46 protein-coding genes and 2 pseudogenes are annotated in these 51,540 nt (G+C 71.1%); 18 read left to right on the top strand and 30 right to left on the bottom strand.

All coding sequences use genetic code 11. From position 1 onward, the window contains the following. Positions 1 to 95: 95 nt before the first annotated feature. Positions 96 to 1,304, bottom strand: a pseudogene (gene qcrB / locus ACWD3I_RS33950) (cytochrome bc1 complex cytochrome b subunit); the annotation flags it as partial. A 148-nt stretch (positions 1,305 to 1,452) separates the two neighbouring features. Then, positions 1,453 to 2,181, bottom strand: a complete 729-nt coding sequence (locus tag ACWD3I_RS33945; RefSeq protein WP_365395982.1) for a vWA domain-containing protein — start codon at positions 2,179 to 2,181, stop codon at positions 1,453 to 1,455. A gap of 145 nt (positions 2,182 to 2,326) precedes the next feature. Between ACWD3I_RS33945 and ACWD3I_RS33940 the strand changes: the two genes are divergently transcribed. The 5 genes from ACWD3I_RS33940 (at position 2,327) to ACWD3I_RS33920 (ending at position 10,120) form a co-directional block, all read left to right on the top strand. Continuing rightward, positions 2,327 to 3,241, top strand: coding sequence for a rhomboid family intramembrane serine protease (locus ACWD3I_RS33940; RefSeq protein WP_365395985.1), 915 nt, complete (start codon positions 2,327 to 2,329; stop codon positions 3,239 to 3,241). Beyond that, entirely contained in the window at positions 3,238 to 4,146 is a 909-nt protein-coding gene (locus ACWD3I_RS33935) for a chitosanase (protein WP_365395988.1), read from the top strand. Before ACWD3I_RS33940 ends, ACWD3I_RS33935 begins: the two co-directional genes overlap by 4 nt. Before the next feature lie 81 nt (positions 4,147 to 4,227). Further along, the gene (locus tag ACWD3I_RS33930; protein WP_365395991.1) at positions 4,228 to 9,369 is read left to right on the top strand and encodes an HD domain-containing protein; all 5,142 of its coding nucleotides are present in this window, start codon (positions 4,228 to 4,230) and stop codon (positions 9,367 to 9,369) included. Then, a complete protein-coding gene (locus tag ACWD3I_RS33925) occupies positions 9,366 to 9,677 on the top strand; it encodes a hypothetical protein (protein WP_365395993.1) in 312 nt (103 codons plus the stop codon). The genes ACWD3I_RS33930 and ACWD3I_RS33925 overlap by 4 nt, the downstream gene beginning before the upstream one ends. Continuing rightward, a complete protein-coding gene (locus tag ACWD3I_RS33920) occupies positions 9,674 to 10,120 on the top strand; it encodes a hypothetical protein (protein WP_365395996.1) in 447 nt (148 codons plus the stop codon). Before ACWD3I_RS33925 ends, ACWD3I_RS33920 begins: the two co-directional genes overlap by 4 nt. Positions 10,121 to 10,240: 120 nt before the next feature. Here ACWD3I_RS33920 and ACWD3I_RS33915 read toward each other — a convergent pair whose 3' ends face one another. The 3 genes from ACWD3I_RS33915 to ACWD3I_RS33905 all read right to left on the bottom strand — a co-directional run bounded on the left by ACWD3I_RS33915 (position 10,241) and on the right by ACWD3I_RS33905 (position 17,394). After that, positions 10,241 to 11,701 carry a glutamate synthase subunit beta gene (locus tag ACWD3I_RS33915; RefSeq protein WP_266893731.1) on the bottom strand — a complete coding sequence of 487 codons (1,461 nt, stop codon included), beginning with the start codon at positions 11,699 to 11,701 and terminating at the stop codon, positions 10,241 to 10,243. Beyond that, on the bottom strand, positions 11,694 to 16,292 hold the full coding sequence (gene gltB / locus ACWD3I_RS33910) for a glutamate synthase large subunit (protein ID WP_365396000.1): 4,599 nt from the start codon (positions 16,290 to 16,292) through the stop codon (positions 11,694 to 11,696). Before gltB ends, ACWD3I_RS33915 begins: the two co-directional genes overlap by 8 nt. A 370-nt stretch (positions 16,293 to 16,662) precedes the next feature. After that, positions 16,663 to 17,394, bottom strand: coding sequence for a VIT1/CCC1 transporter family protein (locus ACWD3I_RS33905; RefSeq protein WP_365396003.1), 732 nt, complete (start codon positions 17,392 to 17,394; stop codon positions 16,663 to 16,665). A gap of 270 nt (positions 17,395 to 17,664) precedes the next feature. Here ACWD3I_RS33905 and ACWD3I_RS33900 point away from each other — a divergent pair. The 7 genes and pseudogenes from ACWD3I_RS33900 to ACWD3I_RS33870 all read left to right on the top strand — a co-directional run. Further along, positions 17,665 to 18,666, top strand: a pseudogene (locus ACWD3I_RS33900) (ADP-ribosylglycohydrolase family protein); the annotation flags it as partial. Then, positions 18,564 to 20,042 (top strand): ADP-ribosylglycohydrolase family protein, encoded by a 1,479-nt coding sequence (locus ACWD3I_RS33895; RefSeq protein WP_451084255.1) that lies wholly within the window; start codon positions 18,564 to 18,566, stop codon positions 20,040 to 20,042. The pseudogene ACWD3I_RS33900 and the gene ACWD3I_RS33895, both read left to right, overlap by 103 nt. Positions 20,043 to 20,049: 7 nt before the next feature. Next, the gene (locus tag ACWD3I_RS33890; protein ID WP_365396010.1) at positions 20,050 to 21,216 is read left to right on the top strand and encodes an ADP-ribosylglycohydrolase family protein; all 1,167 of its coding nucleotides are present in this window, start codon (positions 20,050 to 20,052) and stop codon (positions 21,214 to 21,216) included. Further along, positions 21,204 to 22,568: an ADP-ribosylglycohydrolase family protein gene (locus ACWD3I_RS33885; protein WP_365396012.1), complete on the top strand. Its 1,365-nt coding sequence runs from the start codon at positions 21,204 to 21,206 to the stop codon at positions 22,566 to 22,568. Before ACWD3I_RS33890 ends, ACWD3I_RS33885 begins: the two co-directional genes overlap by 13 nt. After that, the gene (gene rbsK, locus ACWD3I_RS33880; protein ID WP_365396015.1) at positions 22,565 to 23,458 is read left to right on the top strand and encodes a ribokinase; all 894 of its coding nucleotides are present in this window, start codon (positions 22,565 to 22,567) and stop codon (positions 23,456 to 23,458) included. Before ACWD3I_RS33885 ends, rbsK begins: the two co-directional genes overlap by 4 nt. After that, positions 23,455 to 24,657 (top strand): CaiB/BaiF CoA transferase family protein, encoded by a 1,203-nt coding sequence (locus ACWD3I_RS33875; RefSeq protein WP_365396018.1) that lies wholly within the window; start codon positions 23,455 to 23,457, stop codon positions 24,655 to 24,657. The genes rbsK and ACWD3I_RS33875 overlap by 4 nt, the downstream gene beginning before the upstream one ends. Continuing rightward, positions 24,654 to 25,478 (top strand): HpcH/HpaI aldolase/citrate lyase family protein, encoded by an 825-nt coding sequence (locus tag ACWD3I_RS33870; protein ID WP_365396021.1) that lies wholly within the window; start codon positions 24,654 to 24,656, stop codon positions 25,476 to 25,478. The genes ACWD3I_RS33875 and ACWD3I_RS33870 overlap by 4 nt, the downstream gene beginning before the upstream one ends. A 65-nt stretch (positions 25,479 to 25,543) precedes the next feature. Here the strand turns inward: ACWD3I_RS33870 and lgt are convergent, their stop codons facing one another. The 11 genes from lgt to hisI all read right to left on the bottom strand — a co-directional run bounded on the left by lgt (position 25,544) and on the right by hisI (position 34,306). Next, positions 25,544 to 26,482 carry a prolipoprotein diacylglyceryl transferase gene (lgt, locus tag ACWD3I_RS33865; protein WP_365396023.1) on the bottom strand — a complete coding sequence of 313 codons (939 nt, stop codon included), beginning with the start codon at positions 26,480 to 26,482 and terminating at the stop codon, positions 25,544 to 25,546. Between the two features lie 82 nt (positions 26,483 to 26,564). Beyond that, positions 26,565 to 27,344, bottom strand: a complete 780-nt coding sequence (locus tag ACWD3I_RS33860; protein WP_365396026.1) for a DsbA family protein — start codon at positions 27,342 to 27,344, stop codon at positions 26,565 to 26,567. 98 nt (positions 27,345 to 27,442) lie between these two features. Further along, positions 27,443 to 28,261, bottom strand: coding sequence for a tryptophan synthase subunit alpha (trpA, locus tag ACWD3I_RS33855; protein ID WP_365396029.1), 819 nt, complete (start codon positions 28,259 to 28,261; stop codon positions 27,443 to 27,445). Beyond that, positions 28,258 to 29,541: a tryptophan synthase subunit beta gene (trpB, locus tag ACWD3I_RS33850; protein WP_365396032.1), complete on the bottom strand. Its 1,284-nt coding sequence runs from the start codon at positions 29,539 to 29,541 to the stop codon at positions 28,258 to 28,260. The genes trpA and trpB overlap by 4 nt, the downstream gene beginning before the upstream one ends. 60 nt (positions 29,542 to 29,601) lie before the next feature. Beyond that, on the bottom strand, positions 29,602 to 29,817 hold the full coding sequence (gene trpM / locus ACWD3I_RS33845) for a tryptophan biosynthesis modulator TrpM (protein ID WP_365396035.1): 216 nt from the start codon (positions 29,815 to 29,817) through the stop codon (positions 29,602 to 29,604). Positions 29,818 to 29,838: 21 nt separating this feature from the next. Then, entirely contained in the window at positions 29,839 to 30,648 is an 810-nt protein-coding gene (gene trpC, locus ACWD3I_RS33840) for an indole-3-glycerol phosphate synthase TrpC (RefSeq protein WP_266828420.1), read from the bottom strand. 138 nt (positions 30,649 to 30,786) lie between these two features. Further along, positions 30,787 to 31,227: a DUF2752 domain-containing protein gene (locus ACWD3I_RS33835; protein WP_365396038.1), complete on the bottom strand. Its 441-nt coding sequence runs from the start codon at positions 31,225 to 31,227 to the stop codon at positions 30,787 to 30,789. 83 nt (positions 31,228 to 31,310) lie between these two features. Beyond that, positions 31,311 to 31,547 carry an HGxxPAAW family protein gene (locus tag ACWD3I_RS33830; protein WP_046261892.1) on the bottom strand — a complete coding sequence of 79 codons (237 nt, stop codon included), beginning with the start codon at positions 31,545 to 31,547 and terminating at the stop codon, positions 31,311 to 31,313. A gap of 182 nt (positions 31,548 to 31,729) precedes the next feature. Beyond that, entirely contained in the window at positions 31,730 to 32,371 is a 642-nt protein-coding gene (locus tag ACWD3I_RS33825; protein WP_365396042.1) for a TIGR02234 family membrane protein, read from the bottom strand. Between the two features lie 52 nt (positions 32,372 to 32,423). Then, the gene (locus ACWD3I_RS33820; protein WP_365396045.1) at positions 32,424 to 33,902 is read right to left on the bottom strand and encodes an anthranilate synthase component I; all 1,479 of its coding nucleotides are present in this window, start codon (positions 33,900 to 33,902) and stop codon (positions 32,424 to 32,426) included. 11 nt (positions 33,903 to 33,913) lie between these two features. Continuing rightward, positions 33,914 to 34,306 (bottom strand): phosphoribosyl-AMP cyclohydrolase, encoded by a 393-nt coding sequence (gene hisI, locus ACWD3I_RS33815; protein WP_365396048.1) that lies wholly within the window; start codon positions 34,304 to 34,306, stop codon positions 33,914 to 33,916. 83 nt (positions 34,307 to 34,389) lie between these two features. On the opposite strand from hisI, the gene ACWD3I_RS33810 reads away from it, so the two are divergent. Beyond that, a complete protein-coding gene (locus tag ACWD3I_RS33810; protein WP_365396051.1) occupies positions 34,390 to 35,025 on the top strand; it encodes a TIGR03085 family metal-binding protein in 636 nt (211 codons plus the stop codon). 3 nt (positions 35,026 to 35,028) lie between these two features. Here ACWD3I_RS33810 and ACWD3I_RS33805 read toward each other — a convergent pair whose 3' ends face one another. From ACWD3I_RS33805 to hisD, 10 genes are all read right to left on the bottom strand, one after another. Continuing rightward, positions 35,029 to 36,279: an MFS transporter gene (locus ACWD3I_RS33805; protein WP_365396054.1), complete on the bottom strand. Its 1,251-nt coding sequence runs from the start codon at positions 36,277 to 36,279 to the stop codon at positions 35,029 to 35,031. A 14-nt stretch (positions 36,280 to 36,293) separates the two neighbouring features. Beyond that, the gene (locus ACWD3I_RS33800) at positions 36,294 to 36,884 is read right to left on the bottom strand and encodes an ArsR/SmtB family transcription factor (RefSeq protein ID WP_365396057.1); all 591 of its coding nucleotides are present in this window, start codon (positions 36,882 to 36,884) and stop codon (positions 36,294 to 36,296) included. Between the two features lie 124 nt (positions 36,885 to 37,008). Beyond that, positions 37,009 to 37,764 (bottom strand): imidazole glycerol phosphate synthase subunit HisF, encoded by a 756-nt coding sequence (hisF, locus tag ACWD3I_RS33795; protein ID WP_361488394.1) that lies wholly within the window; start codon positions 37,762 to 37,764, stop codon positions 37,009 to 37,011. Then, on the bottom strand, positions 37,761 to 38,171 hold the full coding sequence (locus ACWD3I_RS33790; protein WP_365396059.1) for a RidA family protein: 411 nt from the start codon (positions 38,169 to 38,171) through the stop codon (positions 37,761 to 37,763). Before ACWD3I_RS33790 ends, hisF begins: the two co-directional genes overlap by 4 nt. After that, entirely contained in the window at positions 38,168 to 38,905 is a 738-nt protein-coding gene (gene priA / locus ACWD3I_RS33785; RefSeq protein ID WP_365396062.1) for a bifunctional 1-(5-phosphoribosyl)-5-((5-phosphoribosylamino)methylideneamino)imidazole-4-carboxamide isomerase/phosphoribosylanthranilate isomerase PriA, read from the bottom strand. The genes ACWD3I_RS33790 and priA overlap by 4 nt, the downstream gene beginning before the upstream one ends. Next, on the bottom strand, positions 38,905 to 39,555 hold the full coding sequence (gene hisH / locus ACWD3I_RS33780; protein WP_365396065.1) for an imidazole glycerol phosphate synthase subunit HisH: 651 nt from the start codon (positions 39,553 to 39,555) through the stop codon (positions 38,905 to 38,907). Before hisH ends, priA begins: the two co-directional genes overlap by 1 nt. Beyond that, complete coding sequence (locus ACWD3I_RS33775; RefSeq protein ID WP_046261881.1) at positions 39,546 to 39,710, bottom strand: hypothetical protein; 165 nt, start codon at positions 39,708 to 39,710, stop codon at positions 39,546 to 39,548. The genes hisH and ACWD3I_RS33775 overlap by 10 nt, the downstream gene beginning before the upstream one ends. Next, complete coding sequence (gene hisB / locus ACWD3I_RS33770; protein ID WP_020137489.1) at positions 39,707 to 40,300, bottom strand: imidazoleglycerol-phosphate dehydratase HisB; 594 nt, start codon at positions 40,298 to 40,300, stop codon at positions 39,707 to 39,709. Before hisB ends, ACWD3I_RS33775 begins: the two co-directional genes overlap by 4 nt. Beyond that, positions 40,297 to 41,403 (bottom strand): histidinol-phosphate transaminase, encoded by a 1,107-nt coding sequence (locus ACWD3I_RS33765; protein WP_365396069.1) that lies wholly within the window; start codon positions 41,401 to 41,403, stop codon positions 40,297 to 40,299. The genes hisB and ACWD3I_RS33765 overlap by 4 nt, the downstream gene beginning before the upstream one ends. Further along, on the bottom strand, positions 41,400 to 42,725 hold the full coding sequence (gene hisD / locus ACWD3I_RS33760) for a histidinol dehydrogenase (RefSeq protein ID WP_365396072.1): 1,326 nt from the start codon (positions 42,723 to 42,725) through the stop codon (positions 41,400 to 41,402). The genes ACWD3I_RS33765 and hisD overlap by 4 nt, the downstream gene beginning before the upstream one ends. 169 nt (positions 42,726 to 42,894) lie before the next feature. Here hisD and ACWD3I_RS33755 point away from each other — a divergent pair, with 169 nt between their 5' ends. From ACWD3I_RS33755 to ybaK, 4 genes are all read left to right on the top strand, one after another. Next, the gene (locus ACWD3I_RS33755; protein ID WP_365396075.1) at positions 42,895 to 44,472 is read left to right on the top strand and encodes an oxidoreductase; all 1,578 of its coding nucleotides are present in this window, start codon (positions 42,895 to 42,897) and stop codon (positions 44,470 to 44,472) included. 126 nt (positions 44,473 to 44,598) lie between these two features. Beyond that, complete coding sequence (locus ACWD3I_RS33750) at positions 44,599 to 45,624, top strand: hypothetical protein (protein ID WP_365396078.1); 1,026 nt, start codon at positions 44,599 to 44,601, stop codon at positions 45,622 to 45,624. A gap of 11 nt (positions 45,625 to 45,635) precedes the next feature. After that, entirely contained in the window at positions 45,636 to 46,376 is a 741-nt protein-coding gene (locus ACWD3I_RS33745; protein ID WP_365396081.1) for an LON peptidase substrate-binding domain-containing protein, read from the top strand. A gap of 13 nt (positions 46,377 to 46,389) precedes the next feature. Continuing rightward, positions 46,390 to 46,890 (top strand): Cys-tRNA(Pro) deacylase, encoded by a 501-nt coding sequence (gene ybaK / locus ACWD3I_RS33740; RefSeq protein ID WP_365396084.1) that lies wholly within the window; start codon positions 46,390 to 46,392, stop codon positions 46,888 to 46,890. A 258-nt stretch (positions 46,891 to 47,148) separates the two neighbouring features. On the opposite strand, the gene ACWD3I_RS33735 is transcribed toward ybaK, so the two are convergent. The 4 genes from ACWD3I_RS33735 to ACWD3I_RS33720 all read right to left on the bottom strand — a co-directional run bounded on the left by ACWD3I_RS33735 (position 47,149) and on the right by ACWD3I_RS33720 (position 51,076). Continuing rightward, positions 47,149 to 47,820, bottom strand: coding sequence for an AAA family ATPase (locus ACWD3I_RS33735; RefSeq protein WP_365396087.1), 672 nt, complete (start codon positions 47,818 to 47,820; stop codon positions 47,149 to 47,151). Positions 47,821 to 47,854: 34 nt separating this feature from the next. Further along, complete coding sequence (locus ACWD3I_RS33730; protein WP_365396090.1) at positions 47,855 to 48,676, bottom strand: ABC transporter permease; 822 nt, start codon at positions 48,674 to 48,676, stop codon at positions 47,855 to 47,857. A 106-nt stretch (positions 48,677 to 48,782) separates the two neighbouring features. Continuing rightward, a complete protein-coding gene (locus ACWD3I_RS33725; protein WP_266830124.1) occupies positions 48,783 to 49,757 on the bottom strand; it encodes an ABC transporter ATP-binding protein in 975 nt (324 codons plus the stop codon). Positions 49,758 to 49,864: 107 nt separating this feature from the next. Next, entirely contained in the window at positions 49,865 to 51,076 is a 1,212-nt protein-coding gene (locus tag ACWD3I_RS33720; RefSeq protein ID WP_365396093.1) for an NYN domain-containing protein, read from the bottom strand. A 224-nt stretch (positions 51,077 to 51,300) separates the two neighbouring features. On the opposite strand from ACWD3I_RS33720, the gene ACWD3I_RS33715 reads away from it, so the two are divergent. Then, on the top strand, positions 51,301 to 51,465 hold the full coding sequence (locus ACWD3I_RS33715; protein ID WP_266893661.1) for a hypothetical protein: 165 nt from the start codon (positions 51,301 to 51,303) through the stop codon (positions 51,463 to 51,465). The last annotated feature ends 75 nt before the right edge of the window (positions 51,466 to 51,540 follow it).

Below are 51,540 nucleotides of genomic sequence, written 5' to 3'. Positions count from 1 at the left end.
CGCAGTCCCATCGCCTACGAGACGGCACTCGACACAACATCAACTACCCTGGCCCAAGCCGCATAGCCCGTGTCCAAGATTCCGGGTCAAGCCCCGTCGTTGCCACCGCCGATCAGCAGGACGACGTACAGGCTCAGCCAGGCCACGCCGAGCCCGGTGCGCACGGGGACGTTGCGCGGCCGGTCCAGGATGTGGTGCTCGCGTTTGTCGCCGGTGATCCACGCCTCGACGAAGGGATAGACACCGATGGCGAGCAGGATCAGCGGGAAGAGCGAGAAGGGGATGAAGACACCCAACACCAGGGAGTGGCCCCAGGCGTTGATCTCCCATCCCGGCATCACCCGGATCAGTCCCTCGGAGAAGCCGAGATACCAGTCGGGCTGGGCGCCGGTGGTGACCAGGTCGGGACGGTAGGGGCCGAACGCCCACACGGGGTTGATCTGGGCGAGACCGCCCATGAGCGCCAGCACCCCGAAGACGAGGAAGAAGAAGCCGCCCGCCTTGGCCGTGTACACCGGCAGGAGCGGCATCCCCACGACCGTCTTCTCGTCACGGCCGGCCCCCGGGTACTGCGTGTGCTTGTGGTAGAAGACCAGGATCAGATGCGCGACCACCAGGCCCAGCATGATCCCGGGCAGCAGCAGGACATGGATCGGGAACAGTCTCGGGATGATGTCGTGGCCCGGGAACTCCCCGCCGAACAGGAAGAAGGAGAGATACGTCCCGATGATCGGGACCGACAGGATCGCACCCTGCGCGAAGCGGATGCCGGTGCCGGACAGCAGGTCGTCGGGGAGGGAGTAACCGGTCAGACCGGTGAGGATGCCGAGCATCAACAGGGTCCAGCCGAACACCCAGTTGAGCTCGCGCGGCTTGCGGTACGCACCGGTGAAGAACACCCGCATCATGTGCACGAGCATCCCGGTGACGAAGACCAGTGCCGCCCAGTGGTGGATCTGCCGGATCAGCAGCCCGCCGCGGACATCGAAGCTGATGTCGAGCGTGGACTCGAACGCCCGGGTCATCACGATGCCGTTGAGGGGCTCGTAGGAGCCGTGGTAGACGACCTCGACGCCGCTGGGCTCGAAGAACAGGGTGAGATAGATGCCGGTGAGGATGATCACGAGGAAGCTGTAGAGGCAGATCTCGCCGAGCATGAAGGACCAGTGGTCGGGAAAGACCTTGCGCATATTGGCCTTGGCCAGCCCGTACAGGCCGAGCCGCCCGTCCGCCCAGTCGGCGACCTTCTCGCCCTTCGCGGGCGTCCGTCCCCGCGTCACGTTCACCGATCGTGCGCCGTCCATAGACCGTCGCCTCTTTAGACCGTTGCCTCTTCAGACCGTCGCCTCGTTCGTCGGATCGACTTCAGAGTGGCACGGCGCTGCGGCTAAGCCAACGGTGAGCGCAGCCTCGCGGGAGACTGCCGTGAACTCCCCCTGACGGAGGGCCGGTTCAGACGCCCGACGGGATGATCCCCTGCGCTCGCGCGGCCACCAGCCACTTCGGGAACTCGCCGACGATCCGGTCGTACAGCTCGGTGTCGGACACCCTCCGCGGCTCCGCGCCGGCGTGGAAGAACCCGGCGTTGTCGATGACCCGCTTGTCCGGCACGGACAGCTCGTCGAGCTTGCGCAGATAGTCGAACTGCTTGCTCCTGGCGTCCCCGAACCCGATGAACTGCCAGAACAGCGGCAGCCTGGCCGCCTTGCACAGGTAGCGTTCCGCGGCGAGCTTGTTGATCGGGCCGCCGTCGGTCTGGAAGACGACGAGGGCGGGTTCCCGCGAGCCGCTGTCGAGGTAGTGGTCGATGACCGCGTCCATGGCCAGGTGGTAGCTGGTCTTGCCCATGTGCCCGAGCCCGGCCACGATCCGTTCGATCCGCCCCTGGTGGTCGGCGAGCGCGATCTCGGTCTCGGCGTCGACCTCGGTGGAGAAGAACACCACCGGCACGGTGCCGTCGTCGTCGAGGTGCGCGGACAGTCCGAGCACCCGGTCGGCGAGCGCCTGCACACTGCCGTCCTTGTAGTACGGCTTCATGGACCCGGAGTAGTCGACGACGAGGTAGACCGCGGCCCGCAGGCCGTCCAGGCCGTGCTTGCGCAGCGAGACCCCTGCGCTCTTGTAGAGGCTGACCAGCGCGGGCGCGGTCTCCTCGACCTTGGTGAGACTGATCGCGGACATCCGAGCTCCCCCTTGCCGCCCCTTCGAACGTGCCGAGCGTACGTCACCGGAGGCCCGCCGCTCGCCCTGTCCCCAGGCGTTCGCTATTTTGTTCGCCGCCGTACCAACCGGCTCATCGATCGTCCCTTGTCCCTAGGAGCCGGCCGTGGAACCCGAGTCCGCCGTCACCACCTGTTACCGCCATCCCCAGGTGGAGTCCCATGTCCGCTGCACCCGCTGCGAGCGGTACATCTGCCCGGACTGCATGCGCGAGGCCTCCGTCGGCCACCAGTGCGTGGAGTGCGTGAAGGAGGGCGCGCGATCCGTCCGCCAGGCCCGTACGGTCGTCGGCGGACGGGTGTCGGCGGTGCCGCTGGTGACGTACGTCCTGATCGGGCTCAATGTCCTGGCGTACCTCGGCGAGGTGATCCGCCCGGAGATCGTGGACCGTTTCTCGATGCTGACCGCCGGTCTGGTGGGCCCGGACGGCGGCCACTACGTCTACCAGTCCTCCTACCCGTCGGACTTCCACGCGGAGGGCGTGGTGGCGGGCCAGTGGGAGCGGCTGCTGACCAGTGGCTTCCTGCATCTGGAGCCCACTGAGGGAACGTTCGGCCTGATGCACATCGTGATGAACATGTGGTCGCTGTGGCAGCTCGGCCGGGTCGTGGAGCAGATGCTGGGCCGGGTCCGCTTTCTGGCGCTGTACCTTCTGTCGATGGTCGGCGGTTCGGTCGCGGTGCTTCTGCTCGCCGACCCGGGGGAGGGTGCCCTGGGCGCCTCGGGGGCGATCTTCGGCCTGGGGGCGGCGTACTACGTCCTGGCCCGCCGTGTGGGCGCGGACATGGGGGCGGTCAACCGCCTCATGGTCTTCCTGCTCGTGTGGCTCGTGGCCTCCGCGGCCTTCACCTCCTGGGAGGGCCACCTCGGCGGCCTGCTCACGGGCGGTGCCGTGACGCTGGCGTACGCCTATGCTCCCCGCGGACCACGGCGCGGGTTGATCCAGACGGTCGCCTGTGTGGCGCTGCTGGCGCTGCTCGTGGTCCTGGCGATCGCGAAGGTCTCGGAGCTGACCCGGTGAGACGAGCAAGGACCGTTGTGCTGTTCGCGGCCGTACCCGTCGTCATCACGGCGGCGGCCTACCTGCTCGCCCCCACGGACTCCGCCGACGCCCCGGGACAGCCGTCGGTGTCCGCCTCGCAGCGGGCGCTCGAGGAGGCCAAGAGCCGTGCCGAGGAGGAACAGGCGGCGGACGACAAGGCGATCGCCGCCCTGCCGGCCGGGCTGTCGGCGCCCGCCAAGAAGGAGCTGGCCCAGCAGATCGTGGCGAGCGCCGAGAACTCCACTCTCGACTGGCGTTCCGCCTACGGCTACATCGAGGACATCGGAGACGGCCAGGGCTACACGGCCGGCATCATCGGCTTCTGCACCGGGACCAACGATCTGCTGACCCTGGTCGAGCGCTACACGAAGGCCCACCCGGACAACGGTCTGGCCCGCTATCTGCCCGCCCTGCGCGAGGTCGACGGCACGGACTCCCACGAGGGCCTGGACCCCGGCTTCACGAAGGCCTGGAAGGCGGAGGCCGAGGTGGCGGCCTTCCGCAAGACCCAGAACGAGGAACGCGACCGCGTCTACTTCGACCCCGCGGTCCGCCTCGCCAAGCTCGACGGCCTGGGGACGCTGGGCCAGTTCATCTACTACGACGCCATGGTCTTCCACGGCCCCGGCACCAACTCCACCAGCTTCTACGGCCTGCGCGAACGCGCGATCCACGAGGCCGACCCGCCCTCCGAGGACGGCTCCGAGAAGGCCTACCTCGACATCTTCCTCGACATCCGCGAGCAGGCCATGCGCACCAGGCACGGGGACATCGACACGTCCCGCGTCGACACCGCGCAACGGCGGTTCCTGTACGACGGGAAGCTGGACCTGGGTACGCCGCTGACGTGGCAGGTGTACGGGGAGACCTTCGAGGTGCCGTGAGATGCCGCCGACCGGCCGCCGTCCCAGGTCGTTTCTGAGATCATGTGGCGGCAGCACGGATCGGTCCGGGGGTGGCGTCAATTGGGTTCCGCTGGCAACACACGTACGACGGAAGGACGTCGGCGGGCCCTTCTGCTCGGTGTCACGGACACCCCCGACCTGCGGGAGTGCCCCGAACTCGCCGGCCGGTACACGCGGCTCGAATGCGCCGCCCAGGACGTCGAACTCCTGGCGGCGACGCTGAAGCGGTCCGGCTACGAGGTCACCCAGCGCGCCGGTGAAGTCACCTCGAACCGGCTGCGGGGCGCGCTCAACTCCTTCTTCACGTCGTGCGGCCCCGGCGACACAGCCTTCGTCTACCTGTCCTGCCACGGCACATCCGTGGACGGTCACGACTACCTGATCCCCTCCGACGCCCAACCGGACGGCCCGCGGGGTTTGTTGACGGGCACGCTGATCGAGGCGGACCCGAGCAACATCCTGCAGGGGCTGCGTCCCGAGATCACCACCGTGGTCTGTGTGGACGCCTGCCGGGCCGAGGACGAGGACCCCGCCCGGGACAAGCCGCAGGACCGCTGGGTCTCCGACGCCCTGGACGCCGTATGGCTGTACGGCTGCGGCCCCGGCCAGTACTCGTACGCGGACCCCTCCGGAAACAGCCTCTTCGCGCGTGCCCTCGCGGAGGCGCTCCAGCCGAACACCCCGCCGAACACCTTCGACGACATCTCGGAGTACACCCGCAAGGCGCTGCGCCGGCTGTCCGCGCAGCTGTCGTTCGCCCCGCAGATACCCGACCCGTTCGTGCCATCGCGGCTGCAAGGCCGCACCGGGGAGATCGTCCTGTGCGAGGGCTCCGAGGACACGCTGCGCTGGACGCGGGCGATCGAGAACTCCACGCTGTGGGAGCACACCCACGGCGACCCCGCCACACACCAGCGGGTGCGGGAGCGGCTGGCCGAGCTGATCCGTTACGTCGTCGACAGCTGCGCGGGCGCCGGGGCCCACCGGGACGACCCGTGGCACGACCCGGAGTATCCCGAACGCGTCGTGCACCGCCTGGGCGAGCTGATCCGCGGCGCGGACCTGCGGCCGGCCGACCTGCTGTCCCCCGCCGAGACGGCCTGCCTCCTCGCCGGCCCGTTCGTGCACGAGGGCCTCGTCGCCGTGGCACTGCAGGACCTGCGGACCCATCAGCCGCTGCACCTCGGCGCCGCCGCGACCGAGAGCGGCGGGAGCGGCGACGAACACGCGCAGTACGTGCGCAGCGCCGCCCAGGACGTGTGCCGTGCCCACTCCCAGGTGCAGCGCACGGCCGACACTCTGCGGGCGCGTCGGCTGGAGGAGGCGGCGGCCGCCGCCGACCACTGGCTGCGGCACCGCTTCATCGCCGACTGGGACGCCCTGTGGGAACGCGACGAGGACTACCCGGCCGTGGACGCGATCGTCGCGAAGGCCGTCGACGCCGTCGTCGCCGCCGCCGAGGACGCCATGGCCGGGCCACGCTCGGACGCGGCCCGCCGCGATGTCGACGACCAGGTGCGTCAGGTCCTCGGACACTTCACGGTGAACCCGGGCGAGGAACACAACGGTCCCCGGGTCAACGTCCCTGGCCGGCCCGACCAGTGGAACCTGCGCCAGCCGGTGCGCGGCAACACCTGGCGCGGGCCCTCGCTGGCCCGGCTGCTGTGGAGCGCGGCCACCCTGGCCACCGATCCGCGCCGCCTGTCCAGCGTGCTCGTGGACCATCTCGGCGCCCACGACCCGCTGCGGCCGCAGGACGTGGTGACCGCTCTGGCGTACGAGTTCGACTACACGCCGACGGCAGGTCGTACCGCTGACACTCATGGTCTCGACGTACGTTTCAGCTGCCCGCATCCGGCCCTCCACGCGGCCGTCGAGGAACTGGTGGGCCATGCGGACGCCACTGTCGCCTCGGTGCACCGCGACCACAGCGAGACGGGCCTGCCGCCGCTCCTCAATGGGCTGCCCGATCGGATCACGGCCGAGAACCTGATCCCGCGCGATCAGCTCTACCGGCAGCCGCTGGAGCGCTTCCGGCTCGCCGAGGACGAGATCAGGCCGCTGCTGATGGGCACCCAGCTGTACGGCGACCGCATGCTGGCGGTCCGCGAGCTGTACCAGAACGCCCTTGACGCGTGCCGATACCGCAGCATGCGCCGGGAGTACGGGGCGAGGCAGTCCGACTGCGGTTCCCGGGCCGGCTGGACCCCGCGGATCTCCTTCATTCAGGGCTGGGATGCCGAGGGACGCCCGTACATCGAGTGCGAGGACAACGGCACGGGCATGACCCGGGCGAAGCTGACCTCGATGTTCGCGCGGGCGGGCAAGCGCTACGAGCAGGACCCGGGCTTCGTCCAGGAGCGGCGCAACTGGCGGCGCGCCGACGTCGAGGACATCGGGATGAACTCCCGGTTCGGTATCGGGGTGTTCTCGTACTTCATGCTGGCCGAGGAGGTCGTGGTGTGGTCCCGCCCGGTGGACCTCCACGGTCTGCCCGGCTCGGACGGTCCGCTGCGCGCGGACATCCAGTCGGGCTCCGGTCTGCTGCGGGTCAGCGACACCGCGGACGCCCCGGAACTCGGCGGTACCCGGGTGCGGTTGTATCTCGCGGCGCACGGTGAGCATCAGCCGTCGCTCGTGGAGGTGCTGCGGTCGATCCTCTGGGTGAGCGACTACGAGGTGACGGCGGAGGAACGGGACGGCGAGGACCCCGGGCGGGTGGTGCGCAGCGCTGGCTGGGCGGCCGGGGTGCTGGCCGCCAAGGGCTCGTGGACCGGCCAGGCGGTGCGGGCGGGGCGGGACGCGTGGCTGGTGCAGGGCGAGGGGAAGCTGCTGCTCGACGGGGTCGTGGTCAAGAAGGCGCCCGCCGTCCCCGGCCGGGTGTTCAACCTGCGCGAGCGGCACGCACCCGTGCCGAGCGTCGACCGCAACGAGATGCTCTCGTACGACGAGGAGCTGGTCATGCGGGAGTTGCTGGCCGGGGTACCGGAAGGCGCGGTGCAGTGGTCGGAGGTTCCGCTGACCTGGCTGTGGGAGCTGGCCTGTGAGGAGCCGCGGCTGGCGGTGGCGTTGCTGACGGCGCTGCCGGGCACCACTAAGGCCGTGCTGGAGAGCGGCCCCGACCACCGCACGCTGGTGCTGGAGCGGCTGGCGCTCGCCGAAGCCGGGTGCTTCCCCATCGACGAGGCGCTGTTGAAGGAGACCTACGAGGGCCGTTCATGGGCGGCCACGTCCGTGAACGCGTCCACGCTGGTGCGCGACTGGCAGGCGACCCGGCTGTGCCTCAGCGGCCCGTTCGGGCAGGAGTTCCGCCCTGTCGGCTATCCGGATCCCGCTCCCCTGGACGCGCTGCTGTTCCTGGACACCCCGATGAGCGCACCGGAGGGGTGGCACGCGGTCCTGCGGGCCGCCGCGATGAACCGCGTCTCCTTGCGCAAGTCGGTCCGGGCGTTGCGCAGGTACGCCGTCGTGGGTATGCATGTGCCCGCTGTCGACGAGATACGGCGCCTGGACGAGGTGCGGCCCGACGGGACGGATGTGCTCGTCTACTCCCTCTACCGCAACCTCGGGAGCGGGTCCGGCGTGCGCCGCCCGGGTACCCACGCGCCGCTCGTCGTGCTCTCCGCCCATGAGAACCTCACCTACGGCGCCTTGGCGGCGCGCCTGGAACAGTTGCGGGCCCTGGACCCGGAGCTGCCCCCGCCGCCGCCGCTGACCGCGGAGTTCGCCGCGGAACGTGCCGGCGTCGAGGCGTTGCTGCTGGTGGCAGACGCATTCGACGTGTTCAGCGGGTGGGATGTCAGAACCGAGTGGCGCCGCCTGCCCGTGGCCGCCATCGACCTGCTGGAGCGCGCCGACGAGACCCTCCCGGTCGAGGAGATGATCGCCACCGTCCGGCACCTGGCTCCGCTCGGGCTCTCGTTCCTGCCCGAACCGACCGAGGCGACGGTGCGCCACGGACAGCTCAAGGATTCCGAACGCCTCCTCCTCTCGGACCAGCGCCGCCCCCGCCTGCTGCGCGGCGAACTCTCCATGATCCAGCTGTTCGGCATCTCGCACCGGCTCCAGACACCGCTGGGCGACATCGCCAAGCGGATCAACGAGATCGCGACCGCCACGGGCGTGACAGCACCCGAAGTACCTGCCGAGGCAACCTCCTTGGTCGCCCCCAAGTGGCTGAGCGACATCCAGCGATCCAGCAGGAGGGTGCCGCTCGGTCCCTGGGCGCTGGTGGCGGCGGCCACCTCGCCCCAAGGACGCAACTCGCTCCAGAAGGGGGAGTTGCGCGAGATCCTGCCCGTCCTGAACGCGTGCGGGCTGCTGCGCTCCGATCTCGACTGGGACTACGAGTCGGTCATCCGTGAGGTGGAGTCCCACAGTTCCTCCATGCTTCACCTGCGTTCGTTCGCCTTCGCGCTCGACGACCAAGGGATCACGGTCCCCATGGCGCTCAGAGAGGGCCGCACGGTGGGCGAGCAACTGGACCGGCTGGCCACCATGCCACGGCACCTCTCGGTGAAGGCCATCGCGCAGCTGCCCGCCCCCTCGGCCCGCAACCTCCGGCTTGAGCAGGGCGACCATGCACTGCTCATGACCCGCCTCACGGGCGAAGCCGCCACCTTCCGCGGCGAGTTGACGATCCGGGCGCTCCTCCAGCGCTGCCGCACCGCCGACACCCCCCTGGGCCCGTCCCTCGCCCACGTCTCCCGGTTCGCCGTCCTGGGCGCCCCGCTGCCGCCCGGCGACTTCGCCGGTCCCGACGCGCTCATGCTCCACGACTTCATGCCGGACCGCTTCGACCTGATCGCCTTCGGCCTCGGCCTCCTCGGCAGCGGCGCCCTCGGTCCTCTCGAACTCGTCCTGGTGGCGGGCCGCTTCGGCCGAACCCTCGGCGAGGTCTACGAGCGTTACGCCCCCTTCCGCTGCCTCGGCCTCGACGTGACCGTCGCCGAACCCGCCCCCGAGGAGGCCGGCCTCGTCCCCGACTGGCAGGACGTCGTCGTCCTCACCGCTCAACTCACCGGCCGAGCCCCCGCGTTGATCGGCGATGTCACCCCCGCTCACCTCACCCTGTGCGCCGAGGAGACCAGCCTCAGCGAATCCCAGGTGCGTGAGCAGCTGGCGCGTTACGCCCGGCTCTTCGGGCTGCGGCTCCCGGAAGAACTCCCCGAACAGTCCGGCAGGAAGGCCCCCGCCACGTGACCGTCATCCCCTACGACGACAGCGTGTCCCATCCGGTCCCGCTCACCTTCACCTGGGTGGTCGATGCCGACTCCTCCACGGCCAGCGGCGCCTGCCCGGTGTGCCATTGTGCGATGACACGGGTCTTCTCCTTCGGACAGGCACTGCAGTCCAAGGGTGTCCTCGACCGCCGGGCGGCGGCGGGACCGCAGCCGTATCACACGGCCTGCCAGTGCCGGACCGTGCACATGGGACGACCCGCGGACGAGCGGTACGGCTGTGGGGCGATGCTGCTGCTCGCCCCGCCGGCGAACGGTTCGACGCCATGACCTTCACTCCGGACCAGCTGCGCGAGGCCGACCGCCGGGCACGCGAACTGTCGTCGCCCGAACGACAGTTGCATGCCGCCCTGCACCAGGCCGAGGGGTACCGCAATTTCCTCGCCACGCTCACCGGGCTACTCACCGCCGTCTTCGTGCTCAAGGGCCAGGAAGACCTCAGCAAGCTCGCGCACACCCCTCGCTGGATCGTGATCGGGCTGCTGATCGCCGGGTTCGTGGCGCTGATCGTGGCCTCGTGGCTGGGTGTGCTGGCGGTGCACGGACGTCCCGGCGAGGAGATCATGCTGGAGGCGGGCAGGCTGCTCCAGTACGAGAAGGACCGCACCCGCACGGTGTGGCTGCTGGTGGAGTGGGCGCGCTGGCTGGCGCTGCTCGGCGTCCTCGCGGTGTCCGCCGCCGTCGTCGTCACCTGGGTGTGGCCCAGGAAGTGAGCGCGTGCGACGGCGCCCGCCTTCGGTCCGGTCGGGGACTGGGAAGGCAGGCGCCGTCAGTGTTCCGTACGCCTTTGTACGGGACGTTCCATGAGCCGGTTACGGCTTTTTGACGAACCGTCAGACCATCAGGGAACGGTCCGTCGGACGGATCGGGGCCGGCAGTTCGCTGGCACCGGTCAGGAAGCGGTCGACGCCGCGGGCGGCCGAGCGGCCCTCCGCGATCGCCCACACGATGAGGGACTGGCCGCGGCCCGCGTCACCGGCGACGTACACGCCGGGGACGTTGGTCTGGAAGTCGGCGTCACGGGCGATGTTGCCGCGCTCGTCGAGCTCCAGGCCGAACTGCTCGACCAGACCGTTCTCCCGGTCGGTGCCGGTGAAGCCCATCGCGAGAGTGACCAGCTGGGCGGGGATCTTGCGCTCCGTGCCCGGCTTCGAGGTCAGCTTGCCGTCGATGAACTCGACCTCGCTGAGGTGCAGCCACTGGACGTTGCCGTCCTCGTCGCCCTCGAAGTGGGTGGTGGAGACGGAGTAGACCCGCTCGCCGCCCTCCTCGTGCGCGGACGTGACCTTGTACAGCATCGGGAAGGTCGGCCACGGCTGGTTCGGCGCCCGGTCCTCGCCGGGGCGGGGCATGATCTCCAGCTGCGTGACGGAGGCCGCGCCCTGGCGGTGGGCGGTGCCCACGCAGTCGGCGCCGGTGTCGCCACCGCCGATGACCACGACGTGCTTGCCCTCGGCGGTGATGGGGGGCGCCACGAAGTCGCCCTCCTGCACCTTGTTGGCCAGCGGCAGGTACTCCATCGCCTGGTGGACGCCCTTGAGCTCGCGGCCGGGGACCGGGAGGTCACGGGCGGCCGTCGCACCGGCGGCGATGACGACGGCGTCGTACCGCTTGCGCAGGTCGGTCGCCTTGAGGTCGCGGCCGATCTCGATACCGGTACGGAAGCGGGTGCCCTCCGCGCGCATCTGCTCGATACGGCGGTTGATGTGCCGCTTCTCCATCTTGAACTCGGGGATGCCGTAGCGCAGCAGGCCGCCGACGCGGTCGGCGCGCTCGTAGACGGCGACGGTGTGGCCGGCCCGCGTGAGCTGCTGGGCGGCGGCCAGGCCCGCCGGGCCCGAGCCGATGACCGCGACGGTCTTGCCCGACAGACGCTCCGGGGCCTGCGGCTCGACGTCACCGCTGTCCCACGCCTTGTCGATGATCGAGACCTCGACGTTCTTGATGGTCACGGCCGGCTGGTTGATGCCGAGCACACACGCCGACTCGCAGGGGGCCGGGCAGAGGCGACCGGTGAACTCCGGGAAGTTGTTGGTCGCGTGCAGACGCTCGCTCGCGGCCGCCCAGTCCTCGCGGTAGGCGTAGTCGTTCCACTCGGGGATGAGGTTCCCCAGCGGACAGCCGTTGTGACAGAACGGGATACCGCAGTCCATGCAGCGGCTGGCCTGCTTGCTGATGATCGGCAGCAGGGAGCCGGCGACGTAGACCTCGTTCCAGTCCTTCAGACGTACGTCGACGGGGCGGGACTTGGCGACCTCACGGCCGTGGTTCAGGAAGCCCTTCGGGTCAGCCATTGATCGCCGCCTCCATCATCTTCTCGGTGATCTCGGTCTCGGAGAGACCGGCCTGCTCGGCGGCGGCCTTGGCGGCGAGCACTGCCTTGTACGTGCTGGGGATGATCTTGCTGAAGCGCTCCACGGACGTCTCCCAGTCCACGAGCAGCTTCTCGGCGACCGTCGAGCCCGTCTCCTCGGCGTGGCGGCGCACCACGTCGTGCAGCCACTGCTTGTCGGCCTCGTCCAGCGCCTCCACGGCGCTCACGTTGCCGACGTTGACGTTGTCGCGGTCCAGGTCGATGACGTACGCGACGCCACCGGACATACCGGCCGCGAAGTTACGGCCCGTCTCGCCCAGGACCACCGCGTGACCGCCGGTCATGTACTCGCAGCCGTGGTCGCCCACGCCCTCCGAGACCACCAGCGCACCGGAGTTGCGGACGCAGAAGCGCTCACCGGTACGACCGCGCAGGAACAGCTCGCCGCCGGTCGCGCCGTAGGCGATCGTGTTGCCCGCGATCGTCGAGAACTCGGCGAGGTGGTCGGCGCCCCGGTCCGGGCGTACGACGACCCGGCCGCCGGAGAGGCCCTTGCCTACGTAGTCGTTGGCGTCGCCCTCCAGGCGCAGCGTGACACCGCGCGGCAGGAAGGCACCGAAGGACTGGCCCGCGGACCCGGTGAAGGTGATGTCGATGGTGTCCTCGGGCAGGCCCGCACCGCCGAACTTCTTCGTCACCTCGTGGCCGAGCATGGTGCCGACCGTGCGGTTGATGTTGCGGATCGCGACCTGGGCGCGCACCGGCTGTGCGTCGGTGGCGCTGGACGCGGCCAGGGCGTCGGCGGCGAGCTTGATGAGCTCGTTGTCGAGCGCCTTCTCCAGGCCGTGGTCCTGCTCGATCACCTGGTGCAGAGCGGAGCCCTCGGGCAGCTCGGGCACGTAGAAGAGCGGAGCCAGGTCGAGGCCCTGCGCCTTCCAGTGGTTGACCGCGCGGGTCACGTCGAGGGTCTCGGCGTGACCGACGGCCTCCTCGATGGTGCGGAAGCCCAGCTCGGCGAGGATCTCGCGGACCTCTTCGGCGATGAACTGGAAGAAGTTCACGACGTACTCGGCCTTGCCCGTGAACCGGTCGCGGAGCGTCGGGTTCTGGGTGGCGATGCCGACCGGGCAGGTGTCCAGGTGGCAGACACGCATCATGACGCAGCCGGAGACGACGAGCGGCGCGGTCGCGAAACCGAACTCCTCGGCGCCGAGCAGCGCGGCGATGACGACGTCACGGCCGGTCTTGAGCTGACCGTCGGTCTGGACGACGATGCGGTCGCGCAGGCCGTTGAGCAGCAGGGTCTGCTGGGTCTCGGCGAGGCCCAGCTCCCAGGGACCACCGGCGTGCTTGAGGGACGTCAGCGGCGACGCGCCCGTACCGCCGTCGTGGCCCGAGATGAGGACGACGTCCGCGTGCGCCTTGGAGACACCCGCGGCGACCGTGCCGACACCGACCTCGGAGACCAGCTTCACGTGAATCCGCGCCTGCGGGTTCGCATTCTTCAGGTCGTGGATCAGCTGGGCCAGGTCCTCGATGGAGTAGATGTCGTGGTGCGGCGGCGGGGAGATGAGGCCCACGCCCGGCGTCGAGTGACGCGTCTTGGCGACCCACGGGTAGACCTTGTGGCCGGGCAGCTGACCGCCCTCACCGGGCTTGGCGCCCTGGGCCATCTTGATCTGGATGTCGTCCGCGTTGACCAGGTACTCGGAGGTCACACCGAAGCGGCCGGAGGCGACCTGCTTGATGCTGGACCGCCGCGCCGGGTCGTACAGCCGGTCCGCGTCCTCGCCGCCCTCACCGGTGTTGGACTTGCCGCCCAGCTGGTTCATGGCGATGGCGAGGGTCTCGTGCGCCTCCTTGGAGATGGAGCCGTACGACATGGCGCCGGTGGAGAAGCGCTTGACGATCTCGGAGACCGGCTCGACCTCGTCGACGGAGATCGACGGGCGGTCCGACTTGAAGCCGAAGAGTCCACGGAGCGTCATCAGCCGCTCGGACTGCTCGTTCACGCGGTCCGTGTACTTCTTGAAGATGTCGTAGCGGTTGGTGCGCGTCGAGTGCTGGAGGCGGAAGACCGTCTCCGGGTCGAACAGGTGCGGCTCGCCCTCGCGGCGCCACTGGTACTCGCCGCCTATGTCCAGGGCGCGGTGGGCCGGCGCGATGCCGGACGCCGGGTACGCCTTGGCGTGCCGGGCGGCGACCTCCTTGGCGATGACGTCGATGCCGACGCCGCCGATCTTGGTGGCCGTGCCGTTGAAGTACTTCTCGACGAAGGCGGTGTCGAGACCGACGGCCTCGAAGACCTGGGCGCCGCGGTAGGAGGCGACGGTCGAGATGCCCATCTTGGACATGACCTTCAGAACGCCCTTGCCCAGCGCGTAGATCAGGTTGCGGATGGCCTGCTCGGGCTCGATGCCGGAGAGGAAGGTCCCGGCGCGGACGAGGTCCTCGACGGACTCCATCGCCAGGTACGGGTTCACGGCCGCGGCGCCGAAGCCGATCAGCAGGGCGACGTGGTGAACCTCGCGGACGTCACCGGCCTCGACCAGCAGGCCCACCTCGGTGCGCTGCTTGGTGCGGATGAGGTGGTGGTGGACGGCCGCGGTGAGCAGCAGCGACGGGATCGGCGCGTGCTCGGCGTCGGAGTGGCGGTCCGACAGGACGATCAGCCGGGCGCCGTTGTCGATGGCGGCGTCGGCCTCGGCGCAGATCTCGTCGATGCGCGCGGCGAGGGAGTCACCGCCGCCGGAGACCCGGTAGAGGCCGGAGAGCGTCGCGGCCTTCATGCCGGGCATGTCGCCGTCGGCGTTGATGTGTATGAGCTTGGCCAGCTCGTCGTTGTCGATGACCGGGAAGGGCAGGGTGACGGTCCGGCAGGACGCGGCGGTCGGCTCCAGCAGGTTGCCCTGCGGGCCCAGCGAGGAACGCAGCGAGGTGACGAGCTCCTCGCGGATCGCGTCCAGCGGCGGGTTGGTGACCTGCGCGAACAGCTGGGTGAAGTAGTCGAAGAGGAGACGCGGGCGCTCGCTCAGCGCGGCGATCGGCGAGTCCGTACCCATCGAACCGAGCGGCTCGCCGGCGGTCTTGGCCATCGGCGCGAGGATGATCCGCAGCTCTTCCTCGGTGTAACCGAAGGTCTGCTGGCGCCGGGTGACCGAGGCGTGGGTGTGCACGATGTGCTCGCGCTCGGGCAGGTCGGAGAGCTCGATCTCGCCGGCCTCCAGCCACTCCGCGTAGGGGGCCTCGGCGGCGAGCTGCGCCTTGATCTCGTCGTCCTCGATGATGCGGTGCTCGGCGGTGTCGACGAGGAACATCCTGCCGGGCTGCAGGCGGCCCTTGCGGACGACCTTGGCGGGGTCGATGTCGAGGACGCCGACCTCGGAGCCGAGGACGACGAGGCCGTCGTCGGTGACCCAGTAGCGGCCGGGGCGCAGACCGTTGCGGTCGAGCACCGCGCCGACCTGGACGCCGTCGGTGAAGGTGACACAGGCCGGGCCGTCCCAGGGCTCCATCATCGTGGCGTGGAACTGGTAGAAGGCGCGCCGGGCCGGGTCCATGGAGTCGTGGTTCTCCCACGCCTCCGGGATCATCATCAGCACGGAGTGCGGCAGCGAACGCCCACCGAGGTGGAGCAGTTCGAGCACCTCGTCGAAGGACGCCGAGTCGGAGGCGTCCGGCGTACACACCGGGAAGACGCGCTCGAGGGCCTTGTCGTCGTTGCCGAACAGGTCGGAGACGAGCTGCGACTCGCGGGCGACCATCCAGTTGCGGTTGCCCTTGACGGTGTTGATCTCACCGTTGTGCGCGACGAAGCGGTAGGGGTGCGCGAGCGGCCACGACGGGAAGGTGTTCGTGGAGAAGCGCGAGTGGACGAGGGCGACGGCCGAGGCGAAGCGGCGGTCGGACAGGTCCGGGAAGAAGGGCTCGAGCTGGCCGGTGGTCAGCATGCCCTTGTAGACGATCGTGCGCGCGGAGAGCGACGGGAAGTAGACGTCGACCTCGCGTTCGGCGCGCTTGCGCAGCACGAACGCCTTGCGGTCGAGGTCGATGCCGGCACTGGTGCCGTCGGCGACGAAAAGCTCACGGAAGACGGGCATCGTCGAACGCGCGGTGGCGCCGAGGAGTCCGGGCGCGACCGGAACCTCACGCCAGCCGAGGACGGTGAGGCCCTCTTCGGCGGCGATGGTCCCGATCTGCGAGATGGCGTCCTCGGTGCCGTCCTCCGGGAGGAAGGCGATACCGACGGCGTACGCACCGGCCTCGGGCAGCTCGAACTCGGCCACCTCGCGGAAGAACGCGTCCGGGACCTGGGTCAGGATGCCCGCGCCGTCACCCGAGTCGGGCTCGGAGCCGGTGGCACCGCGGTGCTCCAGGTTGCGCAGAACGGTCAGCGCCTGCTCGACCAGCGCATGGCTCGCCTCGCCGGTGAGGGTGGCCACGAATCCGACGCCACAGGCGTCCTTTTCGTTGCGGGGGTCGTACATACCCTGCGCAGCAGGGCGAGCATCCATGAAGGACCACTTCTGGCCATTCGCGGAGTGCTGGGACGGCTGGCGCGGCGTACGCATCGGCTCTCCCGTCGTCGTCTCAAGTGGCATATCTGCGTGCCGAGGGACGACGTTGGCCCTCTGCGTGTGCGCAAAATTTCGTGCAGGTTACATGATGGAGCGGATCTCGGGAACCGGATACCCCGTTCCAACATGCGGACGCCACGAGGCCGCGAAGCGGGTGTCGCGGACGTGGCTTGAAGTATGTGGGACCGAACAGGACAGATCGGTGTCCATCGGCCCAGGGGCGGGGGGAGCGCCGTCGCCCACCTCGCGGGTGCGCGGCAGGCGTCATTGCCCACAGCGCTTACGGCTCATGCCCAGTGGTTAAGCATTCGAAACCAGTGAGTAACGGCTACTTATGCGGCCCAACGCATAAGTTCCAGTCGACCTATCCTACGGCCGTTCCGAACAAACTGCCCAGGGCGTACGTCACACCGGCCGCGGCACCACCGAGCGCGAGCTGCCGCAGTCCGCTGAACCACCAGCTCCGCGCGGTCACCTTGGCCACAACGGCACCGCAGGCGAAGAGCCCGACCAGCGCGAGCAGCAGGGCGGGCCACAGCGTGGTGGCACCCAGCAGATAGGGCAGCACCGGGAGCAGGGCCCCCAGCGCGAACGCACCGAACGACGACACGGCGGCCACGAGCGGCGACGGCAGATCCCCGGGATCGATCCCGAGCTCCTCGCGCGCGTGTATCTCCAGGGCCTGCTCGGGATCCCGCGACAGCTGCCTGGCCACCTCGCGGGAGAGCCAGGGCTCGACGCCCCGAGCCTGATAGAGAGCCGCGAGCTCGGCCTCTTCGTCCTGCGGATGCTTGCGGAGCTCCCGCCGCTCGACATCCAGCTCGGCCTCGACGAGCTCGCGCTGCGAGGCGACGGAGGTGTACTCACCGGCGGCCATGGAGAAGGCGCCGGCGGCGAGCCCGGCAAGGCCCGTCAGCACAATGGCCTGCTGTCCGACGGCCCCACCGGCGACACCGGTCATGAGGGCGAGGTTCGAGACGAGTCCGTCCATCGCCCCGAAGACGGCGGGCCGCAGCCACCCCCCGTTCACATCCCGGTGCGTGTGGTTGTCACGGTGCGCCTCGTGCAGTGGCGCCTCGGTCTCGATGATGGCCATGCGGGATCCCCCAGGAAGCTGAGCCAAAGCTAGGTTTGGACTGATTCTAATTATTGACAACCAGACTCTATGCGCTGAAATTCCTGCCCGCCAGCAAGGAAAGGCTGAGCTAACCTGCGGTTTTACCGTCGAATGCGCATACGATCGGAAGCCCGCTCAGATGTCGACCGGGTGACGCTGGGTCCCCTGATGCTCTGGTGACGTGTGCCGGTGGGACACATCCGCAAAGGCCCCGCGCCCTGTGCGGAGCCTCCGTAGGAGAGGCCGCGTATGGCATCCATCGCCTGCATTCCCTCGGTCCCGGCGCCCGGGGACGCCGCCGGACTCCGCGAGCGGGCACGCGGCGCACTGCTGGGCCTGGCCGTGGGCGACGCCCTGGGCGCCCCGGCGGAGAACATGAAGCCCTCGGAGATCCGGGCCCGCTGGGGCCGCATCACGGGATACGTGGCCAAGACCCCGGCGGGCACGGACGACACGGAGTACGCGATCTTCTCGGGGCTGCTCCTGTGCCGCCACGGCTCGGCGCTGACGCCGTCCCATGTGGAGGCGGCGTGGCACGAGTGGATCGCGGACCGGGACGAGGGCCCGTTCCGGGGCGCCGGCTTCAGCGAACGCGGCACCCTGGAGAACCTCCGCAGAGGGCTGGCGGCGCCCATCTCGGCCCAGCACCGCCACGCCTGGAGCGACGGCCTGGCCATGCGGGCGGCCCCCTTCGGCGTCTTCGCGGCGGGGCGCCCGGCGGAGGCGGCGCGGCTGGTGGCGATCGACGGCTCGGTGAGCCACGACGGCGAGGGCATCTACGGCGGCCAGGCGGTCGCGGCGGGCGTGGCGGCGGCGATGGCGGGCGCCCCCACGATCGCGGTGGTGGCTTCGGCGCTGGCGGTGGTCCCGGACGACTCCTGGACGGCGAGGTCGTTGCGCCGTGCGGTGGCGGTGGCCCACCGAGGCGAACGCGCGGTCCGCTCAGCCGTGGTGATCGGCGGCTACCCCTGGACCGACCTGGCCCCCGAGGCGGTCGCCCTGGCCTTCGGCGCGTACGCGGCAGCCGACGGCGACTTCGTGGACGCGGTCCTGACCGCCGTGAACATGGGCAGGGACGCGGACACGACGGCAGCGGTGGCCGGTGCCCTGGCCGGCGCGACGAAGGGCGCGTCCTCGATCCCGGCGGACTGGGCAGCGGCGATCGGCCCGGCGAGGGGCAGCTGCCTCCCGGCGATGGCGGGCCATCACGTACTGGACGTGGCGGACCGCCTGACGGAGGCGGTACGAGGAGCAGCTCCCGCACCCGAGACCCCCTGGCCACCCCCGGACCCGACGGCGTTCACGCTGGCGGCGGACGAAGAGCCGGGGGCGACCCGATGAGCGCACGCCTTTCAGCCTGTCCGGCGTCTGAGGACGAGGCCCCTTCAGGCCCGATGGGGGTCCAGGGGGCGATGCCCCCTGGGGGCGGGGTCGAAGGGGCGGCGGCCCCTGGAGGACGGGAACGGGTAGGGGCGGCGGGGGCGACCGCATCCGTCACCGGCCCCGCCACGGGCCCCCGGCGTATCGAAGGCCTCCTCCTCGGACTCGCCGCGGGCGACGCCGCCGGCTGGCCCGCAGCCCGCCACCGCGCCGCCCGCATGCCCGACTGGACCCGCCGCCTGACCCGCGAACTCGACACCTTCGCCGAACAGAACGCGACGACGACCCTCCCCGTCCCCATCGCCCTGAACCAACCCCCGGAGCCCCTCCGCCTGGGCCCCTCGGACGACGCGGAATGGGCGGCCTTCGCCGCGGAGGCCCTCCTCCGGGCCGGCGACGACACCGCCCTCGGCGACCTCAGCCGAGAACGCCGCGCCAGAGCCGCGATCGACCTCACCTGGAACGCCCTCGCCAGCGAGGTCGCCGCCGCGGCGGACCGCGCCCCCGAGATCGAATCCGCCGTACTCCCCCTACGCGCCCGCATCTCGGTGAGAGCGGGCCTCGGCAACCTCGCCACCGGCCTGCGCCCGCCCGCCACCGGCCACGACAACCCCCACTACTTCGACGACGCGGCCTGCATCCGCGCCTGCGTCCTCGCCTCGGCCCACCCCGGCAACCCCCGACTCGCCGCGGACCTGGCCGAGTTCGACGCCCGATACACCCAGGACGGCGACGGCGTGCACGGCGCCAGAGCCATGGCCGCGGCCCTCTCCCTCGCCCTCACCGGCGCCGACATCCACACCTGCACCACAGCCGCCCTCACCGAACTCCCCGCAGAGACCGAGATCGGCCGCAACGCCCGCCACGCCCTGAAGCTGGCCCAGGACGCCGAGAACGCCTTCGCCCTGATCCCCCTCCTGGAACACCAGATCGTCGACCACGTCTACAGCTACGGCGTCGCCGCGGCGGAAACGGTCCCGGTAGCCCTGGCCCTGGCCACGGCGGCGAACGGCCGGATCGCAGAAGCCGTACCGGCGGCGGCCTGTCTCTCCCGGGTCGCCGACTCGGCCCCCGCCCTGACCGGCGCTCTCACCGGCGCGCTGGGCGGCGGACAGGCGATCCCCGCCACCTGGCGGGACGCCTGCCGCACCCTCTCGGGCTGTGCCCTCCCCCGGCTCACCGGCACCGACCTCGTAGAACTCGCCGAACTCCTGGAAGCCACACAACCGGCCACACCGGGAGGATGATTCGGGCATGACGCCCAAAGAATCAGAAACCAGCCTCGAGGACCGGATCACCGGCGCCCTCGTGGGCGCGGCCGTCGGCGACGCCCTGGGCGGCCCGGTGGAGGGCTACTCCCCCGACCAGATCCTCGAACGTCACGCCGGCCGCGTCCACGGCGTCGTCGGCCCCTGGAACGGCGACGACTGGCGCACCGCCCGCCCCATCGCCCCGTACCACAAGGGCGACGGCCACGTCACCGACGACACCTTGATGACGCACGCCCTGGTCAGGGTCTACGCCGAGGTCCGCGACCACCTGGACGCGTACGCGATCGCGGACCACCTGGTCCCGGACCTCATGACGACGCCGCGCTGGATCCCGGAGCTCGAACAGGAGGCTCTCCCCCTCCACCGCGTCTTCCTGGCGGAGAAGTGGCTGGTGACCCGCCTCCACTACGGCCACGTCGACCCCCGCGAGGCAGGCGTGGGCAACATCGTCAACTGCGGCGCCGCGATGTACATGGCCCCGGTCGGCCTGGTCAACGCGGCCGACCCACGGGCCGCCTACGCCGAGGCCCTGGACATCGCGGGCGCCCACCAGTCGTCGTACGGCCGTGAGGCTGCGGGAGTCTTCGCGGCGGCGGTGGCGGCGGCCTGCGCCCCGAACGCGACCCCCGAGTCGGTCGTGACCACCTGTCTGTCCCTGGCGAAGGACGGCACCCGGACGGCGATCCTGAAGGTCTGCGAGGCAGCCCAGGACCACACGGACTTCGAGTCGGCCCTGAAGCCGCTCAGGGAGGCGATCGCACCGTACGACACGGTGGGCCCCGACTACCGCGCCCCCTCCCTCGGCGCCCGCCGCCCCTCCCGCCTGCACGCGATCGAGGAACTCCCCGTCGCGCTCGGCATGTTGCTGGTGGCCGGCGGCGACTACCGCCACGCGGTCCTGGGCGCGGTGAACTACGGCCGTGACTGCGACTCGACCGCGACGATGGCGGGCGCGATCGCGGGCGCCCTCGGCTCATCGCCCCCGGACGACTGGGCGAAGCAGGTCGCGGAGGCCAGCCGCCTGGACCTCTGGGACCCGGCGACCACGCTCACCGAGGTGACCCGGGAGATCTTCGAACGGGACGTACGCCGCCGCCGCGCCCACGAGTCCGCCTTCACCGAGATCGAAGGCCCGAGATGCTCCGACTGACCTGGGTCCAACCCGAAGACCTCCTGGGCCACGAACTCCGCCAGGCAGCGCTGGACGGCCGCGAGGCCTCGGTGATCGCGGCGAGATGGAAGGCGGCGGGCGGCAAGGAGGCCCCCCTCAGCGCAGGCGCCTCCCCGGAACCCCCGTCCAGGTATCTCCGGCAGCTGGCCAAGGACCTGCTGGACGAACTGGCGGATCTGCCGAGCAGGCTGGAGGACCACGAACCGACGGACCTGGCAGGGATCAGACGGCTGTGCCCCGACTGGCCGTCCGGCACCGCCGCCGTACCCCTCGTTCCCTGCTCCCGCTTCGAAGCCGCCTGGCTGGGCCGAGCCGTCGGCTGCCTTCTGGGCAAGCCCGTCGAGAAGCTCCCCCTGGACGCCATCCGTGACCTGGCCAGGTCCACCGGCAACTGGCCCCTGAACACCTACTTCACTGCCCGAGGAGTCCCGTCCGACCTCCTGCGGACCCACCCCTGGAACCGCCGCTCGGCCCCCACCTCCCTCGCCGAGAACATCGACGGCATGCCCGAGGACGACGACCTCAACTACCCCCTCCTCAACCTCCTCCTGCTCCGACGCCACGGCAGGGACTTCACCCCCACGGACGTGGCCGGCCTCTGGCTGGACGAACTCCCCGCCGGCCGCACCTTCACCGCCGAACGCATCGCCTACCGCAACCTCCTCCTCGGCCTGAACCCCCCGCACACGGCCCGCCACCGCAACCCCTTCCGCGAATGGATCGGCGCCCTGATCCGAGCCGACGTCCACGGCTGGACCAACCCCGGCGACCCGGCATCCGCGGCGGAACAGGCCCATCGGGACGCCACCCTCACCCACACCGCCAACGGCGTCTACGCGGCGATGTTCACGGCGGCCACGATCGCCACCGCGACCACCGGCACCCACGACATCCACGCCTGCCTGCGCACCGGCCTGACCGTGGTCCCCGCTGCCTCCCGCCTCTCCCGGGCCGTCCACCACGCGATCCGGCTGGCCCGGCACACCGACGACTTCGACGAGGTCGTGGACGAACTCCACGCCACCTACGCCGACACCCACCACTGGGTCCACGCCATCCCCAACACCGCCCTCATCGCCGCCGCCCTCACCCACGCCGACGGCGACTTCACCGGCTCCATCTGCCGGGCGGTGAGCGGCGGCTGGGACACCGACTCCAACGGCGCCACCGCGGGCAGCATCGCGGGCCTCCTCACCGGCACCCCCGAGCGACTCCCCGACCGCTGGACCACCCCCCTCAAGAACCGCCTCGCCACCTCCGTCGCCGACTTCGACGGCACCGGCTTCGACGCCCTCGCCCACCTCACCCGCCTGGAGGCTTCCCGCCCATGACGCACATCGCCGTACTCGGCAGCACGAACATGGACCTCGTCGCCTACGTCGCCAAGGCCCCGCAGCGCGGAGAGACCGTGACGGGACGGGAGTTCCGCACGATCCCCGGCGGCAAGGGCGCCAACCAGGCGATCGCCGCGGCCCGCGCGGGCGCCACCGTCTCGATGATCGGCGCGGTCGGCAACGACGCGCACGGCACCCAGCTGCGCTCCACCCTCGAACACTCCGGCGTCGACACCGACCACCTCCGCACCGTCGAGGGCCCGTCCGGCACCGCCCACATCGTCGTCGACGACGAGGGCGGCAACGCGATCGTCGTGATCCCCGCCGCGAACGGCACGGTCGACCACCTCGCCCCCGGCGACGACGGCCTCATCGCCAGCGCCGACGCCCTGCTCCTCCAACTGGAGATCCCCCTGGCCGCGGCCATCGCCGGTGCCGAGGCGGCCCGCGCCCACCGTGTCCGCACCATCCTGACCCCGGCTCCCGCCCAGCCCCTGCCCATCGAACTCCTGGCCGCCACCGACCTGTTGATCCCCAACGAGCACGAGGCGTCCACCCTCACCGGCCGCACCGACCCGCACGCCGCGGCGATCGCCCTCCTCGACGAGGTGCCGGAGGTGGTCGTCACCCTGGGCTCCGCGGGCAGCCTCTACGTGTCCCGCTACGCCGAGCCCTTCACCGTCCCCGCCCCCCAGGTCACCGCCGTGGACTCGACCGGCGCGGGCGACACCTTCGTCGGCGCCCTCGCGGTGGCACTCGGCGAGGGCCGGCCCATGCGCGAGGCCCTGAAGTGGGCGGCCGCGGCGGCGGCCATCTCGGTCCAGCGGGCGGGCGCCTCGGCGTCGATGCCGTACCGCCCCGAGATCGACAAGCAGTGCACGGCATGAAGGTCCCGCACGGCACCGCCCCCCTCAGCGGCCTCCGCGTCCTCGACCTCGCCACCCTCTTCGCCGGCCCCGTCGCCGCCACGATGCTCGGCGACTTCGGCGCGGAGGTCATCAAGGTCGAGCACCCGTCCAAGCCCGACCCCTCCCGTGGCCACGGCCCGTCGAAGGACGGCATCGGCCTGTGGTGGAAACTCCTCGGCCGCAACAAGCGCACGATCACCCTGGACCTCTCCAGGCCGGGCGGCCGGGCCACCCTCCTGCGCCTGGCCGCGACCGCGGACGTCGTCATCGAGAACTTCCGCCCCGGCACCCTGGAGAAGTGGGACCTGGGCTGGGACGAACTCTCCGCGGCCAACCCCCGTCTGATCCTCACCCGCGTGACCGCCTTCGGTCAGTTCGGCCCCTACGCCCACCGCCCCGGCTTCGGCACCCTCGCCGAGGCGATGAGCGGCTTCGCCGCGATCACCGGCGAACCGGACGCACCCCCGACGCTCCCGCCCTTCGGCCTCGCCGACTCCATCGCGGGCCTGGCGACGGCGTACGCGGTGATGACGGCGCTCGCCGCCCGCGACCGCACGGGCGAGGGCCAGGTCGTGGACATGGCGATCATCGAGCCGATCCTCATGGCCCTGGGCCCGCAGCCGACCTGGTACGACCAGCTGGGCTACGTCCAGGAACGCTCCGGCAACCGCTCCGCCAACAACGCCCCGCGCAACACCTACCGCACCGCGGACGGCAGCTGGGTCGCCGTCTCCACCTCGGCCCAGTCGGTCGCGGAACGCGTGCTGCGTCTGGTGGGCCGCGAGGACCTGACCGCCGAGCCGTGGTTCGCCACGGGCGCCGACCGGGCCCGCCACGCCGATGTCCTCGACGAGGCGGTCGGCACCTGGATCGCCGAGCGCACCCGCACGGAGGTCCTGGCCGCCTTCGAGAAGGCGGAGGCCGCGGTGGCCCCGATCCAGGACGTCCGGGACGTGATGACGGACCCCCAGTACGCGGCCCTGGACACCATCACCACGGTCGCCGACCCCGACCTGGGCCCCCTCCGTATGCAGAACGTCCTCTTCCGCCTCTCCGACACCCCCGGCGCGATCCGCTGGACGGGCCGCCCGCACGGCGCGGACACCAAGGAGGTCCTGGCGGAACTGGGCCTGACGGAGAGCGAGTTGGCGAGGCTGCGTGAGGAGGGCGCGGTATGACACCACTCACCTGGCTGTATGTCCCGGGCGACCGCCCCCCGGTGGTGGCGAAGGCCCTGACGGCCGGCGCCGACGTCGTGGTGATCGACCTCGAGGACGCGGTCGCCCCCGACCGCAAGGCCTACGCACGTGACGCCACCGCGGAACTCCTCGCCGAGCCGCAGCCACAGCCCGTCCACGTCCGGGTCAACGCCCTGGACGGTCCCCTCGCGGCCGCCGACCTGACAGCCCTGGCCGCCCTCCCCGGCCTGACCGGCCTGCGTCTCCCCAAGGTGACCTCCCCGGAGCAGATCACCCGCATCGCCGCACACACGGCCCCCACCACCGGAGCCGCCCTCGCCCTGTACGCCCTCCTCGAGACAGCCCTCGGTGTGGAGCGCGCCTACGAGATCGCCGCCGCCCACCCGTCCCTGCGCGGCATCGCCCTGGGCGAGACGGACCTACGGGCCGACCTGGGCGTACGCGACGACCCGGGCCTCGACTGGTCCCGCTCCCGAGTGATCGTGGCGGCCAGAGCGGCGTCCCTCCCTCCCCCACCCCAGTCGGTCCACCCCGACATCCGCGACCTGGAGGGCCTGGCAGCCTCCTGCGCCCACGGCCGCACCCTGGGCTTCCTGGGCCGGGCCGCCATCCACCCCCGCCAGCTCCCGGTGATCGAACAGGCCTACCTCCCCACGGCATGGGAGATCGAACAGGCGGAAACGATCGTGAAGGCGGCAGCGGTGGAACGGGGCGCCCAGGCACTGCCCGACGGCCGGTTCATCGACGCGGCGGTGGTGGCAACGGCACAACGCACCCTGTCCCTGGCCCACCGGATCTGATCCCGTACGACGATGAGGGGCGCCCCCGGATCCAGGGGCGCCCCTCATCGTCGTACGACAGATTCTCAGGTCTTCTTCGCGGACTCCGCCTCGTCCTTGACGTCGTCCTTGGCGTCGTCGTCCGCCGCTTCCGCGGAGTCGGCGTCCTCGGCCTTCTCCTCAGCCGCGGTCTCTCCGTCGGAACCGTCGACCTCGGGCTCCACGATCTCTTCGCGTCCCGGCCGCTTCTTCGCCGACACCACGATGTAGACCACCGCGAGCAGGAACACGACCAGCGCGGTCCAGTTGTTCAGGCGCAGGCCCAGGATGTGGTGGGCGTCGTCGACGCGGAGGTACTCGATCCAGAACCGGCCCACACAGTACGAGGCGACGTACAGCGCGAACGCCCGCCCGTGACCGAGCTTGAAGCGGCGGTCGGCCCAGATGACGAGGACGGCGACGCCGATGCACCACAGGGACTCGTACAGGAAGGTCGGGTGGTAGTAGCCCGGCACCCGGCCGTCCGTCGAGGACGTGATGTGCAGGGCCCACGGAAGGTCCGTCTCCCGCCCGTACAGCTCCTGGTTGAACCAGTTGCCCCAGCGGCCGATCGCCTGGGCGAGGGCGATGCCGGGGGCGATGGCGTCGGCGTAGGCGGGCAGCGGGATGCCTCGGCGGCGGCAGCCGATCCAGGCGCCCAGGGCACCGAGCGCGATCGCGCCCCAGATGCCGAGACCGCCCTCCCAGATCTTGAAGGCGTCCACCCAGTCGCGGCCCTCGCTGAAGTACAGCTCGTAGTCCGTGATCACGTGGTAGAGCCGGCCGCCGAGCAGACCGAACGGCACGGCCCAGACGGAGATGTCGGCCACCGTGCCGACCCGTCCGCCCCGGGCGATCCAGCGCTTGTTGCCGAGCCAGACTGCGACGAAGACACCGATGATGATGCAGAACGCGTAGCCGCGCAGCGGAATGGGGCCGAGGTGGTAAACCCCGTGCGACGGGCTGGGAATGTAGGCAAGTTCCATGGCAGGTCCGACGCTACCGTGCCGGGCGCCGCCCACGGCAGGCAGCCCGGCTACGGGTCCATAACGGGAGGGTCGGAAACTCTTACCCCTTGTTCGCCTCCAGCACCTGCTGCTTCAGCTTCGCCGGGGTCATGGTCTGGTCCTGATAGATGTTCTTGCCGTCGAGGAGGACGGTCGGGGTGCCGGAGAATCCGCCGTTGCTGAAGGCCGCCGCGGACTTCTCGACCCAGCTGTCGTGGGTGCCGTCCTCGACACAGGTACGGAACGTGGTCGTGTCCAGGCCGTCGACCTTCTTCGCCAGCTCGATGAGCTTGCTGTCCTCGGCGAAGGCGTCGTCGGTCTCCTGCGGCTGGTTCTCGTACAGCACGTCGTGGTACGCGGTGAACTTGCCCGCGTCCTGGGCGCAGGCCGCCGCGTTGGCCGCCTTGCGGGAGCCGGAGCCGCCCATGTTGCCGTCGATGATCGTCGCGAGGTGGTACTGCACCTTCAGCCGGCCGGAGTCCGTCAGCTCATGGATCGTCGAGCGGTAGGCGTCCTCGAAGGACTTGCAGGCCGGGCAGCGGAAGTCCTCCCAGATCGTGAGCGTGGACTTGGCGCTCGCCTTTCCGACCGGGATGGCGAGGTTGTCGTCGCCGTTGGCCCCCGAGGGCGCCACGACCGGGCCGTCCGCGGAGTCGCCGGTGTCGTCCTTGCCCGCGTTGGCGGCGACCACTCCGATCACCGCCGCGAGGCCCAGGACACAGACGACGCTCGCACCCACGATCAGCGTCCGCCGTCGCTTCTCCGCGGTCTTCTGCTTCTCTCGCTCGACCGCCAGCCGCTCGCGGGCGGTGCGCTTTCCCTCACGGTTCTTCTCGCTCACACCCGCAGAACGAACCGGGGAGGCGCACCGCGCCTCCCCGGTCCCAGGTCCACCCGTTCGAGTGACCCGTACGAAATGTCCCGCCTGGCTACGGGATGTCACGCCTGCTTGCGCACGCCCTTCGCCAGCTCACCGGCGAGCTCGCGGACGGCCTCGACCCCCGCCTTGTCGTCCGGCGCGTCCAGCATCCGCTTCACGAAGGCCGAACCGACGATCACGCCGTCCGCGAAGCCGGCCACCTCGGCGGCCTGCGCGGCGTCGGAGACCCCGAGCCCGACGCAGACGGCCAGGCCGCTGCCGGTGGCACGGGTGCGCTCGACCAGCTCCTGCGCCTGTGCGCCCACCGACGCACGGGTGCCGGTGACGCCCATGAGCGAGGCGGCGTACACGAACCCGCTGCCCGCCGCGGTGATCTCGGCGAGCCGCGCGTCCTTGCTGCTGGGCGCGACCACGAAGACCGTGGCCAGCCCGTGCTTCTCCGCGTGCTCCCTCCACAGCGCCGACTCCTGCACGGGCAGGTCGGGCAGGATGCACCCGGCCCCACCCGCCTCGGCGAGCTCGGCGGTGAAGCGCTCGACGCCGTAGCGGTCGATCGGGTTCCAGTACGTCATCACGAGCACCGGCTTCCCGGTCGCCTCGTACGCCTCACGCACCGTCCGCATGACGTCGGCGATCTTGACACCGCCGCGCAGGGCGATGTCGTCGGCGGTCTGGATGACCGGGCCGTCGAGGACGGGGTCGCTGTGCGGCAGACCCACCTCGACGACATCGGCACCGCCGTCGAAGACGGCCTTGATCGCCTCGATGCCGCCGTCCACGGTCGGGAACCCGGCCGGGAGATAGGCGATGAGCGCGGAGCGGCCCTCGGCCCTGGCACCGGCGAGGGTGTCCGTCAACAGCTGGATGTTCCCGCTCACTTGGCGTCCCCCTCGATCTCGGCGAGGTCGGCGGCGTCGGCCTCGACCTCGGCGTCGGTGTCGTACAGGCCGAAGTAGCGCGCGGCCGTGTCCATGTCCTTGTCGCCCCGCCCGGACAGGTTGACGATCATCAGCCCGTCCTTGCCCAGCTCCTTGCCGACCTCCAGCGCACCGGCCAGCGCGTGGGCGCTCTCGATGGCCGGGATGATGCCCTCGGTGCGCGAGAGCAGGCGCAGGGCCTGCATGGCCGCGTCGTCGGTGACCGCGCGGTACTCGCCGCGGCCGCTGTCCTTGAGGTAGGAGTGCTCGGGGCCGATGCCCGGGTAGTCCAGACCGGCCGAGATCGAGTACGGCTCGGTGATCTGGCCCTCCTCGTCCTGAAGGACGTAGGAGCGGGAGCCGTGCAGGATGCCGGGCTCCCCCGCGGTCAGGGTCGCCGCGTGCTCACCGGTCTCGACCCCGTGCCCCGCGGGCTCGCAGCCGATGAGGCGTACGTCCGCGTCCGGGATGAAGGCGTGGAAGAGACCGATGGCGTTGGAGCCGCCGCCGACGCAGGCCACGGCCGCGTCGGGGAGCCGGCCGGCCCGCTCCAGGATCTGCCGGCGGGCCTCGACACCGATGACACGGTGGAAGTCACGGACCATGGCCGGGAAGGGGTGCGGTCCCGCGACCGTGCCGAAGAGGTAGTGCGTGCGGTCGACGTTGGCGACCCAGTCGCGGAACGCCTCGTTGATCGCGTCCTTGAGGGTGCGCGATCCCGACTTCACGGCGATGACCTCGGCGCCGAGCATGCGCATCCGGGCCACGTTGAGGGCCTGGCGCTGGGTGTCGATCTCACCCATGTAGATCGTGCACTCGAGGCCGAACAGCGCGCAGGCCGTCGCCGTCGCCACGCCGTGCTGACCGGCGCCGGTCTCGGCGATGACACGGGTCTTGCCCATGCGCTTGGTGAGCAGGGCCTGGCCGAGCACGTTGTTGATCTTGTGCGAGCCGGTGTGGTTGAGGTCTTCCCGCTTCAGGAAGATCCGTGCGCCACCCGCTTCCGCGGCGAAACGGGGGACCTCGGTGAGCGACGACGGGCGACCCGTGTAGTTGAGCAGCAGGTCGTCGAGCTCGCGGGCGAACTCGGGGTCGTGCTTGGCCTTGTCGTACTCGACGGCGACCTCGTCCACGGCGGCGACGAGGGCCTCCGGGATGAACTTGCCACCGAACGCGCCGAAGTAGCCTTCGGCGCTGGGGACTTGACCCTCGGGGTCGGGGATGAAGAACTCGCTGGGCATGCGGAAACCTCACGGTGAGTGGTGTGTGAACAGCACTGATCGCCGTGGGGGCAGGGATGGTCAGTTGACTGCGGGACCGTTGTGGCTGGTCGCGCAGTTCCCCGCGCCCCTGACGGGGCGCTGCCATCGCATGCCGTTCACCTGCCCGGGTTCGTCCCCGATGACGTAGCGCACACGCCTGCCGTGCACCCTGCGTGCGGGCGCGCGGCAGCCACGGGGGCGGCAGCCGCGCGCGAGGCGGGCGTACCTGTCCGTGGGTGTCATGGTGAGCGTCATCGGGGCAAGCCTATCGAAAGATCAACTACGCCCGTGCCGCAGGGCCGGGTGCTCGCCCGCCGCGACCAGGTCGGAGACCGCGGACTTCGGGTCCTTGCCGGTGACCAGGGACTCGCCGACCAGGACCGCGTCGGCACCGGCGTTGGCGTAGGCGATGAGGTCGTGGGGGCCGCGGACACCGGACTCGGCGATCTTGACGATGTGGTCCGGGATCTCGGGGGCGACGCGCTCGAAGGTGCCGCGGTCGACCTCGAGGGTCTTGAGGTTGCGGGCGTTGACGCCGATGACCTTGGCGCCGGCGTCCACCGCGCGCTCGACCTCGTCCTCGTCGTGGACCTCGACGATCGGGGTGAGTCCGATGGACACCGCGCGCTCGATGAGGGATTCCAGGGCGGGCTGGTCGAGGGCCGCCACGATCAGCAGGGCGAGGTCGGCGCCGTACGCGCGGGCCTCCCACAGCTGGTACGACGTGACGATGAAGTCCTTGCGCAGGACCGGGATGTCCACGCGCGCGCGGACGGCCTCCAGGTCGGCCAGCGAGCCGCCGAAGCGGCGCTGTTCGGTGAGGACGGAGATGACGGCCGCGCCGCCCGCCTCGTAGTCCGCGGCCAGCCCGGCCGGGTCGGCGATCGCGGCCAGCGCGCCCTTGGAGGGGCTGGAGCGCTTGACCTCGCAGATGACCTTGACGCCGTCGCCGCGCAGTGCGGCCACGCCGTCCTTGGCCGCGGGAGCCTTCGCCGCGCGCTCCTTGAGCTCGTCGAGGCTGACGCGCGCCTGCCGCTCCGCGAGGTCGGCACGGACTCCGTCGATGATCTCGTCGAGCACACTCACGCGAGCGGCCCCCTTCCAGACGGTTGACAGTTCCAGCGACCAGAGAAAAGAGGTGGTCACTGCGATGGTATCCGGAGGAAGGCGTAGGCCTCGCATCCGGTTGACGCCGGTCCCACTACCTGGACGTTCGCCAATTGATCAAGGGTGCAGCCAGCCACCGAACGGCAGGTTCCGGACAACCGTGAAGACCAGCAGCGATGCGCCGACGGCCCAGAGGTGCACGGGCCCGAGATCGAGCCGCAGCGGTCGCCCGCGCGCGGCACGGACCACCCAGACGGTCCACAGCACGGCGAAGCCCAGATAGCCGAGCACGGCGGGCGCGTTGGCCTGGAGTGCGGTCAGGAAGTCCCCGTGGATGAACGCGTGCGCGCTGCGCAGTCCCCCGCAGCCGGGGCAGTACAGGCCCGTGTGGCGCAGGAGCGGACAGACGGGGTAGTGGCCCGGCTCGTTGGGGTCCACGGCGGCGACGTACGCGAAAGCGCCCGCGACGGCCGCGAGGATCCCCGCGGGCACGGCCAGCCGTCCCGCCCTCGCCGTGTACGGCGTCACCCTGTGACTGTCGGCGTTCACGCCTTGCATTGTGCCTCGCCCGGGCCCGGACACGCGTGAGGGGCGGCACGGGGCCGCCCCTCAGGAAGTCGTACGTGACTGCCGTACGGCGATCAGCTCTCGGTCTGTGCCGAGGTCACGAGCGCCTTGTGCGCATCCTTCGGCATGCCCAGACCCATGGCGCTCATGATCCAGCCGATGATGCCACCGGCGACCACGATCACCATGCCCGCCCAGAATCCCAGCGGCTCGGCCAGCACCATGAAGGCGCCCGCGACGCAGAAACCGATGAAGGCGATAGTGACACCGGTCCAGGCGGCCGGGGTGTGACCGTGGCTGCTGCCCGCCATGACTTGCTCCTCGTTGCTGTAAACGTGTCTGAGCCGGACGCTCAGGATCCATTGTTCCGCACGCACGCGTGCAAAGTGATCGGGGGTGGTCCAACCGACCTAAGGGGTGCGGGGAACTGCGCGACGAGCCACGACGGCGCCGCGGCCTCCTGACGGCCGAACGCGGCACTTCCGCGGAGCGCCTACGCCCCCGTGGGGTCTTCCCCTCGGTCCAGGGCCTTCCACATCTCCTCGGGCCGGTCGGGGTCGGCCGCCTTCGGCCTGCGGACGGGACGCGGCGCACCGTTCCGCTCGTACCGACCGGACATCGCGGGCCACAGCCGCCCGTACCGCAGCGCGAGCAACCCGGCCAGCAGGATCAACGCCCCGCCGGCCACGGCGACATACGGCCAGGCCGTATGGCTCAGCGCGGCGACGGTCGCGGACGCGTCGCCGGACGCCTTCGCGGCCTGCTCGTCGAGCGCGGACGCGTCGTTGACACCGAGCAGCGCCGCCGCGACGATCCCGGCGCCGGAGAGCGCGAGCAGCGCGGCGACCGCGAAACGGCCGGCCTTGCGGACGGCGAAGACGGCGACGAGCGCGGCGAGGCCCACTATGGCGAGGGCCGCGGGCACGCCCGTGACGTCGCTGCCCTTGGCGGTCAGCGGGAAGTCGCCGCCGGCCACGGTCGCGGTGCCCTCCGACCACTGCTGACGGGTCGCGAGCAGCGCCACGGCCGCGCCGAGCGCGCCGGAGAGTAGTGCTACGGCGAGGCTGAGCCGGCCGGCCCTGGCGGGTCCGGCGGCTTCGGAACGGGGGGGAGGAACAGCAGTCACGTAGTCCACTATCGCCCGAACCCCGGGCGAAGTGTCACCCGGGGTTCGTATGAGAAGCGCCCTATTGCCCGAGTCGGTTCGCCGTGTGCACCGCGCGGAGCACCGCGGCCGCCTTGTTCCGGCACTCCTGGTCCTCGGCGACCGGGTCGGAGTCGGCGACGATGCCGGCGCCGGCCTGGACGTAGGCCGTGCCGTTGCGGAGGAGGGCCGTGCGGATGGCGATGGCCGTGTCGGAGTCGCCCGCGAAGTCGAGGTAGCCGACGCAGCCGCCGTACAGCCCGCGCCGGGACGGTTCGAGTTCGTCGATGATCTGCATCGCGCGCGGCTTGGGGGCGCCGGAGAGGGTGCCCGCCGGGAAGCACGCCGTCAGGACGTCGAAGGCGGTCCGGCCCTGGGCGACCTTGCCGGTCACCGTCGAGACGATGTGCATCACGTGCGAGTACCGCTCGATGGACATGAAGTCCACGACCTCCACCGAGCCCGGCTCGCAGACGCGCCCCAGGTCGTTGCGGCCCAGGTCGACCAGCATCAGGTGCTCGGCGCGCTCCTTGGGGTCGGCGAGGAGTTCGTCGGCGAGGGCCTGGTCCTCCTGCGGGGTGGCCCCGCGCCACCGGGTACCGGCGATGGGGTGGACCATGGCCCGCCCGTCCTCGACCTTCACCAGGGCTTCGGGGGACGAGCCGACGACGTCGAAGCCGTCGAAGCGGAACAGGTACATGTACGGGGAGGGGTTGGTGGCCCTCAGGACCCGGTACACGTCCAGCGCACTTGCCGTGCACGGCGTTTCGAAGCGCTGCGAGGGGACGACCTGGAAGGCCTCGCCCGCGCGGATGCGCTCCTTGATGTCCTCGACGGCCTCGCGGAAGTCCGCGCCGCCCCACAGCGCGGTGTACTCGGGGACCTCGGAGGGCGGGAGGACGGCGGGCGGCTGGGCCACCGCGCGGGACAGGTCCGTCTGCATGGCGTCCAGGCGGGCCACCGCGTCCGCGTAGGCCTCGTCGACGCCCGTGTCGAGGTCGTTGTGGTTGATCGCGTTGGCGATCAGCAGGACCGAGCCCTCCCAGTGGTCCATCACCGCGAGGTCGCTGGTCAGGAGCATGGTCAGCTCGGGCAGCTGGAGGTCGTCGCGCTCGCCGGGGCCGATCTTCTCCAGGCGGCGCACGATGTCGTAGCCGAGGTAGCCGACCATGCCGCCGGTGAAGGGCGGCATGCCCTCCTGGTGGGGGGTGTGCAGGGCCTCGATGGTGGCGCGCAGGGCGGCGAGGGGGTCCCCGTCGACGGGGACGCCGACGGGCGGGGCGCCGAGCCAGTGGGCCTGGCCGTCCCTCGATGTGAGGGTCGCGGCGGAGCGCACGCCCACGAACGAGTAGCGGGACCAGGAGCGGCCGTTCTCCGCGGACTCCAGCAGGAAGGTGCCGGGGCGCTCGGCGGCGAGCTTGCGGTAGAGGGCGACCGGGGTGTCGCCGTCGGCGAGGAGCTTGCGCGTGACCGGGATGACACGCCGGTCCGTGGCGAGCTTGCGGAAGGTCTCGAGGTCCATGGCGGCTGACCTTACTGATCCGAGGCGGACACGCCGGAATCGGCGTCCTTGAGCAGCACGTCGACGTCGAAGCAGGTGCGCGCGCCGGTGTGGCAGGCGGCGCCGACCTGGTCGACCTTGACCAGCACGGTGTCGGCGTCGCAGTCGAGCGCGACCGACTTGACCCACTGGAAGTGGCCGGAGGTGTCGCCCTTGACCCAGTACTCCTGGCGGCTGCGCGACCAGTACGTGCAGCGGCCGGTGGTCAGCGTGCGGTGCAGCGCCTCGTCGTCCATCCAGCCGAGCATCAGCACCTCACCGGTGTCGTACTGCTGGGCGATGGCGGGGACGAGCCCGTCGGCGGCGCGCTTGAGGCGGGCGGCGATCTCGGGGTCGAGGTTGCTGGGCTGGGGCGTGCTGGTCATGGGTGCCATTGTGCCGCGCGCCACTGACAAGGCTGGCGTGGTGTCCACTGTGCGGACCCGATGTGCGGTCGTAGGCTGACGGCATGTCGACTTTCGCCAAGCGTGAACGACTTCTGCTCGCCGATCTTCTGGAGACCGCCGGTCCCGAGGCCCCGACCCTGTGCGAGGGCTGGCAGACCCGGGACCTTGCCGCGCACGTGACGGTGCGCGAGCGCCGCCCCGACGCCGCCGGGGGTCTGCTCATCAAGCAGCTCGCCTCCCGTCTGGACAAGGCCATGGAGGAGTTCACGGCCAAGCCGTACGAGGAACTGATCCAGCTGATCCGTACCGGCCCGCCGCGCTTCTCGCCCTTCAACCTCAAGCAGCTCGACGAGGCGTCCAACACGATCGAGTTCTACGTCCACACCGAGGACGTCCGCCGCGCCCAGCCCGACTGGACCCCGCGCGAACTCGACCCGGTGTTCCAGGACGCCCTCTGGACGCGCCTGGAGCGCACCGCCCGCCTGATGGGCCGCAGCGCTCCCACGGGCCTCGTCCTGCGCCGCCCGGACGGCCAGACGGCGGTGGCCCACCGCGGTGCCCCGGTCGTGACGGTGACCGGCGAGCCCTCGGAGCTCCTGCTGTTCCTCTACGGCCGGCAGGACGCCGCGCAGGTGGAGCTGGACGGCGACAAGGACGCGATCGCCAAGCTGCACGAGGCGAAGGAGCTGGGGATCTAGGCGCTACTTCGGGAGCTCGGCGCGGCGCAGATCCCTGACGCACAGGGCCACGACCCCGCCGAGCCCGCAGACCGCCGCGCTGACGACGAACACCGGGCCGGTCCCCCACGCCCCGATGGCCGCGGCGGACAGCGGCATGCTCAGCGGGGCGAAGCCCAGGCTCACCAGACTGGCCACGGCCGTGACCCGGCCCAGGTAGGCGGGGTCGGCCTGTGTCTGCAGCAGGGCCCCGCACATCGCGCCGCTGAGCCCGGCGAGCAGCCCGACCAGCAGGGCCGTGCCGACGGCGACGGCGATGCTCGGCGCCTGGGCGAGGGCCCCGATCGCGACCGAGCCCGCGATGATCGTGTACGCCGCCACCCGCCCCGCGTGCGGCAGCCGCCCGCGGACGGTCAGCAGCAGGGACGCTGCACCCGCGCCGACGCCGAACCCGGCGAGCATCCAGCCCATCCCCGCGGCGCCCCAGCCGCGCTCGTCGGCGAGGAGGGTCAGCCCGACGTTGAGGGGGCCGACGAAGCCGAGGTCGCCCAGGGCGATGGCGAGCATCAGCGGGGCGAGGACACGGTGGCCGCGGATGTAGCGCAGGCCGGCCGTCAGATCGCTCCAGGCGGTGCCCTGGGCCCCGGGCGCCCTGTCGTCGGCGGGCACCTCCCGGATGCGTACGGAGACCAGCAGCGGCACGGACACGGCGATCAGCAGCCCCGCGAGGCCGAACGCCGCCGCCGAGCCGCCGAACGCCACACCGAACCCGCCGAGCGGTCCGCCGACGACGCTCGCGAAGCGGATGCCCAGGCCCCGCATGCCCTGCACGCGCGCGAGCTGGTCGCGTGACGTCACGCGCGCGGGGAGGGCGCCCACGGCCGGCACGAACACCGCGTCGACGGCGCCGAAGACCAGGGCGAGCACGGCCAGCGGCCACAGGCCCGGGCTGGTGAGGAACAGCAGCACCGCCACCGCCAGCACGGCCGCGCAGCGCACCACGTCGCTCCCGATGACGACCCTGCGCGGCCCGAGCCGGTCGGCGATCACTCCCCCGCCCAGCATCAGGACCGCCCGCGGCAGCGCACTGGCCGCCATCACGAGGCCGGCCTGCGAGGGGCTTCCGGCCTGTACGGCGGCCCAGGACAGGGCGATGTAGTAGACGCTGTCGCCGACCATCGAGGAGGTGTAGGCGGCGAGCCAGCGCAGGACGTTGCCGTCGCGGTGGGCGGGCCGGGGGGTGACGTCGGGCGCGGATATGAGCGTGGCGGGCACGGAACCGGGTCCTCTCAGGCGCGGAACGGGAACGCGTACGTGTGCACCGCGACGTTCTCGCGGCCCTCGGTGTCGCCGGCGGCGTCGGCGGCCCGGCCCTGCTCGTCGTACTTGTGAAGCAGCGCGAGCATCTCCTTGTTCAGCTCGGCCAGTTCGTCCGCGGTGAGGCGGAGTGCGGCTTCGGAGGACTCGGCCGTCCGGTTCCACTCGTGGCTCCAGTGGGCGCGTTCGTCGAGCCAGCGGCGGTACATGTCCATGCGCTGCTCGGCGAAGAGCCTGCTGGCCGCGGTGTGCGCGGCCGCCCCCTCGGGGGCGTCGCGGAAGTCCTCGTCGCGGATGCTCACGCCGTCCGAGGCGGGCTGCCACCACCGCTCCCGGCCGTCCGCGCTCTGCGGCCGGGCCTCTTCGATCAGGCCGTGCTCGGCGAGCTTGCGCAAGTGGTAGCTGACCAGCGAGACGGCCTCGTCGACCGCCTCGGCCAGCTGCGAGGCGGTGGCGACACGGGCCAGGGTCAGATTCCGGTACAGCCTCATCCGCAACGGGTGCGCGAGCGCCTTGAGGGTGCCCACGTCCGTGATCCGCCGGTCCCGTTCCTTGCCTGTCATGCCTCCACCGTAGATACGAAAGAAAAGTTGCGCAATGAATTTTGCGCAACTTCTCTTTCGTATCTGTCCGCAAGTAAGCCCCGACCACCAGGTGCCCGGGGCTTACCTCAACGCCTCACACAGATCACCGCACGGGGTGTCCGGCCCCCCGCAACGCGTCCTTCACCTCGCCGATCCGCAGATCCCCGAAGTGGAAGACCGACGCCGCCAGCACCGCGTCCGCCCCCGCCTCGATGGCCGGAGCGAAGTCGGCGAGCTTGCCCGCACCGCCGGAGGCGATCACCGGAACCGTCACGTGCTTGCGGACGGCGGCGATCATCTCCAGGTCGTAGCCGTCCTTCGTGCCGTCCGCGTCCATCGAGTTGAGCAGGATCTCGCCCGCGCCCAGCTCGGCGGCCCGGTGCGCCCACTCGACGGCGTCGATGCCGGTGCCCTTGCGACCGCCGTGGGTGGTGACCTCGAAGGCGCCCTCGGGTGTGCGCCGCGCGTCCACCGACAGCACCAGGACCTGGCGCCCGAACCGCTCCGCGATCTCCTTGATCAGCTCGGGGCGCGCGATGGCGGCCGTGTTCACGCCCACCTTGTCCGCGCCCGCCCGCAGCAGCTTGTCCACGTCCTCGGCGGTGCGCACACCGCCGCCGACGGTCAGCGGGATGAAGACCTGCTCGGCGGTGCGGCGCACCACGTCGTACGTGGTCTCGCGGTTGCCCGACGAGGCGGTGATGTCCAGGAACGTCAGCTCGTCGGCGCCCTCGGCGTCGTACACCTTGGCCATCTCGACGGGGTCGCCCGCGTCGCGCAGGTTCTGGAAGTTGACGCCCTTGACGACCCGGCCGTTGTCCACGTCCAGGCAGGGGATGACTCGTACGGCGAGGGTCATGCGGACACTCCGGGTTCTCCGCCGGGGCGGAATGCCTCCACCTCGACCTCGACGACCAGGCTGGGGTCCACGAAGCCGGAGACGATGATCATGGATGCGGCGGGCCGGACGGCGTCGAACAGCTCCTTGTGAGCGCGTCCGACCTCGTCCACGTCCCGGCCGTGGGTGAGGTACATGCGCGTACGCACGACGTCCGCCGGGCCGAGTCCCAGCTGCTCCAGCGCCGCGAACGCGACGTTGAAGGAGTTGACCGTCTGCTCGAACGGACCGCCCCCGGCGATCTGGCCGTCCACGATCGACGTGCAGCCGGAGACCAGCACCAGGCCGTTGGGCAGCTCCACCGCGCGGGAGTACCCGAAGGCCTCCTCCCAGGGCGCGCCGGTCGAGACGCGTCGCAGATCGCTCACTCGGCCACCGCCTCCAGGGCCTCTTCCAGCGTGAACGCCTTCGCGTACAGGGCCTTGCCGACGATGGAGCCCTCGACACCGAGGGGTACCAGCTCGGCGATGGCCCGCAGGTCGTCCAGCGACGAGACGCCGCCGGAGGCGACGACCGGCCGGTCCGTGGCCGCGCAGACGTTGCGGAGCAGTTCCAGGTTCGGGCCCTGGAGCGTGCCGTCCTTCGCGATGTCCGTGACGACGTACCGCGCGCAGCCCTCCTTGTCGAGGCGCTCCAGCGTCTCGTAGAGGTCGCCGCCGTCGCGGGTCCAGCCGCGGCCCTTGAGGGTCGTACCGCGTACGTCCAGGCCGACCGCGATCCGGTCGCCGTGCTCGGCGATGATCCTGGCGACCCACTCGGGGGTCTCCAGCGCGGCGGTGCCGAGGTTCACTCGGGTGCAGCCGGTGGCGAGGGCCGCCGCGAGGGAGGCGTCGTCGCGGATGCCGCCGGACAGCTCCACCTTGATGTCCATCGCCTCGGTGACCTGGCGGACCAGGTCCCGGTTGTCGCCGGTGCCGAACGCGGCGTCCAGGTCGACGAGGTGCAGCCACTCGGCGCCCGCCCGCTGCCAGGCGAGGGCGGCTTCCAGCGGGGAGCCGTACGAGGTCTCCGTGCCGGACTCGCCGTGCACGAGGCGGACGGCCTGGCCGTCACGGACGTCCACGGCGGGCAGGAGTTCGAGCCGTGAGGGGTTCGAGGGCATCAGAGGGTTCCGATCCAGTTGTTCAGCAGCTGCGCACCGGCGTCGCCGGACTTCTCGGGGTGGAACTGCGTGGCCCACAGGGCGCCGTTCTCCACGGCGGCCACGAAGGGCTTGCCGTGCGTGGACCAGGTCACGAGCGGTGCCCGCATCGCCGGGTTCGAGGTCTCCAGGGTCCAGTCGTGGACGGCGTAGGAGTGCACGAAGTAGAAGCGGGCGTCCGCCTCCAGGCCGGCGAACAGCTGGGAGCCGGCCGGCGCGTCCACGGTGTTCCAGCCCATGTGGGGCACGATGTCGGCCTGCAACGGCTCGACCGAGCCGGGCCACTCGTCGACGCCCTCGGTCTCCACACCGTGCTCGATGCCGCGCGCGAAGAGGATCTGCATGCCGACGCAGATGCCCATGACCGGGCGCCCGCCGGAGAGCCTGCGGTCGATGATCCAGTCGCCGCGCGCCTCCTTGAGGCCCTTCATGCAGCTGGCGAAGGCGCCGACACCGGGCACCAGCAGGCCGTCGGCGTTCATGGCCTTGTCGTAGTCACGCGTTATCTCGACCTGGGCCCCGGTGCGTGCGAGGGCCCGTTCGGCGGAACGGACGTTGCCGAAGCCGTAGTCGAAGACGACTACCTTCTTGGCGGACGCGCTCAATTCCACACCTCCAGCCTCATGACGCCCGCGACGAGGCACATCGCGGCGCCGATGGAGAGCAGCACGATGAGCTGCTTCGGCATCCCCTGCTTGACGAAGGAGTAGATCCCGCCGGCCAGGAAGAGGCCGACGACGATCAGGACGGTCGACAGCCCGTTCACAGCGCGCCCTTCGTGGACGGGAGGATGCCGGCCGCGCGCGGGTCGCGCTCGGAGGCGTAGCGCAGGGCCCGGGCCAGCGCCTTGAACTGGCACTCCACGATGTGGTGCGCGTTGCGACCGTACGGCACGTGCACGTGCAGCGCGATCTGGGCCTGGGCGACGAAGGACTCCAGGATGTGCCGGGTCATCGTGGTGTCGTACTCGCCGATCATCGGCGCCATCTTCTCGGGCTCGGTGTGCACGAGGTAGGGGCGGCCGGACAGGTCGACGGTGACCTGGGCGAGGGACTCGTCCAGCGGGACCGTGCAGTTGCCGAAGCGGTAGATGCCGACCTTGTCGCCGAGCGCCTGCTTGAAGGCGGCGCCGAGGGCGAGGGCGGTGTCCTCGATGGTGTGGTGCGAGTCGATGTGCAGATCGCCCTCGGTCTTCACGGTCAGGTCGAACAGACCGTGGCGGCCGAGCTGGTCGAGCATGTGGTCGTAGAAACCGACACCCGTCGACACGTCGACCTTGCCGGACCCGTCGAGATCGATCTCGACGAGGACCGAGGTCTCCTTCGTCACCCGTTCTACGCGGCCTACGCGGCTCATGCGCTCTGCTCCTTCTTCAGTTCACGGACCGCGTCGAGGAACGCGTCGTTCTCTTCGGGGGTTCCGGCGGTGACCCGCAGCCAGCCCGGTACTCCGTTGTCCCGGACCAGGACACCCCGGTCGAGGATCTTCTGCCACCCGGTGTGGGAGTCGTCGAACCGCCCGAACTGCACGAAGTTGGCGTCCGACGCCGTGACCTCGTACCCGATCGCCAGCAGCTCGGTGACCAGCCGGTCCCGCTCCGACTTCAGCTGCTCGACGTACTTCAGCAGCGTGTCGGTGTGTTCCAGGGCGGCCAGGGCGGTCGCCTGGGTGATCGCCGACAGGTGGTAGGGCAGTCGTACGAGCTGTACGGCGTCGACGACCGCAGGGTGTGCGGCGAGGTAGCCGAGGCGCAGGCCGGCCGCGCCGAAGGCCTTCGACATCGTCCGGGAGACGACGAGATTCGGCCGACCTTCGATGAGCGGCAGCAGCGAGGCGCCGTGGCTGAACTCGATGTACGCCTCGTCCACCACGACCAGCGACGGCTTGGCAGCCTGCGCGGCCTCGTACAGGGCGAGGACCGTCTCGGCCGGGACCGCGGTGCCGGTGGGGTTGTTGGGCGTGGTGATGAAGACGACGTCCGGCCGGTTCTCGGCGATCGCCTTCTCGGCGGCGGCGAGGTCGATCGTGAAGTCCTCGTTGCGCGGACCGGAGATCCAGCCGGTGCCGGTGCCGCGCGAGATCAGCCCGTGCATCGAGTACGACGGCTCGAAGCCGATCGCCGTTCGGCCCGGTCCGCCGAAGGTCTGCAGCAGCTGCTGGATGACCTCGTTGGAGCCGTTGGCGGCCCACACGTTGGCCAGGCCCACCTCGTGACCGGACGTGTCCGTCAGGTACCTGGCGAGCTGCGTGCGCAGTTCTACGGCGTCCCGGTCCGGGTAGCGGTTGAGGTTCCGGGCCGCCTCGCGCACCCGCTCGGCGATGCGCTCGACCAGCGGCTCGGGCAGGGGGTAGGGGTTCTCGTTGGTGTTCAGCCGTACCGGGACGTCCAACTGGGGCGCGCCATAGGGGGACTTGCCGCGCAGTTCGTCCCGTACGGGGAGATCGTCGATGCCAGTCACTTGCCTTCAGGAACCTTCCAACCGAACCGAGCCTTGATCGCCGCCCCGTGGGCCGGCAGGTCCTCCGCCTCCGCCAGCGTCACCACGTGATGCGCCACGTCGGCCAGCGCGTCCTTGGTGTAGTCGACGATGTGGATGCCGCGGAGGAAGGACTGCACCGACAGCCCGGAGGAGTGGCAGGCGCAGCCGCCGGTGGGCAGGACGTGGTTGGACCCGGCGGCGTAGTCGCCGAGGGAGACCGGCGCCCAAGGCCCGATGAAGATCGCACCGGCGTTGCGGACCCGATCGGCCACCACGGCCGCGTCGGCCGTCTGGATCTCCAGGTGCTCGGCGCCGTACGCGTTGACGACCCGCAGCCCCTCGTCGATGCCGTCGACGAGGACGATCGCGGACTGCCGGCCCTCAAGGGCGGGAACGATCCGCTCCTCGATGTGCTTGCTGGCCGCGACCTGCGGCTCCAGCTCCTTCTCGACCGCGTCCGCGAGCTCCACGGAGTCGGTGACCAGCACGGCCGCCGCGAGCGGGTCGTGTTCGGCCTGGCTGATCAGGTCGGCGGCGACGTGCACCGGGTCGGCCGTGTCGTCCGCGAGGACCGCGATCTCGGTCGGGCCTGCCTCGGCGTCGATACCGATCTTGCCGGTGAAGTAGCGCTTGGCGGCGGCGACCCAGATGTTGCCGGGGCCGGTGACCATGGTGGTGGGCGCGCAGGACTCGGTGCCGTACGCGAACATCGCGACGGCGGTCGCGCCACCGGCGGCGTACACCTCGTCGACGCCGAGCAGCGCGCACGCGGCGAGGATCGTCGGGTGCGGCAGGCCGCCGAACTCCGCCTGTGCCGGGGAGGCGAGGGCGAGGGACTCGACGCCGGCCTCCTGGGCCGGGACGACGTTCATGATCACGGAGGACGGGTAGACGGCCCGCCCGCCGGGCGCGTACAACCCGACCCGGTCGACCGGCACCCACTTCTCGGTGACGGAACCGCCGGGCGCGACCTGGGTCGTGTGGGTGCTGCGACGCTGCTCGCGGTGGACGAGGCGGGCGCGGCGGATGGACTCCTCGAGGGCCGCGCGCACGGCCGGGTCGAGGGATTCCAGCGCGTCACTGATGGCCTGGGCCGGGACCCGTACGGATTCCAGCCGCACTCCGTCGAACTTCTCGGCGAAGTCGATCAGCGCCGCGTCGCCCCGATGATGCACGGCCTCGCAGATCGGACGCACCTTCTCGAGGGCGGCCTGAACGTCGAAGTCGGCTCGGGGCAGCAGGTCGCGCAGGGCGGGACCCTCGGGGAGGGCGTCGCCGCGCAGATCGATTCGGGAGATCACGGGGTCAATTCTCTCAGACCGCGGTTCGGCGTCGTTCGGGCATTCCAGTGGCTGATACGCAACCTGGAAGATCCCCCTCACGTCTAGCGTTCAGGGCGTCACCGAGCGGGCATGACCGGCATGAACAGTTGTGCGAAACGAGTGAGCGAGTGAGAGGGACGGAAGAGCCGTGACCGACGGGGCCGGCATCCGGGACGGGGACCTGCCGGACGATCTGACCGCCGCCGAGGCCGGGATGTGGCAGGCCTTCCGCAATGGCAGCGTGTACGACCTGAGCAGCGGCGACTCGGTCGTCGACGATCCCCACGGCGGGCATCCATGGGGACCCGAGCGGACCGTGCGGGCCCGGATCGTGTGCTGGCTGCTCCTCGACGGACCGCCCGCGCTCGCGGGCCGGGTGTCCTCCCTGAAGCTCAGCGGGGTGCAGATCAGCGGCACGCTGGAGCTGGCCGGAGGCATCGTGGTGCCGTACGTGGAGATGCGGGGCTGCCGTTTCGAGCGGGACGTCCTGATGCCGGAGGCCCGCTTCACGACCATGCGGATGGTGGACTGCTCGGTGCCGCGCCTGGAGGCGGCCCGCATCCACACGGAGGGCGACCTGCACCTCCCGCGCTGCCGCTTCCACAACGGCGTACGGCTGACCGACGCCCACATCGGCACCGACCTGCTGCTCAACCAGGCGATCGTCTACCGGGACCGCAGCGGCCGCTCGATCGCCGCCGACGGCATGACCGTCGGGCAGGATCTCCAGGCCGAGCTCCTCGAGTCGCACGGCGAGCTGAGCCTGCGCAGCGCCAAGATCGGCGTCTCGCTGAGCCTGCGCGGCGCGAAGCTGGCCAACCCGTACACACGGCTCGCACTGAACGCGCCGCAGCTGACCGTCGAGCGCTCGATGTACCTGACCCCGGCGGGCATCGGCAGCCCGCTGCTGAGCGGGGCGACTCCGGCGCGCGGGACGCGTATCCAGCGGTTCACGTGCGAGGGCGGACTGCGCCTGGACGACGGGCGGTTCGGGGACGCCCTCGACTTCGAGCGGGCGCGGTTCACGCTCACCGACGACCAGGAGGTGTCGCTGCGCCGCATCCAGACGCCCGAGCTGCGCTTCCTCGGGGAACGGCCGGCGCGCGGCACGGTCGTGCTGTCGGGGGCGCGTGTGGTGAACCTGATGGACCGCACGGACAGCTGGCCGGGTCCTGGGCGGCTGCACATGGGCGGCTTCAGCTACGAGAACCTGGTGCCGCGGGGGCCGTTCCCGCTGGCCGAGCGGCTGGAGTGGGTGACCGCGGCGACCGCCGAGTACAACCCGGAGCCGTACGAGCGGCTGGCGACCGTGCTGCGGTCCGGCGGCGAGGACGAGGACGCGCGCGAGGTGCTGCTCGCCAAGCAGCGCCGCCGCCGCGAGACGCTGCCACCGGCCGCCAAGCTGTGGGGATACGCGCAGGACTGGACGGTCGCCTACGGGTACCGGCCCGGGCGGGCCCTGGTGTGGATGGCGGTGCTGTGGGCGGCGGCCTCGCTGGCGTTCGCGCACGCGAACCATCCGCCGATCAAGAGCGGCGAGGCGCCGTACTGGAACCCGGCCCTGTTCGCCCTCGACCTGCTCCTGCCGGTCATCGACCTGGGCCAGGTCGGGTTCTGGCAACTCAGGGGCGGCTGGCAGTGGCTGGCCGCGGTGATGATCCTGCTGGGCTGGATCCTGGCGACGACGGTAGCGGCCGGGGCGACACGGTTGCTGCGGCGGAGCTAGGCCGCCGGGCACAGCGATGAAACAGTTGTTGAACAGTAAACTCTTTACCGATTCTTGACCTACCGCCGTACAACTTTCCGCACTTTGCCCGAAACCTCTGGCGCATCCCCGACCAGCGGCTTTTCAATGGTCGACACCATGGCTCTGCTGCCTCCTTTCGTCCGCTCCTCAAGGACGACCAGGACCCCCCTCCAGCATCCCGCCGTCGAGCTCCCGGCCGACGACGAGGTGCTCCTCGACGCGCCGGACGACCGCCTGGGCCCCGCCCTCGTGGCCGCCGGGCAGGGCACCTGGCGGACCGCGTCCCAGCTGCTCGCCGCGACCCGCGAGAGCGCCGCGTGGGAGAACCGCGACCGGTACGCCGTACGTCTGGCGTCCTTCGCGCAGTCGCGTGCCGAGTGGTTCGAGGACTGGCGTAAGGCCGCCCCGCACGACCCGGACATGCTGCTGGTCGGCGCCCAGCTCGCGGTGGCCCGCGCCTGGCAGTCGCCGGCCAGGGCGGAGCTGCTGCGCGAGGTGAGCCCGCTGATCACGGCCGCCGCGCGCGGCGACGACCGCGATCCGGTGCCGTGGCGGATAGCGCTGGACCACGCACACGGCTCGAACGCCGGGCACAAGTACTTCGAGGAGTTGTGGGAGGCGGCGATCCGCCGCGCCCCGCACCACTACGGCTGCCATGCGGCCGCCATGCGCTACCTCGCCGACAGCTGGCACGGCTCCCACCACGAGTGCTTCGACTTCGCGGAGACGGCCGCACAGGACGCCCCCGCCGACTCCCTCGTCCAGGCGCTGCCGACACGTGCCGCCCTCGCCTATCTGACCGACGGTTGCGGACCCGACGTACCGCACGAGCGGCTCGACGCGGCGGCGGACCGGGCGATCGCGCTGTCGGCCCGTTTCCCGGCGGCCGACCCGTGGCCGGCGGAGATGCGGAACAAACTGGCCTACGTCCTGTCCCGCCTGGGCCGCTGGACGGACGCGCTCGAACAGGTGAGGCTCATCGGCCCGTACGCCACGTCGTTCCCCTGGGACCAACTCTCCGACGACCCGCTGGGCCGGTTCCTGGAACTGCGCGAAGAGGTCCGCCTGCACGCGGCCTCCGGACATCCACGGAGTGGGCACACGGAACGTGCACACTCCGGCGACCATTAGGCTTCTGCGCCGTGACCACCGTCCGTCTTCCCCTCTTCCCTCTGAACTCGGTTCTGTTCCCGGGGCTGGTGCTGCCGCTGAACGTCTTCGAGGAGCGCTATCGCGCCATGATGCGCGAACTGCTCAAAACCCCCGAGGACGAATCGCGCCGCTTCGCCGTCGTGGCGATCCGCGACGGCCTCGAGGTCGCCGTGAGCTCCCCCGGTATGCCCGACCCGACGGCCCTGCCCGAACGCGGGCCCGCGGCGGGCTTCGGCGCGGACCCGATCAAGGCGTTCCACGGCACCGGGTGCGTGGCCGACGCGGCGACGATCCGGGAGCGGGAGGACGGCACGTTCGAGGTGCTGGCGACGGGCACCAAGCGTGTGCGCCTGCTGTCGGTGGACGCCTCGGGCCCGTTCCTGACGGCGGAGCTGGAAGAGCTCCCGGAGGAGCCGGGCGAGGGGGCGGGCGCGCTGGCGGAAGGCGTCCTCAGGGCCTTCCGCCAGTACCAGAAGCGTCTGGCGGGCGCCCGCGAGCGCTCGCTCACGACGGGTTCGGAGCTGCCGGACGAACCCTCGGTGGTGTCCTACCTGGTGGCCGCGGCGATGATGCTGGACACCCCGACCAGGCAGCGCCTGCTCCAGGCTCCCGACTCGGCGTCCCGCCTGCGCGACGAGCTGAAACTCCTTCGCTCGGAGACGTCCATCATCCGTAACCTGCCGTCGTTGCCGGCGTCGGACCTGACGCGCGGTCCGACGAGCCTGAACTGAGCCGGGGCCCTGAATGGCGAAGAAGTCGAAGAAGCAGCAGTCGGGCGGCACGCCCGCGACGGTGGCGCTGACGGCGGCGGGCGTGGAGTACACGGTCCACGCCTACGACCACGACCCGAACCACCCCTCCTACGGCGAGGAGGCGGCCGAGGCGATGGGCGTCTCCCCGGAGCGCGTCTTCAAGACGCTGGTGGCCGACGTCGACGGTGCCCTGACGGTGGCGGTGGTCCCGGTCGCCGGCCAGCTGGACCTGAAGGCGCTGGCCACGGCGGTCGGTGGCAAGCGCGCCGCCATGGCCGACCCGGCCCTGGCCGAACGCACCACGGGCTACGTCCGGGGCGGCATCTCCCCGCTGGGCCAGCGCAAGAAGCTCCCGACGGTCCTGGACGCCTCGGCCTCGGCCCACCCCACGATCTGCGTCTCGGCGGGCCGCAGAGGCCTGGAGGTCGAGCTCACCCCCGAGTCCCTCTCCGAACTGACCGAAGCGACCCTGGCCCCCATCGGCCGTGCCTGACCCCTCGACGCGGCCGAGTTCCTCGGCTAAGCACGAGGGACATGTCGAAGAAAACGCGCAAGCGGAAGTGGCGCACGAAAAAGGGCCGAGCAAACCACGGCAGGCGACCGGCATAGAACCAGGCATCTCAGCCCGTCCGGCGTTTGAGGACAAGGCCCGCCGACAGCGGGGGGTCTGGGGGCGCAGCCCCCAGGGACGGGACGGGTGGGGGCGGCGGGGGCGAAGAAGCCCTCGCCGCGACCACCGCCCTCCGAAGCCCTACACCGACGGCGCCCCATGAGGCCCGTACGGCCCCTGCTGCGGATACGGCTCAGGATCCCGCGGCCCGAACAGCGCCGTGAGCCCCAGATGCACCACCAGCGCCCCGAGCGGCCACGCCAGCCACGCCCCCTTCGCCTCCAGCTTCAACGGCGCCGAGAACGTGCCCCCCTTGCCCACGGACTTCGCATGGGCGATCACATCCTGCGCGGGCCCCAGCCAGATGCCGACCCGCCAGGCCAGCAGCGACCCGAGGAGCCCCCCGACACCCAGCGCCACGACCAGCGGCACACCACCGCGCCGCCGCACCAGGAACACCACGAGCGCACTCACGAGGCCGAACGCCAACCCCAGCAGAGTGAACGTTCCGTCGACCCCGATGGCCTGCTCCCCCTCGGTGTCCCCGAGGTAGACGACCCAGCTCTTGTCGACGACGTCCCCGACCAGCGGCACATGCGGAGCCAGCCACCACCACAACACCCCGAGCAGCACCCCGCCGACCGCCATGGCGACAGCGACGACGACGGCCTCGATCACTTCGGTCGTCATTCCGGGACCGTCGTACGCGGCCTCATGGGGCGCGGGAGCCATGTACCCGGCGGCAGGCGACTGCCACGCGGCGTGCGGGGGCTGTTCGTGCGGCGGCGGGGGCGGAGTCAACGGTGCGGTCACCCTGACATCGTGCCAGGCCCGCCTGTGCGGCGCGTCACCGGACGGCCGCCCGACGGTACGCCCAGGTGGCGACGGCCAGCGACACGACGCCCACGACCCCGCACACGGCGAGGTCACCGAGCACGAACGCCCAGTCGGGATCCGGTCCGAACGTCCGCGCGAACGCCTCCACGCCGTATGTCGACGGCAGCAGATCCCGCAGGAACCGCACCGCCTCCGGCATCCGGTCGGCCGGCAGCACCCCGAGCAGCAGCGCCGCGGACATCCCCAACTGCCCGAGCACCGTGGCCAGTTCCGGCCGCGGCGCGAGCAGCCCGAAGGCCGCCCCCAGCCCCGCGAGGGCCGCACCCGCCAGCGGGATCACGGCGACGAGCACCCACAGATGCGCCAGCGGCAGCCCGAACAGCACACACCCGAACACCGCGGTCACCACGGTCCCCGGCACGGTGAAGGAGGCGTACGCCCCCGCGGCCCCGAGCACCACGGCGGCCGGCGGCACCGGCAGCGTGGCGTAGTGGTCGAGCCCACCGCTGGCCCTCAGCTGTCCGAAGTACTGCGCGAGCAGGTTCAGCGCGACGAAGGCCACGACGAGCACCGACGACCCCGCGACCACGGCCTGCGCCTCTGCCCCGCCGTCCACGACCCCGCGCATCAGGACCATGATCCCGACCGACTGGAAGGTCGCCACGAACAGCAGCGGGATGCGCGCCACCCGCGCACGGGACAGCTGCGCCCGGTACACGGCCACGAGCGACGGCCACAGCCGCGCACGCGGCCCGAGCTCGGCCGCGCCGCGGGCCGTCTCCTCGACGGCCCGGGCGCTGCCCGGCAGAACCTCGGCGGGTACGACACTCACGTGGCGCTGCTCCCTCTCACAGACGGGTTCACTCCGGCGTTCGTCCTGTTCCGTACGGATGCTACGGCCCGCGCACTCAAGCCCGGCTCAAGGTCCCGCATCGCGCTCATGCCTTCACCAGCCCCTGCTGCGCCGCCCCGCCGAGCGCCAGATAGACGTCCTCCAGGCTCGGCGTGGCCAGGGTGAAGTCGTCGAGGGCGGCGAACGCCGCTCCCCCGGTCACCGTCGCGACGACCGCCCGCGCCTCCTCGGGCGCGAGCCGCAGCGTCCAGCGGCGCCCGGAGGCGACGGCCCGGTCCTGGAGCGCGGCGACCTCGGGGACGTGCAGCGGAGCGGCCTCGCGCCACACGAGGTCGACCCGGACCTCCCCGGCGACCTGCTCCTTGAGCCCGACGGGGGTGTCGCAGGCGATCACCTTGCCCTGGTCGAGGACGGCGACCCGGTCGAGGACGGTCTCGGCCTCGATGACGTTGTGGGTGACGAGCAGTACGGTCGTCCCGCGCTCGGCCCGCCGCCGGTCCACGGCGGACCAGACGGCCCGTCGCGCGACGGGGTCCATCGCGGTGGTCGGCTCGTCGAGCACCAGCAGCGGCCGCTCCCCGACCAGCGCGGCGGCGAGACACGCCAGCCGCCGCTGGCCACCGGAGAGTTTGTTGATGGCCCGTCCGGCGAGCGGTGTGAGCCCCAGTTCGTCGAGTACGGCGTCCCGCTCGGCCCGCGCCGCCCGCGCCTCGAGTCCGCGCAGTCGCCCGGTGGTCTCGGCGGCGAGCGAGACGGTCAGTTCGTCCAGGGCGGTGGACTCCTGGCCGAGATAGGCGAGGATCCGCGCGGCCCGCTCCGGGTGCCGCACGATGTCGTGGCCGAGGATCTCGACGCTGCCCCGGTCGGGCCGCATCAGCCCGGTGAGCTGCCGTACGAGGGTGGACTTGCCGGCGCCGTTCGGTCCGAGGAGTCCGAAGATCTCGCCGCGCCGGATGTCGAGCCGCACATCGTCGGTGGCACGTACCTCGGGGGTCGCGGGAACCCCGCGCCGGCCGCGTACCGCCGGATAGGTCTTGGTCAGCCCGCGCACCGCGCACACGACATCGTCACCGTGCCGAAGTGCCTGTGCCGCGCGCGTACTCACAAGGGACGAGAGTACGGGGTCGGGAAGCTCCGCTCGCCCTTGGGGGCGGCGTATGTGCCGTTTCACTCCCCCGCGGGAGCGTGCTCGGCGGCGGTCCGTACGTCGATCTCGCGCCAGAACCCGGCACGGATGGCGTAGCGGTCGTGCTCGTCGATCTGGTCGTCCTTGTGGGCGAGCAGTCCGAACCGGGCGGCGTACCGCAGCAGCTCACCGTCGATCCGGTGCGGGACGCGCGGATACATGCCCGAGAGCTTCTGCAGATGGCCCTGGTCGCCCAGCCGCTCCATCCAGCGCCGCGCGAAGACCTGCCCCACCTCGAACGGATCGCCGCCGACGGTGGTGATGTCCTCCTCGCGGTCCGCCCATCGCTGCTCAGCGCTGGTCAGCTGGGCGAGGGTGGGCATGGAGGCGACCTCGGCCGGCTCGGCGGCGCCGCCGGGGCGGTCGACCCAGCCCTTGTCGGAGGACCAGCGCAGGGTCGCGTTCGCGGGCTGCTGCGGCTGGGCGCCGGGACCGCGCAGGGCGGCCAGGTCCTTGGGGGTGGGCACTCCCTTGGGCGCGGGCACCCGCTCCTGGGTGCCGTTCTCCGAGGCGGCGGGGGCGTGGTCGCTCTCGTCGGCGGACCGTTCGGCCGCCGCGGCGAGTGCGGAGTCGGGCAGCGGCGCGGACAGGATCGCGGCGATCTCGGGACGCGGCGCGGGCGGCGGCGCGCAGATCCCGCCGAGCTCCTTGGCGCGTACGGCCTTGGTGATCCACGTGCGGTCCAGGACGCGCCGCTCGTCGGCCTCGGCGACGAGGTCCTCGGACTGGTTGTAGTCCCCGTCGGCGGCCTGGACGGCCCACAGGTGTACGGCGACGCCGTGCTCCTTGGCGGCCATCATGCCCGGCAGCAGATCGCCGTCGCCGGTGACGAGGACGATGTCGGAGCAGGCGCGGTTGCGGGCCAGCTCGGTGAGCTCGGCGTGCATGGCCGCGTCGACGCCCTTCTGCGCCCAGCGTCCGTCGCTGCGGGTCAGGGCGCCCAGCCGGACGGTGACCCGGGGCATCACACGCAGCCTGCGGTGCTCGGGCTGGGGGACGCGGTCGGGAGCGCCGTCGAACCAGTAGATGCGCAGCAGGGGGCGTTCGGTGTCCGACTCGGCGCGTTCGCGCAGGCCGTGGATGAGGGCGGTGTGATCGACGGTGATCCGGGATCGCGAGGGTTCCCCGGCAAGGAGGGAGGCGGCGGCGCCCAGCAGATACCCGGCGTCCACCAGGACGATGCATCGGTCCACGCGACTCACCCTCTTCCGAGGCGGTTTACTTCGGACTTCCTTCGAGTCTGCCCGACCGCGCGGAGGTTAACGGCCGGAACTCGATCTTCGGCGTGGCGTTTCGGAACATCGCGGGGCGACAAGCCCTGTCACGGACGGTAATTATCCGAAATGCGTTCTTTGTCAGCGTATGTGAATCTGGTCCCGGCCCTGGCCCCTAGATCCCCCTCAGGAGGCAGATCACCATGGCCAAGAACAAGAACCGTGACCGCAAGCAGCCGCAGTCCGAGCGTGGTCAGCAGGAGGCCCAGCAGTCCTCGATGGAGGCGCAGGCCGAGCAGCGCATGACCCAGGTGACTCCGGGTGACATGGCCCGCAAGGGCAAGCAGAAGCGCTTCGGTCACAACTGACATCTTCATAACGGGTCGTTGAGACCCAGGCACACAGAGAGGGCGTACCCCGTGCACGGGGTACGCCCTCTCGAC

This window comes from Streptomyces sp. NPDC002817 (assembly GCF_053592055.1).
The sequence above is the reverse complement of the archived record's forward strand: the minus strand, read 5'-3'. Positions and strand labels throughout refer to the sequence as shown.

Excerpts from the sequence above, each read along its gene's own strand:
- ACWD3I_RS33820 (WP_365396045.1), bottom strand. The coding sequence starts at position 33,902 with ATGGACCTCGAGACCTTCCGCAAGCTCGCCACGGACCGGCGTGTCATC.
- ACWD3I_RS33830 (WP_046261892.1), bottom strand. The coding sequence starts at position 31,547 with ATGGCGGGCAGCAGCCACGGTCACACCCCGGCCGCCTGGACCGGTGTC.
- ACWD3I_RS33800 (WP_365396057.1), bottom strand. The coding sequence starts at position 36,884 with ATGACAGGCAAGGAACGGGACCGGCGGATCACGGACGTGGGCACCCTC.
- ACWD3I_RS33890 (WP_365396010.1), top strand. The coding sequence starts at position 20,050 with ATGACGCCCAAAGAATCAGAAACCAGCCTCGAGGACCGGATCACCGGC.
- lgt (WP_365396023.1), bottom strand. The coding sequence starts at position 26,482 with ATGGAACTTGCCTACATTCCCAGCCCGTCGCACGGGGTTTACCACCTC.
- ACWD3I_RS33715 (WP_266893661.1), top strand. The coding sequence starts at position 51,301 with ATGGCCAAGAACAAGAACCGTGACCGCAAGCAGCCGCAGTCCGAGCGT.
- ACWD3I_RS33920 (WP_365395996.1), top strand. The coding sequence starts at position 9,674 with ATGACCTTCACTCCGGACCAGCTGCGCGAGGCCGACCGCCGGGCACGC.
- ACWD3I_RS33885 (WP_365396012.1), top strand. The coding sequence starts at position 21,204 with ATGCTCCGACTGACCTGGGTCCAACCCGAAGACCTCCTGGGCCACGAA.
- hisB (WP_020137489.1), bottom strand. The coding sequence starts at position 40,300 with ATGAGCCGCGTAGGCCGCGTAGAACGGGTGACGAAGGAGACCTCGGTC.
- rbsK (WP_365396015.1), top strand. The coding sequence starts at position 22,565 with ATGACGCACATCGCCGTACTCGGCAGCACGAACATGGACCTCGTCGCC.
- gltB (WP_365396000.1), bottom strand. The coding sequence starts at position 16,292 with ATGCGTACGCCGCGCCAGCCGTCCCAGCACTCCGCGAATGGCCAGAAG.
- ACWD3I_RS33835 (WP_365396038.1), bottom strand. The coding sequence starts at position 31,227 with ATGCAAGGCGTGAACGCCGACAGTCACAGGGTGACGCCGTACACGGCG.
- ACWD3I_RS33915 (WP_266893731.1), bottom strand. The coding sequence starts at position 11,701 with ATGGCTGACCCGAAGGGCTTCCTGAACCACGGCCGTGAGGTCGCCAAG.
- ACWD3I_RS33945 (WP_365395982.1), bottom strand. The coding sequence starts at position 2,181 with ATGTCCGCGATCAGTCTCACCAAGGTCGAGGAGACCGCGCCCGCGCTG.
- hisF (WP_361488394.1), bottom strand. The coding sequence starts at position 37,764 with ATGACCCTCGCCGTACGAGTCATCCCCTGCCTGGACGTGGACAACGGC.
- hisI (WP_365396048.1), bottom strand. The coding sequence starts at position 34,306 with ATGACCAGCACGCCCCAGCCCAGCAACCTCGACCCCGAGATCGCCGCC.
- trpB (WP_365396032.1), bottom strand. The coding sequence starts at position 29,541 with ATGCCCAGCGAGTTCTTCATCCCCGACCCCGAGGGTCAAGTCCCCAGC.
- ybaK (WP_365396084.1), top strand. The coding sequence starts at position 46,390 with ATGGCGAAGAAGTCGAAGAAGCAGCAGTCGGGCGGCACGCCCGCGACG.
- ACWD3I_RS33875 (WP_365396018.1), top strand. The coding sequence starts at position 23,455 with ATGAAGGTCCCGCACGGCACCGCCCCCCTCAGCGGCCTCCGCGTCCTC.
- ACWD3I_RS33750 (WP_365396078.1), top strand. The coding sequence starts at position 44,599 with ATGGTCGACACCATGGCTCTGCTGCCTCCTTTCGTCCGCTCCTCAAGG.
- priA (WP_365396062.1), bottom strand. The coding sequence starts at position 38,905 with ATGCCCTCGAACCCCTCACGGCTCGAACTCCTGCCCGCCGTGGACGTC.
- ACWD3I_RS33870 (WP_365396021.1), top strand. The coding sequence starts at position 24,654 with ATGACACCACTCACCTGGCTGTATGTCCCGGGCGACCGCCCCCCGGTG.
- trpM (WP_365396035.1), bottom strand. The coding sequence starts at position 29,817 with ATGACGCTCACCATGACACCCACGGACAGGTACGCCCGCCTCGCGCGC.
- ACWD3I_RS33810 (WP_365396051.1), top strand. The coding sequence starts at position 34,390 with ATGTCGACTTTCGCCAAGCGTGAACGACTTCTGCTCGCCGATCTTCTG.
- ACWD3I_RS33905 (WP_365396003.1), bottom strand. The coding sequence starts at position 17,394 with ATGGCCATCATCGAGACCGAGGCGCCACTGCACGAGGCGCACCGTGAC.